The sequence below is a fragment of the Bacillus sp. USDA818B3_A genome, assembly GCF_009928415.1.
In the GTDB taxonomy this organism is placed as follows: Bacteria; Bacillota; Bacilli; order Bacillales; family Cytobacillaceae; genus Neobacillus.
The window spans coordinates 271,017-328,687 of record NZ_JAABNN010000001.1 but is presented as its reverse complement, the minus strand read 5'-3'; the positions used below and the strand labels follow the sequence as shown (position 1 = coordinate 328,687).

At 39.8% G+C, this 57,671-nt stretch carries 49 protein-coding genes and 2 riboswitches (1 of these 51 only partly in view); of the genes, 31 read left to right on the top strand and 18 right to left on the bottom strand.

Annotated features, from left to right (window positions below; all coding sequences use genetic code 11):
- The 6 genes from GXK58_RS01590 to GXK58_RS01570 all read left to right on the top strand — a co-directional run.
- Positions 1-53, top strand: partial view of a sensor histidine kinase gene (locus GXK58_RS01590; protein ID WP_337248154.1) — the 3' portion only. 1,501 nt of this gene lie to the left of the window's left edge; 53 of the gene's 1,554 nt are visible here — the last part of the coding sequence; the start codon falls outside the window, past its left edge; the stop codon is at positions 51-53.
- Positions 46-729 carry a response regulator gene (locus GXK58_RS01585; RefSeq protein WP_160719228.1) on the top strand — a complete coding sequence of 228 codons (684 nt, stop codon included), beginning with the start codon at positions 46-48 and terminating at the stop codon, positions 727-729. Before GXK58_RS01590 ends, GXK58_RS01585 begins: the two co-directional genes overlap by 8 nt.
- A gap of 669 nt (positions 730-1,398) precedes the next feature.
- Positions 1,399-2,619: a group II intron reverse transcriptase/maturase gene (gene ltrA / locus GXK58_RS01580; RefSeq protein ID WP_202171260.1), complete on the top strand. Its 1,221-nt coding sequence runs from the start codon at positions 1,399-1,401 to the stop codon at positions 2,617-2,619.
- Positions 2,610-2,840 carry a hypothetical protein gene (locus GXK58_RS26950; protein ID WP_202171259.1) on the top strand — a complete coding sequence of 77 codons (231 nt, stop codon included), beginning with the start codon at positions 2,610-2,612 and terminating at the stop codon, positions 2,838-2,840. The genes ltrA and GXK58_RS26950 overlap by 10 nt, the downstream gene beginning before the upstream one ends.
- 219 nt (positions 2,841-3,059) lie before the next feature.
- Positions 3,060-4,352, top strand: coding sequence for a CitMHS family transporter (locus GXK58_RS01575; RefSeq protein ID WP_160719227.1), 1,293 nt, complete (start codon positions 3,060-3,062; stop codon positions 4,350-4,352).
- Positions 4,353-4,424: 72 nt separating this feature from the next.
- Positions 4,425-5,348, top strand: coding sequence for an AEC family transporter (locus GXK58_RS01570; protein ID WP_160719225.1), 924 nt, complete (start codon positions 4,425-4,427; stop codon positions 5,346-5,348).
- A gap of 79 nt (positions 5,349-5,427) precedes the next feature.
- On the opposite strand, the gene GXK58_RS01565 is transcribed toward GXK58_RS01570, so the two are convergent.
- Together GXK58_RS01565 and GXK58_RS01560 are read right to left on the bottom strand one after the other, a co-directional pair.
- The gene (locus GXK58_RS01565; RefSeq protein WP_160719224.1) at positions 5,428-6,597 is read right to left on the bottom strand and encodes an MFS transporter; all 1,170 of its coding nucleotides are present in this window, start codon (positions 6,595-6,597) and stop codon (positions 5,428-5,430) included.
- 46 nt (positions 6,598-6,643) lie between these two features.
- A complete protein-coding gene (locus GXK58_RS01560; protein WP_160719223.1) occupies positions 6,644-7,114 on the bottom strand; it encodes a low molecular weight protein-tyrosine-phosphatase in 471 nt (156 codons plus the stop codon).
- Positions 7,115-7,267: 153 nt separating this feature from the next.
- Between GXK58_RS01560 and pabB the strand changes: the two genes are divergently transcribed.
- Positions 7,268-9,037 (top strand): aminodeoxychorismate synthase component I, encoded by a 1,770-nt coding sequence (gene pabB, locus GXK58_RS01555; RefSeq protein WP_160719221.1) that lies wholly within the window; start codon positions 7,268-7,270, stop codon positions 9,035-9,037.
- A gap of 290 nt (positions 9,038-9,327) precedes the next feature.
- Here the strand turns inward: pabB and atzF are convergent, their stop codons facing one another.
- The 6 genes from atzF to GXK58_RS01525 all read right to left on the bottom strand — a co-directional run bounded on the left by atzF (position 9,328) and on the right by GXK58_RS01525 (position 19,376).
- Positions 9,328-11,067: an allophanate hydrolase gene (gene atzF, locus GXK58_RS01550; RefSeq protein ID WP_160719220.1), complete on the bottom strand. Its 1,740-nt coding sequence runs from the start codon at positions 11,065-11,067 to the stop codon at positions 9,328-9,330.
- Positions 11,027-14,686, bottom strand: coding sequence for an urea carboxylase (uca, locus tag GXK58_RS01545; protein WP_160719218.1), 3,660 nt, complete (start codon positions 14,684-14,686; stop codon positions 11,027-11,029). The genes atzF and uca overlap by 41 nt, the downstream gene beginning before the upstream one ends.
- Positions 14,687-14,707: 21 nt before the next feature.
- Complete coding sequence (locus tag GXK58_RS01540; RefSeq protein ID WP_160719217.1) at positions 14,708-15,358, bottom strand: urea amidolyase associated protein UAAP2; 651 nt, start codon at positions 15,356-15,358, stop codon at positions 14,708-14,710.
- Positions 15,358-16,095: an urea amidolyase associated protein UAAP1 gene (locus tag GXK58_RS01535; protein ID WP_160719216.1), complete on the bottom strand. Its 738-nt coding sequence runs from the start codon at positions 16,093-16,095 to the stop codon at positions 15,358-15,360. The genes GXK58_RS01540 and GXK58_RS01535 overlap by 1 nt, the downstream gene beginning before the upstream one ends.
- A 54-nt stretch (positions 16,096-16,149) precedes the next feature.
- Positions 16,150-16,255, bottom strand: a riboswitch (guanidine-I (ykkC/yxkD leader).
- A gap of 83 nt (positions 16,256-16,338) precedes the next feature.
- Positions 16,339-17,700, bottom strand: a complete 1,362-nt coding sequence (locus tag GXK58_RS01530; protein WP_160719214.1) for an APC family permease — start codon at positions 17,698-17,700, stop codon at positions 16,339-16,341.
- 69 nt (positions 17,701-17,769) lie between these two features.
- Positions 17,770-17,871: riboswitch (guanidine-I (ykkC/yxkD leader) on the bottom strand.
- A gap of 209 nt (positions 17,872-18,080) precedes the next feature.
- Positions 18,081-19,376 (bottom strand): M14 family zinc carboxypeptidase, encoded by a 1,296-nt coding sequence (locus tag GXK58_RS01525; protein ID WP_160719213.1) that lies wholly within the window; start codon positions 19,374-19,376, stop codon positions 18,081-18,083.
- A gap of 175 nt (positions 19,377-19,551) precedes the next feature.
- Here GXK58_RS01525 and GXK58_RS01520 point away from each other — a divergent pair, with 175 nt between their 5' ends.
- The 7 genes from GXK58_RS01520 (at position 19,552) to GXK58_RS01490 (ending at position 26,999) form a co-directional block, all read left to right on the top strand.
- The gene (locus GXK58_RS01520; protein ID WP_160719212.1) at positions 19,552-19,815 is read left to right on the top strand and encodes a hypothetical protein; all 264 of its coding nucleotides are present in this window, start codon (positions 19,552-19,554) and stop codon (positions 19,813-19,815) included.
- A 267-nt stretch (positions 19,816-20,082) separates the two neighbouring features.
- On the top strand, positions 20,083-21,123 hold the full coding sequence (locus GXK58_RS01515) for a Bug family tripartite tricarboxylate transporter substrate binding protein (protein WP_160719210.1): 1,041 nt from the start codon (positions 20,083-20,085) through the stop codon (positions 21,121-21,123).
- A 54-nt stretch (positions 21,124-21,177) separates the two neighbouring features.
- Positions 21,178-21,630 (top strand): tripartite tricarboxylate transporter TctB family protein, encoded by a 453-nt coding sequence (locus GXK58_RS01510; RefSeq protein ID WP_160719208.1) that lies wholly within the window; start codon positions 21,178-21,180, stop codon positions 21,628-21,630.
- Between the two features lie 67 nt (positions 21,631-21,697).
- Positions 21,698-23,224 (top strand): tripartite tricarboxylate transporter permease, encoded by a 1,527-nt coding sequence (locus tag GXK58_RS01505; RefSeq protein ID WP_160719206.1) that lies wholly within the window; start codon positions 21,698-21,700, stop codon positions 23,222-23,224.
- Between the two features lie 71 nt (positions 23,225-23,295).
- On the top strand, positions 23,296-24,921 hold the full coding sequence (locus GXK58_RS01500; protein WP_160719204.1) for an ATP-binding protein: 1,626 nt from the start codon (positions 23,296-23,298) through the stop codon (positions 24,919-24,921).
- Positions 24,884-25,603, top strand: a complete 720-nt coding sequence (locus GXK58_RS01495; RefSeq protein WP_160719202.1) for a response regulator — start codon at positions 24,884-24,886, stop codon at positions 25,601-25,603. Before GXK58_RS01500 ends, GXK58_RS01495 begins: the two co-directional genes overlap by 38 nt.
- A gap of 61 nt (positions 25,604-25,664) precedes the next feature.
- Positions 25,665-26,999 (top strand): multi antimicrobial extrusion protein MatE, encoded by a 1,335-nt coding sequence (locus GXK58_RS01490; RefSeq protein ID WP_160719200.1) that lies wholly within the window; start codon positions 25,665-25,667, stop codon positions 26,997-26,999.
- Positions 27,000-27,118: 119 nt separating this feature from the next.
- Here the strand turns inward: GXK58_RS01490 and GXK58_RS01485 are convergent, their stop codons facing one another.
- Both GXK58_RS01485 and GXK58_RS01480 read right to left on the bottom strand, forming a co-directional pair.
- A complete protein-coding gene (locus tag GXK58_RS01485) occupies positions 27,119-27,286 on the bottom strand; it encodes a hypothetical protein (RefSeq protein WP_160719198.1) in 168 nt (55 codons plus the stop codon).
- A 39-nt stretch (positions 27,287-27,325) separates the two neighbouring features.
- Complete coding sequence (locus GXK58_RS01480) at positions 27,326-27,838, bottom strand: DUF3231 family protein (RefSeq protein WP_160719748.1); 513 nt, start codon at positions 27,836-27,838, stop codon at positions 27,326-27,328.
- A gap of 272 nt (positions 27,839-28,110) precedes the next feature.
- On the opposite strand from GXK58_RS01480, the gene GXK58_RS01475 reads away from it, so the two are divergent.
- Complete coding sequence (locus GXK58_RS01475) at positions 28,111-30,069, top strand: LTA synthase family protein (RefSeq protein ID WP_160719196.1); 1,959 nt, start codon at positions 28,111-28,113, stop codon at positions 30,067-30,069.
- Positions 30,070-30,120: 51 nt separating this feature from the next.
- Here the strand turns inward: GXK58_RS01475 and GXK58_RS01470 are convergent, their stop codons facing one another.
- The 3 genes from GXK58_RS01470 to GXK58_RS01460 form a co-directional block, all read right to left on the bottom strand.
- Positions 30,121-30,552: a spore coat protein gene (locus GXK58_RS01470; RefSeq protein ID WP_160719194.1), complete on the bottom strand. Its 432-nt coding sequence runs from the start codon at positions 30,550-30,552 to the stop codon at positions 30,121-30,123.
- A gap of 23 nt (positions 30,553-30,575) precedes the next feature.
- The gene (locus GXK58_RS01465; protein WP_202171258.1) at positions 30,576-31,088 is read right to left on the bottom strand and encodes a spore coat protein; all 513 of its coding nucleotides are present in this window, start codon (positions 31,086-31,088) and stop codon (positions 30,576-30,578) included.
- 198 nt (positions 31,089-31,286) lie between these two features.
- Entirely contained in the window at positions 31,287-31,499 is a 213-nt protein-coding gene (locus GXK58_RS01460; protein WP_160719192.1) for a spore coat protein, read from the bottom strand.
- A gap of 170 nt (positions 31,500-31,669) precedes the next feature.
- On the opposite strand from GXK58_RS01460, the gene GXK58_RS01455 reads away from it, so the two are divergent.
- The 3 genes from GXK58_RS01455 (at position 31,670) to GXK58_RS01445 (ending at position 36,774) form a co-directional block, all read left to right on the top strand.
- On the top strand, positions 31,670-33,697 hold the full coding sequence (locus tag GXK58_RS01455; RefSeq protein WP_160719190.1) for a YhgE/Pip domain-containing protein: 2,028 nt from the start codon (positions 31,670-31,672) through the stop codon (positions 33,695-33,697).
- 148 nt (positions 33,698-33,845) lie between these two features.
- Positions 33,846-35,723 carry a molecular chaperone HtpG gene (htpG, locus tag GXK58_RS01450; RefSeq protein WP_160719188.1) on the top strand — a complete coding sequence of 626 codons (1,878 nt, stop codon included), beginning with the start codon at positions 33,846-33,848 and terminating at the stop codon, positions 35,721-35,723.
- Between the two features lie 166 nt (positions 35,724-35,889).
- Positions 35,890-36,774 (top strand): YitT family protein, encoded by an 885-nt coding sequence (locus GXK58_RS01445; RefSeq protein ID WP_160719186.1) that lies wholly within the window; start codon positions 35,890-35,892, stop codon positions 36,772-36,774.
- Between the two features lie 61 nt (positions 36,775-36,835).
- Here GXK58_RS01445 and GXK58_RS01440 read toward each other — a convergent pair whose 3' ends face one another.
- Positions 36,836-38,077, bottom strand: coding sequence for an MFS transporter (locus GXK58_RS01440; protein WP_160719184.1), 1,242 nt, complete (start codon positions 38,075-38,077; stop codon positions 36,836-36,838).
- 177 nt (positions 38,078-38,254) lie between these two features.
- On the opposite strand from GXK58_RS01440, the gene GXK58_RS01435 reads away from it, so the two are divergent.
- The 3 genes from GXK58_RS01435 to GXK58_RS01425 all read left to right on the top strand — a co-directional run bounded on the left by GXK58_RS01435 (position 38,255) and on the right by GXK58_RS01425 (position 41,684).
- On the top strand, positions 38,255-38,683 hold the full coding sequence (locus GXK58_RS01435) for a MarR family winged helix-turn-helix transcriptional regulator (protein WP_160719182.1): 429 nt from the start codon (positions 38,255-38,257) through the stop codon (positions 38,681-38,683).
- A gap of 125 nt (positions 38,684-38,808) precedes the next feature.
- On the top strand, positions 38,809-40,227 hold the full coding sequence (gene aspA, locus GXK58_RS01430) for an aspartate ammonia-lyase (protein ID WP_160719180.1): 1,419 nt from the start codon (positions 38,809-38,811) through the stop codon (positions 40,225-40,227).
- 131 nt (positions 40,228-40,358) lie between these two features.
- Positions 40,359-41,684, top strand: coding sequence for a GntT/GntP/DsdX family permease (locus GXK58_RS01425; protein ID WP_160719178.1), 1,326 nt, complete (start codon positions 40,359-40,361; stop codon positions 41,682-41,684).
- Positions 41,685-41,806: 122 nt separating this feature from the next.
- On the opposite strand, the gene GXK58_RS01420 is transcribed toward GXK58_RS01425, so the two are convergent.
- On the bottom strand, positions 41,807-42,160 hold the full coding sequence (locus GXK58_RS01420; RefSeq protein WP_160719176.1) for a hypothetical protein: 354 nt from the start codon (positions 42,158-42,160) through the stop codon (positions 41,807-41,809).
- Between the two features lie 265 nt (positions 42,161-42,425).
- Here GXK58_RS01420 and GXK58_RS01415 point away from each other — a divergent pair, with 265 nt between their 5' ends.
- The gene (locus GXK58_RS01415) at positions 42,426-43,415 is read left to right on the top strand and encodes a VanW family protein (protein WP_160719174.1); all 990 of its coding nucleotides are present in this window, start codon (positions 42,426-42,428) and stop codon (positions 43,413-43,415) included.
- Positions 43,416-43,468: 53 nt separating this feature from the next.
- On the opposite strand, the gene GXK58_RS01410 is transcribed toward GXK58_RS01415, so the two are convergent.
- Entirely contained in the window at positions 43,469-43,675 is a 207-nt protein-coding gene (locus tag GXK58_RS01410; RefSeq protein WP_160719172.1) for a methionine aminopeptidase, read from the bottom strand.
- Positions 43,676-43,954: 279 nt separating this feature from the next.
- Between GXK58_RS01410 and GXK58_RS26945 the strand changes: the two genes are divergently transcribed.
- The 4 genes from GXK58_RS26945 to GXK58_RS01395 all read left to right on the top strand — a co-directional run bounded on the left by GXK58_RS26945 (position 43,955) and on the right by GXK58_RS01395 (position 47,294).
- Entirely contained in the window at positions 43,955-44,128 is a 174-nt protein-coding gene (locus GXK58_RS26945) for a hypothetical protein (RefSeq protein ID WP_202171257.1), read from the top strand.
- An 821-nt stretch (positions 44,129-44,949) separates the two neighbouring features.
- Positions 44,950-45,297 (top strand): PadR family transcriptional regulator, encoded by a 348-nt coding sequence (locus GXK58_RS01405; protein WP_160719170.1) that lies wholly within the window; start codon positions 44,950-44,952, stop codon positions 45,295-45,297.
- Entirely contained in the window at positions 45,278-45,916 is a 639-nt protein-coding gene (locus GXK58_RS01400; protein ID WP_160719168.1) for an HAAS signaling domain-containing protein, read from the top strand. The genes GXK58_RS01405 and GXK58_RS01400 overlap by 20 nt, the downstream gene beginning before the upstream one ends.
- 76 nt (positions 45,917-45,992) lie before the next feature.
- Positions 45,993-47,294, top strand: coding sequence for a DUF4153 domain-containing protein (locus GXK58_RS01395; protein WP_237389527.1), 1,302 nt, complete (start codon positions 45,993-45,995; stop codon positions 47,292-47,294).
- A gap of 197 nt (positions 47,295-47,491) precedes the next feature.
- Here the strand turns inward: GXK58_RS01395 and GXK58_RS01390 are convergent, their stop codons facing one another.
- Positions 47,492-48,286 carry a TIGR00266 family protein gene (locus tag GXK58_RS01390; RefSeq protein WP_160719166.1) on the bottom strand — a complete coding sequence of 265 codons (795 nt, stop codon included), beginning with the start codon at positions 48,284-48,286 and terminating at the stop codon, positions 47,492-47,494.
- A 326-nt stretch (positions 48,287-48,612) separates the two neighbouring features.
- Between GXK58_RS01390 and GXK58_RS01385 the strand changes: the two genes are divergently transcribed.
- From GXK58_RS01385 to GXK58_RS01365, 5 genes are all read left to right on the top strand, one after another.
- A complete protein-coding gene (locus GXK58_RS01385) occupies positions 48,613-50,358 on the top strand; it encodes a SulP family inorganic anion transporter (protein WP_160719164.1) in 1,746 nt (581 codons plus the stop codon).
- A gap of 19 nt (positions 50,359-50,377) precedes the next feature.
- Positions 50,378-50,734 (top strand): ArsR/SmtB family transcription factor, encoded by a 357-nt coding sequence (locus GXK58_RS01380; RefSeq protein WP_160719162.1) that lies wholly within the window; start codon positions 50,378-50,380, stop codon positions 50,732-50,734.
- A 412-nt stretch (positions 50,735-51,146) separates the two neighbouring features.
- Complete coding sequence (locus tag GXK58_RS01375; RefSeq protein ID WP_007083969.1) at positions 51,147-51,347, top strand: cold-shock protein; 201 nt, start codon at positions 51,147-51,149, stop codon at positions 51,345-51,347.
- Positions 51,348-51,481: 134 nt separating this feature from the next.
- Complete coding sequence (locus GXK58_RS01370; protein WP_160719159.1) at positions 51,482-52,627, top strand: exonuclease SbcCD subunit D; 1,146 nt, start codon at positions 51,482-51,484, stop codon at positions 52,625-52,627.
- Entirely contained in the window at positions 52,624-55,761 is a 3,138-nt protein-coding gene (locus GXK58_RS01365; protein ID WP_160719157.1) for an AAA family ATPase, read from the top strand. The genes GXK58_RS01370 and GXK58_RS01365 overlap by 4 nt, the downstream gene beginning before the upstream one ends.
- A 64-nt stretch (positions 55,762-55,825) precedes the next feature.
- On the opposite strand, the gene GXK58_RS01360 is transcribed toward GXK58_RS01365, so the two are convergent.
- Positions 55,826-57,481: an FAD-binding dehydrogenase gene (locus GXK58_RS01360; RefSeq protein WP_160719155.1), complete on the bottom strand. Its 1,656-nt coding sequence runs from the start codon at positions 57,479-57,481 to the stop codon at positions 55,826-55,828.
- Positions 57,482-57,671: the final 190 nt, after the last annotated feature.

Here is a 57,671-nt window from a genome sequence, read left to right as displayed (position 1 = left end):
TTTTTACAGTATATCTTCCTAAGCAATATGAGAGGAGACATGAACATGTATAAGATAAAAACAGCGATTGCAGAAGATGATTTTCGAGTGGCAGAAATACATGAAAAATTTTTAAAAAAGTTTAATGAAATTGAAGTGGTCGGGAAAGCATTGAATGGTCAGGAGACGACAAAAATGATGGCAGAGACACAAATTGATTTATTAATTCTAGATGTGTATATGCCTGATACGCTCGGGTCAGATTTACTGCCTGCGATCAGAGAACGTTTCCCAAAGGTCAGTATTATTATGATCACCGCGGCCACAGATAAACTTTTCATTGAAAAGGCATTAAGCTACGGTGTTGAAAATTATTTGATTAAGCCTGTAAACCGAGAAAAATTTGACGAAGTGATTTTAGAGTATATAAAAAAATATGCCCTCCTTTCTTCCGAACAAGAAGTAGATCAGCATTATATTGACCTTTTATTTGGAAATAAATTAAGTGAAAATGTTGGCAAAGGTAATGGGCTGCCGAAAGGAATTGATGAGATTACGCTTGGCAAGGTGAAAAACGTTCTTTTTAATCGAAATTATGGTCTCTCAGCTGAAGAAGTGGGGAAGGAAATGGGGGCTTCTCGAATAACAGCACGCCGTTATCTGGAGTATCTAGCCTCCATCAACGAAGCAAAGACGGAAGTTGTTTATGGAATTGTAGGAAGACCTGAAAGGAAGTATTATCCTATTTAGTGAAGATGCCGGAGTGGCATCTTCTTTTTTGTGCGACGGGCAGTCGTACCTTTGCTTTTATATAAGCATGAATTTACTGTTAAAGGTTGGGTCATGTTACTTCGGTAATAACAGACCCCGAATCCCAGAAGGTATATTCTCTCGGAGGTGCAAGTCCTCCCGTAGGAATACTGGTATAACCTACGAAGACTAATCTATGGCATTACCGTGAGGTAGTGTCTGAAGGAGATGCGGAAAATCGAGAGACCCGCAGTCGGATGAGCAGACCCAAATGCGAAAGCGTGAAGCACATGCGGCAGGATAAGTCGGCGACCGTGCGAGAAGAACGGGAAGCCCAACTTCAGAGTTTCTTAGCCAAAGAACCAGTCGACTAAGGAGGGCTTATCAAGTGATGGTGCTGGGTATGTTCAGAAGGAAAGTGCGATGACCCCGTGAGGTCTCCACTTTAACTTTAGGTGTTGATATATAAGGGAAATCCGAAGTTATCAACACAAGTGGAGAAGTCAGACGCCCTCATAGTACGGGAGTAAGATTGCGACCAAACGTAATCTGAACGGAAGGAGGAGCGACCTCGTGGCTCTACACTTATAAAAGTGTGTAATGATAACAGTTCACGTTACCTCGGTAAAAACGAACTGAAGGTGCATAATGAAAGGTGTGGAATAAGCATTGAATCAGGAACTAAAGTTCAAATGGCACAGTGTATATGGACAAATTCTTTTTGATAGAAAGCTAAAAACAGCTTGGGAAAAGGTTAAAAGCAATAATGGGGCTGGAGGTGTAGACGGAGAAACAGTCCAAAGTTACGCAATTAACGAAGAGAAAAATCTAAGTCAATTACTCCAAAGACTTAGAATTAAAGAGTACACTCCGTCACCAGTACGAAGAAAATATATCCCCAAAAAGAATGGAAAACTTCGCCCGCTGGGGATACCCAATATTGAAGACCGTATCGTTCAACAAGCTGTGGTTAATGTACTTGAACCTAAATGTGAAGAATTCATTTACCACAAATGGTCATGCGGATATCGCCCAAATCTTGGAGCTAAAAGAGTAATGCAAATCATTACTTGGAATATTGAAAGTGGCTACAACTATATTTACGATTGTGATATTAAGGGATTCTTTGACAACATTCCTCATAAAAAGTTGATGAAGATACTTAATAAATATATAGCTGATGGAACCGTACTCGACCTAATTTGGAAATGGCTTAAAGCGGGCTACATGGAAGAAGGAAAGTATCACAAGGTAGACTCTGGAACCCCGCAAGGGGGTGTGATTTCACCATTACTTGCGAATCTCTTTCTAAATGAACTCGATTGGGAGCTTGAAACTCATGGAATTCACTTCGTCAGATATGCCGATGATTTCCTTTTGTTTGCCAAAACAAAAGAAGAAATTGTGCGTGCAGAATCAATTACAAAGTTAAAGCTAGCTGAACTAGGGCTTGAAATCTCAATAGAGAAAACGAAAATCGTCGATTTTCAAAACGATGATTTTGATTTCCTTGGATTCACTTTTGAGCACTGGAGGAATAGGAAGAAAGATGGCAAACCATACTACATAGCTAAACCAAAGGATTCTACATGGAAAGACTTTCGCCAAAAGATAAAGGATAAAACAATGAAATCCCTAACTTTTAGCAAAGAAGTGTGGGTTGAACGTGTGAACCAAGTAATACGAGGAAAAGTAAATTACTTTTTAACTCTTTGGAAAGCAATAAACGAGAATAAAAAGTATGGAAGAGAATTTTCATGTTTCTTCAATGTTATCTATAATGATTTATTAGCCATAGATAGCTATATAAGACAAAGGCTAAGAGTAGCGATGATACATGACCATCCAAGCCAAAATAAGGGACATAAGATGAAAACAAAATGGGAATAGAGTTCTTTGCGAAGATTGGACTAATTCCAGCTTTTCAATATTATTATGAAAAGCAATATGGTCACACCATTGAGGACTACATACAGTACATGAAGGAAAGACAAGAAAAGCGATATAAAAGAAAACTACAAAGAGCTAAAGAACGTGGAGAGGTTTACTTCACAGCAAAAAGAGTCCAAATGATTAACTGTGCACAGGGTAAAACAGGGTATTCAATGTAACATGTTGGTAAGCCGTATGCCTTAATAGGGCACGTACGGTTTGATAAGGGGGAAGCCTCGTGAGAGGTTTCCCTACTTTATTATTTATAGTAGAATTCCTGCTGTGAACAAAATGTACAAAATAGGTTTTTAAGTACTTTAATAACTTTATTTTGTAATCGTTTTCAAAGAGTAATAGTTAGATTATTATAAATTTACAAACAAATGGGGTGAGAAAAGATGCTTGCAATTTTAGGATTTTTAATGATTATTATTTTTATGATTTTAATTATGACCAAACGGCTATCTGCCATGATTGCACTCATGGTGGTTCCAGTTGTCTTTGCCTTAATTGGGGGATTTGGCAAAGATTTGGGGCCAATGGCGCTAGAGGGGATAAAAAGTGTCGCACCAACGGGAATCATGATTCTTTTTGCCATTCTCTTTTTTGGGATTATGATTGATGCTGGGGTGTTTGATCCTATCATTTCAACGATTTTAAAACTAGTAAAAGGGGATCCGGTGAAAATCGCAATCGGGACTGCCGTACTTGCTTTATTAATCTCTCTTGATGGAGATGGAACCACAACTTACATGATAACGATATCCGCCATGCTTCCTTTGTACAAGCGGATTGGTATGAAACCATTAGTTCTAGCTGGAATTGCTGTTTCTGCTTCAGGTGTTATGAATCTCCTGCCATGGGGAGGCCCAACGGCTCGAGCCATGACAGCGCTAAACCTTGAAATGGGAGATATCTTTACTCCAGTCATTCCAAGTATGATTGGCGGGGTTTTGTTTGTATTGTTCATGGCTTTTGCCCTAGGCAGAAAAGAACGTAAACGGATCGGTGTGCTTCAAATCGACTATAGCACAATGTCGATGATGGCAGCTACAACGGAGGATGCCGCCCTTAAACGACCAAAATTAATCATTGTGAATTATCTATTAACTATCGTTCTTTTAATTGCACTTATTCAGGAGCTGCTTCCAAGTACTGTTTTATTCATGATTGGTTTTGCCATTGCGATCACAATTAATTATCCAAATATCCAAGAACAAAAAGAGCGGATTATGCATTATGCAGATAATGCCTTATCAGTTGTTTCTATGGTTTTTGCTGCAGGAATTTTTACAGGAATTCTTTCAGGGACCAAAATGGTGGATGCGATGGCCAATTCGATGATTACCCATATCCCAGAGGCATTGGGTTCTCATTTCGCCGTTATAACAGCGATTATTAGTGCTCCCTTTACATTTTTTATGTCCAATGATGCTTTTTACTATGGGGTACTTCCGCTGCTTGCGAAAGCCGCAAGCTCCTATGGAATTGATCCAGCAATGATTGGCCGTGCCTCACTTTTAGGGCTGCCAGTTCATTTATTGAGCCCGCTTGTACCTTCCACTTATTTATTAGTAGGAATGGTTGGAGAAGATTTCGGAGATTTACAGCGTTCATTTTTAAAATGGGCCTGCGGTTCTACAGCGGTGATGATTTTAGTTGCGCTTGTCTTGTCTATTATTCCAATCTAATTACCTAGCATAAAATTTCAGAAGCTCCTACAAGGGGCTTTTGGAGTTTGTCGAAAAAAATAGGAGAGTTATATGAAAGTCTTTTTTTTAATCTTATTAAATGTCATTTTACCTGTATTTGTTTTAATTGGTGCAGGTGCATTGCTCCATAGGAAGTTTAGATTTGATATGGGGACGTTATCAAAATTGAATACGTACTTTCTTATGCCTGCAGTGGGATTTACGAATATCTACCAGAATAATATTGGTGGGGAGACGCTGGTTCATATTCTCGGTTTTTTAGTACTCCAATGTACTTGTTTGATGGCGGTAAGTACCATCCTGGCTAAAGCAGCCAGGTTTGATAACAGTCTATCATCTACTTTCAAAAATAGTATTGTACTGAACAATTCCGGAAACTTTGGATTACCGGTGAGTCAGCTGGTTTTTCAACATAACCCATTAGGAGCATCGATTCAAATTGTGGTGATGATTTTCCAAAATCTGCTGACCTATACCTATGGATTGTTAAATTCGGTTTCCGTAGACCAAAAGGGTTTTCAGGCGTTAAAGGAATTTCTAAAAAACCCTGTTATTTATGCCTTTTTATTAGGATTGATTCTTCATTCTTTCCATGTTAAAATTCCATCTTTTATTTGGTCGCCGATTCATAATACGTCAAATGCGTTTTTAGCAATCGCATTAATTACTCTTGGTGCACAAAGTGCATATATAAAAATTAGTCGATTTTCCTTACCACTTTATTTAAGTTTGTTCGGCCGTCTTATTATTTCTCCATTGATCGCTTTAGCGATTATATTTACATTGAATTTAGATGGAACGACAGCACAGGCGTTGTTTATTGCCAGCTCTTTCCCTACCTCAAGAAACAGCGCACTTTTTGCTTTAGAGTATGGGAATCATCCGGAATATGCCGCACAAGTTGTCTTAATGTCAACCGTACTCAGTATGATAACAGTAACTACTGTTGTGTCATTATCAAGTGTTTTATTTTAAAATATTTAATTAAGTTTAAGGTGGACCCATTGAAATACACGCGATTTCAATGGGTCTTTTGTCTATCAAATGAGACTACCTATGCGGCCGCTTTTTGAACAGCTTTCGATTCTCTTAAGAAAATAACTACAAAAACGATAAACGTAATAAAGGCGACAATGGCATTATATAAGAATACTTCCCGCATGCCTACATATTCACTGGCAATTCCTCCGGCCATACTTCCTATTATTCTAGCTAAACCTAAGCTAATTAACCCATTCATTGTTTGTCCGGAGGCCTTTAGTTCTTTAGGCACTTCTTGATTGATATAAATAGCTAAAGTTACAGAAAGTACGATAAAAATTAAACCATGCAGCATTTGAATCGGAAGCACGAGATACGGATTATGGACAAAATAACAGAGAAGCCACCGAACTCCCGCGAAAAAGGCGGTAGCAACTAAGACGACGGGTATACTAAACCGTTCGATAATTTTATGCCCGAATAGTAAAAACGGCAGTTCACTCATCGCAGAGAAAAGCATCGACCAGCCTAACAAACTATTATCTGCACCTAATTGATTATAATAGATTGGGAAAAAAGCGTAATAATAACCAAGGGTAATCTGAACGATAAAATTTAATAATATAAATAAAACGAGTTTTCGATTTTTCAACAAAACCAAGAGCGAAACCTTATTTTTACTAGATTGATGGCCTTTTATTTTGGGCAATTGAGTACAAATTAACAGGGTTAGCAGCATGATTAGAGAGTATACGATATATATGCTATTAATATTCTTTTTTGCTACAAGGCCAAACACTACTGACATGACCGCAAATCCGATCGTACCCGCCAACCGAATCGGACCAAAATTCCATTTTGTCCGGGCAAGATGTTCTAAAGTAATCGCGTCGCTTAATGGATAGATCGATGTTTGGAAAAAAGTTATTAGACAGATAATTAGTAATAAATAAAGGTACTGGTTTGATACTGGCAGTAACAATATGGAAACCCCACATCCGAATGCCAGCAGCTGAAGGACACGGTTTTTGCTTTCTGCCCGGTCCCCAATGCTTCCCCATATAGGCTGTGCAAGGAGTGCTATTAATGGTCCAAAGCTTAATAGGGTAGCGATGGAAGTCTGACTCAAACCTATGCTTTTTAAGTAAACAGGCATAAAGGTACCATAAACCGCATTACCCATATAGGTGACAGCGTACAAACAAAGAAATAATAGATAGATACGAGCCGATTTTTCCTCCAAGAAGTTCACCTCGAAATTTAGCTGAAGAATTAGTTATTGTGGGAGCTTACTTTGTTAAATTTTGTTCGTTCTTTATTCTCGCTAGTAATGCCTGACAGCCTGCTGAAACCAGCTGGTAGGTTTCTTCAAAATCCCCCGTATAATAGGGGTCTGGCACATCCTTTCTATGTTCCGTTAAATCAAGCAGTCGAATGATTTTTGGATGCTTAGGTCTTCCCGTAATTTCATAAATATTCCTTAGGTTGCTTTCATCCATACCTACTATGTAGTCAAACTTCTCAAAGTCTTCTTTAGTTATTTGACGTCCAACGAGACCATTTGCTGAAATGTTATATTTTTTAAAAATTGCAAGTGTTCCTTTATGAGGCGGAGACCCGATCTGCCACGAGCTGGTGGCAGCAGAATCAACAGTTACTTTGTCAGACAGATTTTCTTTTTTTACTAGGTCACGAAACAAGGCTTCTGCCATTGGTGAACGGCAAATGTTGCCAAGACAAACGAATAAGACATTAATCATATGATTAGCTCCTTTATTTTTCTTACGATGCTCTTTAACCTATTATAATAGTAGATAAAATAAAAGGAAAAGAGTTGCTTTTCCCAAAAATTATTGTCACTATTTATTATGTGAAAATAATCCATATAAATTAAAGATAAAAGGGACGTCAGGATGCAGACAAAACATAAAAAAGAACCTTTGTTAATTTTTGAATTCGCTTCTTCACAGGGGGAGATTAAGCCGCTAATATTTAAAAATCCTCAGAAAGTGATTGCGGCTTTTACCATAGATGAAGTTTTGCCGTGTTTTCAGCTTGTACAGGAAGAAATAAACAATGGTTATTATGCGGCAGGATTTTTATCTTACGAAAGTGCACCGGCATTTGATGCCGCATTTATTACTCATACCGAAAGTAAGATGCCGTTACTCTGGTTTGGCATTTTTTCTGAACCAGAGCACCAAAGCACAAACCATACAGGGAATTTTACATTATCAGGATGGGAGCCTTCCGTCAGTTTAGAAGAATATACCCGTTCCATCCAAGCGGTCAAAGATGGGATTGAAAGGGGAGATACATACCAAACCAATTATACAATACGGCTTACTAGTCAGTTTGAAGGGGATGATCTGGCTTTTTTTCAGAAATTGAAAAATGCGCAGTCTTCCAATTATTGTGCGTATATTAATACCGGTGAACATAGTATTTTATCGGCATCACCTGAGTTGTTTTTCCATCTGCAAGGGGAAATGATAACCACACGCCCTATGAAAGGAACGATTAAACGAGGCAAATCCTTTGACGAAGATCAGGCGAATGCCCGCTGGCTGTATCTATCTGAAAAAAATCGCGCAGAAAATGTCATGATCGTTGATATGCTTCGTAATGACTTATCACTTGTGTCAGAATTCGGGACGGTTAAAGTTCCTAAATTATTTGAGATTGAGCCGTACCCAACGGTCTACCAAATGACATCGACGATTACAGGTATAGTGGCGGAAAACACCGAACTAGTAGATATTTTCAAAGCACTTTTTCCTTGTGCATCAATTACTGGTGCACCAAAGGTGAGTACGATGAAAATCATTAATGATTTAGAAAAGGGGCCGCGTGAGGTCTATTGCGGGGCAATCGGTTATATCACGCCAAATAAAGAGGCTGTATTCAATGTGCCAATAAGGACGGTCTTGATTGATCAGGAAACGGGTAAAGCAACCTATGGTGTCGGCGGAGGGATTACATGGGATTCTACCTCTAAGGGGGAATATGAAGAAGTTCTTGCTAAAGCGCATTTTTTAAAGGAAGACCGGCCGGAGTTTCAGTTGCTAGAGAGTCTTCTTTTAGAAAATGGGGATTATTTCTTGTTAGACGAACATCTTGAGCGGCTGAATAAGTCAGGCAAGTACTTTGGGTTTTCTCTTGAAATAATGGATATCCGTAAGAAATTAGAAAGGTTGGCCGGGGTGAACAGACATGCTAAGTTGAAGGCGAGACTTTTAGTCACCAAGGATGGTGAGGTAACTATAGATGCTCAGCCGATTACAGCACCTTCCGATTCTATTAAGGTCATGCTTGCCGGTAAACCAATCGATGCGGACAATCTATTCCTTTATCACAAAACGACCCATCGTTCTATGTATCTTGAATTTCAAAAGGACATGCCTTCGGATGTTTTTGATGTTTTACTTTGGAATAAAGATGAAGAGTTGACGGAATTTACGAATGGGAACGTTGTTTTGGATTTGGAGGGGGAATTATGGACCCCTCCCGTGGACAGCGGCCTGCTCGCTGGTACTTTTCGGGAGACGTTACTCAAGGAAGGTTTGATTCGTGAGAAAGTCTTAACGATTGCGGACTTGCGGCGAAGTTCAAAAGTTTGGTTTATAAATAGTGTACGGAAATGGCTGGAAGTGGAATTAGTGGAGCAGTCTGACCTTGGTTGAGATGTGCTTGCCAGGGGGCTTTAAGATTAGATTAAGCTGGAAGTTGGAAAGAACAAATTGGGTAGCCAATGGGTTATTGACGACCGAGGTTAAAAGAATAGAACCAGTTGGGTAGACAATAAGGGGTCTAGACGACCGAAGTTAAAAGAAAAGAATAAGTTGGGTAGACAATAAGGGGTCTAGAGACCGGGATAAGCAGAACAAAAAAGGTTGAGTAGACAATAATATTTAGCTATCAAAGATATCAAATAAATAGTCCATGTAGCATCTTGTCTACATGGACTTATTCATTATAGATAGCGCCACCCACCAGTATATGAAATATCTTCACTATTTTCCGCAGCAATTGCCTCACACACAAAGCCAAGTACTTCCTTACCGTCATCAAGTTCAACCTTGCCAAGCCCTAGAGGGGAAGGGATGAGTGTTGCAAAAGATCCCAGCTCTGACAAAGGCATTTCCCACAACTCCAGTTCAATTGAAGCGCCCGAACCATTTGTTCGGATTAAACCAGGTTTTGGAGGAGTAGAGGATAACTTAATCATTTTGTAATTAGCAGCTGTTTTCGCTTCCCGAACAAACTCAGCGCCATGATCTCTCATTTGTTTTTCCAAAGCAAAACCTCTCATGTGAAGGCCGCACACTGCAACTAGCGTAGTTGTTTTATTAACGGAGGAATTTCCCCCGTTTAAAAATAAATCTGACAGACCAGTTATCAAGTGTTCATTCACATTACTAGAAAACAACGTAATCCCAAAAGGAAGATTTTCAGCGGCATCATCACCAGGTACCGCAACCGCACACAGGTCCAAAAGATTGCAATGGTTCGTATAAAGCCCCATTAGACTGTTTGTATCAATAGGATTTTCCCGTACTTGTTCCCGGGTCCAGGTACCGCCAGATGTTGGCATGATTAAGACTGCATTCTTTAGTTGATAATGCGCTTTTTGTTTAAATGCTTGTAGTTTGTGAAGGGCATTAAAAACAGAGGCGGCATCGTAATCCGGGTTTGCCCCATTGCGAAGTACCTTTTCTGTCACAGGAAATACCGCCTTTTGGTTTGCGCTGACAAAGGAGCCTAAATCCGCCCAGCGCTCTGCCACCCATGGTCCATCGTATAGAATAGCAGCGGCCTCAGATAAATAATGTCCATCAATGTATTCAATTGGAATGGAAAGCTGTTTGATGCGTTCAACAGCTGCCTCCCATGCTTGTTGGTATTCGTCCGCAAATGGTCCGAAAAAGGCAGGTGTTTCTTTTAATAAAAGAATCTTTTCCGGAAGGGAGTTTGAGCGGCGTTTTACCTCACGAGACCAAGGGTCATTTTCCTCAAACCCCCGAACCACTTCATCCACCAATAATGTATCCGCGAGGCTGTTTGCAAAGACTGTCACGCAATCAAGACTTGCGCAAGCGGGAACAACACCCTTCACTGGCCAAGCACCCAGGCTTGGCTTATAGCCTACAAGTCTATTTAAAGCTGCTGGAACGCGTCCCGATCCGGCTGTATCTGTCCCCAATGAAAAAGCGGCAAGACCCCGGGCAACGGAAACTGCAGAACCAGAACTTGAGCCGCCGCTGATTAAATCAGGGGAGAGGGCGTTTTTCGTTTCTCCAAAAGGGCTGCGTGTACCGACAAGTCCAGTCGCAAATTGGTCGAGATTGGTTTTGCCGATTGGAATGGCTCCCGCTTCAATCAAACGTTTCACTGCTGCCGCATGTTCAGTGGGAGTGTAGGAATATTCGGCACACCCAGCAGTGGTAGGAACATCCGCCAAATCAATATTATCTTTTATCGCAAAAGGGATGCCCCAGAGCGGTGTTTGCTCTGGGTCCATGTTTTTCAATCCTTCAAGATAGGGTGCAATGATCTCCATAGAAGGAGGGGTGATCCAAATATTAAACTCTTTATCTGTTTTTGCACGTTTAATAATTTCCTTACAAAGAGCTTCCGGTGTAAGTTTTTTAGATTGATAGTTCCTCTTCAGCTCATGAATGGACAGCGTTTGTGGCATGTTGATCGTTTGCATGTGCTGCACCTCGCTTTTCTTTGGTAATAGAGACAATCAACTGACCGGCATGGACTTCATCTCCAGGTGAGACATGGACAGAATGAACAAATCCATCACATGGTGCCAGCTGTGGAAACTCCATTTTCATACTTTCTTCAATGATCAATGTATCGCCTTTTTTGACTTCATCTCCTGGAGATACCAGTACCTTCCAAATGCTGCCTGGCAGTGCGGTGCGAACACCTTCAGTACCTTCCGGCAGGACTTCTTCAACTGTTTCAGCTGTTTCATGTTCTGAAATAAACTCGGCAAGGCCGTTCTTGCGCCAATTTTCACGTTCCTCACGGAATGCGGCTTGCTGTGTTTCTCTGAATTGTTCTGTACTCTCCGTAATTGAATCGAGGAAGGTTAAATAATCACCAAGCTTAAATGTTGTTTCGGTAATATCGACTTCAAAACGGCCTCGTAAAAAGTCCTCACGCATATCGAGTAATTCTTCCGCACTGACCGGATAAAATTGAATTTGGTCAAAGAAGCGAAGCAGCCATGGTGTATCTGCCTGGAAGCTTTTTGTTTCACGCAGACGGTTCCAAACCTGGACTGTACGGCCAACAAATTGGTATCCGCCAGGGCCTTCCATGCCATAAACACACATATAGGCTCCGCCAATTCCGACGGCATTTTCTGGTGTCCATGTACGGGCAGGATTGTATTTGGTTGTGACTAAGCGATGACGTGGATCAACTGGTGTTGCTACTGGTGCACCGAGATAAACATCCCCAAGGCCTAGAACGAGGTAGTTAGCTTCAAATACAATCCGTTTCACTTCGTCGATGTCCTTTAGGCCATTCACGCGGCGGATAAACTCTAGATTACTAGGGCACCAAGGTGCATCAGGCCGTACATTTTGCTGGTAACGATCGATGGCCAGTCTTGTTGCTGGATCATCCCATGAAAGCGGCAGACGAACAATACGTGAAGGAACTTCCATTTCTTCTAATCGCGGAAGGTTTTCATTTATCGTTTCAATCACTTGACATACGGATAAAATGGACATTTTGGTTGAATCAAAATGAACTTGCAGGGAACGAATGCCTGGTGTTAAATCAAGAACTGGAATTTCTTTTTCTTCTTTGATTGTCTGCATTAGTGCGTGAACCTGGAAACGAAGGAGCAAATCTAGCTCCAAATCTCCAAATTCAATAAGTACGTTTGCATCACCCGCTGCACGAATCGTCATTGGGAAATTTCCTGTTACTGTACTTCTAAGGACTGGATAGTTTGGCGAAAACTGTTTAACATCTGTTGGCAAGGAGGGTAGGGCAGGGACTAACTTTTCATCATTTCCAACCATTTCAAGGAACGTCTCCTGCTGTTTCCGCAATTGATCGGCTTCTTCTAGTGTAAGCAGACGGAATTGAATTCGGTCACCGGCATGCAGCTGACCGATTTTCCAGAATTCAGCAGACGCCGTAGTAACAGGGCACACAAACCCGCCTAAGCTTGGGCCATCAGGTCCGAGTAATATCGGCATATCACCGGTTAAATCCAGTGTTCCAATCGCATACGCGTTATCATGGATATTGGATGGATGCAGACCTGCTTCACCGCCATCTTCACGTGCCCAAAGCGGGGCAGGGCCAATTAGGCGCACACCTGTACGTGAACTGTTAAAATGTACCTCCCAACTAGTACTTATTAATTGATCTAAATAATCGGGTAACAGAAATTCTTCGGTACAATGCGGACCAGGGATCACACCGATTGTCCAGTTCCGTTCAATGGCAGGCTGCATTGAAGCATGAAGCTCGCATTGATTTGCAGCTGAATTTTTATTTACACGTAATACATCACCAGTACGCAATGCCCGACCGCCATGACCGCCAAAGCCGCCAAGTGTGAAGGTTGAAGCACTTCCAAGATGAAGCGGCATATCAAGTCCGCCTGCTACTAGTAAATAGGTTCTCATTCCTGAGGCTGCTTCACCAAAGGAGAGGACTTGGCCGCGCTGGACATTGATAACCTTATATAATGGAATATCGATATCATCAAGCTTGGCATTCATATCCGCGCCGGTTAAAACAATGTCCATCTCATTGCGGAACCGATAAGAGCCTCCTCGGAGAGTTAATTCAAGGCCCGGTGCCTGCTCTTCATTTCCAAGCAATTTATTTCCTATTCTAAATGAGAAAGGATCCATTGGTCCGCAAGGCGGTACACCTACATCCCAGTGTCCTGCCCGTCCAGGCCAATCTTGGACAGTTGATTGAATACCGCCATCAAGAACTTCAATGGCAGATTCATCCGGGAAAAATTCCTTTAGCATCTGGGTATGGACATTGCCTGTTCGGCAATTTTCCTCTTCTAAAAGAGATTGTATATATTGAAGATTAGTAGTTACCCCATAAAGACGTGTTTGTTCTAGGGCTAAACTTAATTGATTAAGTGCTTCTTCCCGAGTCTCTGCATGGACAATGATTTTCGCAAGCATTGGGTCATAAAGAGGGGTGACCACCAAACCATCCCTAACCCATGTTTCAATACGGGCATTTTCGGAAAAGAGAACCTTATCAAGCTGCCCGCCGCTTGGCCGGAAATCATTTAAGCAATCTTCCGCATAGATCCGAGCTTGGATACTATGACCTTTAGGTGCTGTATAAAGTGAATCCAATGAAGTTAATTCACCTGCTGCTTCACGGACCATCCACTCGACTAAATCAATATTTAATACTTCTTCAGTTACACCATGCTCCACTTGAAGACGTGTATTCACTTCGAGAAAGTAGAAGCGTTCTTCATCTGGATCATATAAAAATTCAACCGTACCCGCACTGCGGTATCCAACTTCCTGGGCTAAGCGTTTCGCCGAAGCGAGCATTTCTTCTCTTACGTAAGCGGGGAAGCAAGGAGCCGGACTCTCTTCAACGACTTTTTGATTGCGGCGTTGGATGGAGCAATCACGTTCACCTAGTGCTGCTACTTCGCCATATTCATTTCCAAAAATCTGAACCTCAACGTGACGAGCTTTTTGGATGTATTTCTCTAAAAAGACTCCACCGTTATTAAAATTGGCTTCTGCAAGTCTCGAAACGGATTCAAACGCATCTCGAAGGGATTGTTCATCCATACAAACGCGCATTCCAATCCCGCCGCCTCCTGCGGTACTTTTTAACATCACCGGATATCCAATCTGCTCTCCCTCTAATAAGGCAATACTTAATTCAGTAATAAGGGATGTCCCCGGGAGAAGGGGAACATTGGCTTTCACCGCAATTTCACGTGCGGAATGTTTTAAACCAAAAATTTCCATCTGTTCTGGTGTAGGACCAATAAAAGTAATCCCTTTTTCGCGGCAGGCACGGGCGAAATCAGCATTTTCACTTAAAAAACCATATCCTGGATGAATGGCATCTACATTATTGTCTAAAGCGGTCTTTAAGATTAGTTCCATATTTAAGTAACTGTCTTTAGCAGCGCCTTCTCCAATTAACATTGCTTGGTCAGCGAGGTCAACATGTAATGAGTCTTGATCGGCTTTCGTATAGACGGCGACAGACTGAATGCCCATTTTTCTTAGTGTTCTTTCAATTCGAACGGCGATCGCACCGCGGTTAGCTATTAATATTTTTTTAAACATGGATGAGCACTCCTTTTGTTGTTATTTATCCCAAATCAATACTTGGATCGGTGTAGGGTTATATGCGTTACAAGGGTTATTTAGCTGCGGGCAATTGCTAATTAGGACCAGCGTTCTTGAGATTGCCTGCATTTCTACATAATACCCTGGTGCGGATACACCATCTTCAAACGTTAATCCTCCGTCTGGTGTAACTGGGACATTCATGAAGAAATTGACATTTGGAGCTAAATCCCTCTTTGTAAAGCTGCTGTCGTGTTTTGCTAACTGGAGCATAAAGGTATCGCGGCAATTATGCATTGGCAGGGTATCATGTGAATATCGAACGGTGTTGCTCTGTGCAGAACAGGCACCACCTAATGTATCGTGACGTCCGCATGTATCGGCGACAATTTTTACAAGTTCTTTTCCGGATTCGGATAATAGAACGGAGCCTGTTGATAAATAAACATTGCCTTGACGCTGAATCGTGTTAATGGCACTGTAATGATCGGATGGCTGGTCAGCATCGTAAAACAGAGTATCTGCGGCCTGATTTCCTTCTAAGTCTACAATTCTAAGGACTTGACCTGGTTCAAGTGTGTATATCCAACCATCTCCAGCTGGAATGGTTTTGTTATAACTGCTCTTTTCCATTTTTCTTTCACTGATTGCATGATTTAAAACAGCCATTAGCGAATTCCTCCTTTAGTAAGTAGAGCGTATTCCCAGGTATTTTCAAATGCCCTCCTGTTTTCTGGACGATGGTTGAAACAGATATCATCCTCGTGCATGGGATCAGCTTCAGTTATAGTGATCTGAACAGGTACCGACGGGTACGAACGATCGGGGTTCAGCGGATTGGGTGTATTGGATAGGACCAAAATAGCATCCATTTCTATTCTCAAGCTTACCGTGTCACCTTTTTTACAGTGGTCTGAGACATAATGCAGATCTCCTTCATGATCACAATAGACTTTAGAGAATAAATTAACGACAGGGGATAGGTCTCTTGAGGTTAAGCCATTACGAAATAGCTCGACTGCAAAATTTTCTTCGCCGCTTCGGTAATAATCATTACGTTGTTTTTGATAAGTAGTGATCCCATATTTTTGATTGGTCAATACCCTAGTCGTATAGCCCGTGATGGTATCGTGCCAGCCAAGTGAGTCTTCAATAATACTTGCGAGAACCCGACCGTTATCGCTCATGAGGACATTACCCATGGTTAGATGGGCAGTGTGTTGAGCTTTAAGGGTATCCGGCATATTGTAGCGTTCAGCAGGATCATTGGCGTTGTATAAAAGCAGGGAAATATTCGCACCGTCCTCTAGTGCAGTAAAGGTTATTTGCTTTCCACGATTGATTTGGCCTGACCATTTTCCGCCTGCTGGAATCATTTTTGAAATAACGGGTGATAAAGTGTTCATCTATTTTTCCTCCTTCGAATAAATAAAAAAGGATAAAAGCCAGGGGGAGAGTAATTCTCCCAGGCTTTTATCCTTCCGTGTATACAGTGTTAACTGTACGCTTTCTCTCGGACCAGACTTTAAAGATTGCACTTTAAACGGAACCCTAGACAGCTTTTTTGTTTCCAACCAATGTGGAAACCTTTATTTAAGATGGTTTTAGTATACCTTGTGAATGTGGAGCTAAACTACATTCATGTTAGATTATCTTACATAGTTTTTATCCTGCTTTATCTCTGGGATGGCAAACCTCTTGTTTCGTGCTCCTTCCCACTTTGTTTTAACGATTAAGTATGCAAAACCGACGGCAACCCAGATCATTCCGATCGTGAGCGTGGTTTTATCAAGCAAGGTTAGGAGCCAGCCGATAAAAGCAGCACCGATAAGAGGGAATATTAGATAGATAAACGTTTCTTTCGGTGAACGTCTTTTCTGCTTAATATAGTAATGGAAAATGACAGAAAGATTAACAAAGGTAAAAGCCGTTAGTGCGCCAAAACTTACAAATAAGACAGCTGAATCAAGGTTAATAAACACGGCTGAAAGGGAAATGACCGAAACGAACATAATGTTGGCAACGGGTGTTTTATATTTTGGATGAATCGTTGTGAATAATTTTTTTGGCAATACCGATTCACGTCCTAGTGCGTAAAGGAAGCGGCTTACACTTGTCACAGATGAGACGCCTTGTGTAAAGGTTGCAACGATTAATACCATGATAAAAGTGGAGCTTAATAGGTTGCCGCCAACCAGCTGTACAAGACTATAGGCCGCATTATCCGGATTTGAAAAAGTAAAATGCGGATAAGCAATTTGTGATAAATACGAAATGGCAACATACATGACTACTGCAATGCTCACAATGAGGTAAATTGCTTTAGGTATTGTTTTCTTCGCTTTAATGGTTTCTTCGGCCATTGTGGTAACAGCGTCAAAACCTAGGAAACAGAAGCAGATAAGTGCAGCACCCGATAAAACACCGCCGACAGAGAGTTGGTCATTAAAGAATGGTGCCGAAGTGAAAAGGGAGTTTGAATCCGTTTGGCCTGTAAGGATGTCCTTTGCCACTAAGATACAAAAGAGAATGATGAAGGCAATCTGGAATAAAACAGACAATCCACTTACACGTGCGGCCGATTTAATTCCGATAATATTAACGACCGCTAGGATGATATTCATTAAGATGATCCAAACAAAAACTGGAATCGATGGGAATTCAGTGTTCATGAATATCCCAAATGTGAGGATTGCGATAATAGGTGAGAATATATAGTCCAATAAAAGAGCCCAGCCAACAAGGTAGCCAGCAATCGGATGAACTGCTTTTTTGGTATAAATATAAGCTGAACCAGAAATAGGGAATGCCTTAACCATTTGACTATAGCTATAAGCAGTAAAGAAGATAGCAATAAATGCAGTGACGTATGCAGCTGCGAGCATACCCCCAGCAGCTTGGGAGGCAACTCCATAAACAGTAAAATAAATCATGGGTGTCATCCAAGCAAGCCCCATAAATACAACTTGGTGAAGTTTTAATGTTTTGGCAAGTGTAGGTGTAGCATTCATTTCTCATCCATCCTTTTCCTTGTTTTGTCGTGGAAAAGAAAAAAGCCCGGGAGAATTTTAAAAGTAAAATTCTCCCGGGCTTTTTTCCCTCCGTGTATACAGTGAACTGTACGCTCTCTCTCGGACCAGACTTTAAAGAAGTGTTTAAACGGAACCCTAGAAAGCAATTTTCGTTCCCCGATTTTAATAATGAGAAACCTTTATTTGGTTGATAGTTGAAGTATAAAGGAGAAAAATATGGATTTCATTGAATGTGTTAGGTTTCCTAACATAAAAAATAAAATTCGTTATTTATGTTAATTAACATAGCCGGAGGCTATAGATAACCTTAAAAAAAGGACAAGGGATGAGCATTTAGCTCATCCCTTGCATCATTGTTATTATTTATTACCACCTGGATTTACTGGTAAAGTGTATTCTGGAATAGCATCATATACGGCCGGATCTGCGTCCTCTATTGAACCGTCTGCTAGACTATTAAGAACAGCCATTACCGGTACTTTTGCTGTTTCTTTTAACATTCCATTTTGCTTTTGGCCAAGCGTCTGGGTCTGTCCTTTGATTTCTATCAGCATTGTGGCCGTACCATTTAACTGGATGGCGCCTAACCCTGAACCAGGATAATTTACCTGCGGGTATTTTTGAATAGCACCGTAAGAGGAGTTTCCTCTTTGCAGGGATTCATAGGCAACTGCATTGATTTTTTTACTTAATGTTTCGACATCTGTATCCACTTGATAGCTCTTCCCACTAAAAGGATCTACGTATGGTTTAGTAGTAAACAGAGCTAAAAGCTGAATAGAGACAGAACGTTTGTCCTCTTCGGATAACTGGTTAAATCCGCGATGATGCAGGTCGATGGCTACATCTGGATCAAATTCTTTTACTAATTGGGTTAAGGCATTTGTTTCAGGTGAAAAAACGAATGATGCTTGTGAACCATTGTTTGAATCGCTGCTATTTAATAGATTCACCACTTTTTGTGGGTCCTTCTTAATTTCATCGTTTATATTAAAGTCATAATTCGGGTTGAAATCTCGGTTAAGGTCAAATCCAGGAATGCCATATACCACTGTTCCAGCATTATTTTGTGCGCGCTCACTGCCCAATGTATTGTAATACCATGGAGCTCTCGTTCCTTCTGGCAATCCTAATTCCACGGGATTCCAGGTTTGGTGCGAGTATCTGACAGGGAATGGGCTGCCTTCATATTGGTTGGCTGTTCCATCCGGATTTACACGAGGGACAAACCAAACATTTACCTTGTCCAGAATATTATCAGCTTCCTTGCCTCCAGCTAATAGTTTTTGGATTATTTCGATGGCCGCTTCTGTACCAAGCGGTTCGTTACCATGTATCTGCGTATAGACAAGCACACGTTTTTTACTTGGATCATTATCACCAAGTTTAGCTGCATAAAGGGGATTGCCATCATTGGATGTTCCAAATTGTTCAAGTTTCATTTTCCCTTTTGACGATTGTTCTAACTGTTTTAACTTGGCTTCTAATTGTTCATTTGACATAAAGCTTTCAAAGGAAAGGTACTGTTGGTCCTGAACCCAAGGCCCATTAGGTGTAGTGGTTGGTTCTGCAAAAACTGCCGAAGAACCGAATCCAAGCGAAGTCGCGAGAATGCCGGTTGATAGTATGTATCCGATTACTTTTTTCTTTTTCATCACATTGTCCCCCTAGGTGTTATTTCAAAAAAATCCTAACATATTTCGTTTATCTAATAAACTATTAATTTTAAATATTTAGAAAGTTAGTCTTATATTACTAATCATATAGTATGGTAATCAATCTACCTGTATCTAATTGACTAGTAAAAATAATGTAGAATTTTCAAATAAAATGGCGTTCGAAAATAGGTTAGTGTATTCAGACATTTGGGAACAACATAAGTACGAAGCGTTATATTATCCCAACCGGATTGATCATATGATGAAAAATATTCTTAAGGGGGAGTATGAATTGAAAATTAATACACCTGAATGGCTTTCACTTAGTAAGGATATTAAAATGAAGCTTATCCGTTTAGCGATCTTAGAAAATCCAATTAAATATCCTAGTAAGACAGTGATGTTAGCATATACTAAGTTTAATCAAAACTTATAATAGCAGAAAAACCACTAGCAATAGGCTAGTGGTTTTTTGTATTTTATTAAACTTTTTCTAATACATGCTGGATACCCCACTGTCTGTCTTCGTTATAAATTCCTTATCTTTTACTCTTATTCTTCTTTTAATCCTTTTTGAAAACGTATCTCGTGAACAAAATGAACAAAATGGTGATTAAGTTTTTAAAGGTACTTAAGTTTACAATATTTAAAACATTCGTTAATTTTGTAAAATTAAGAAAACGTTTACAAGGGGGAAGGTAAAATGTTTTCTTTTAAAAAAATTTCAAGTCTGATGTGTGCAGGTGCTTTAGTCTTAAGCTTGGGCGCTTGCAGCAGCAGTAATAAAGAAACAGCAGGATCGAATTCTGGCAAAAAAGAGGAAAGCACTGGCTATCCCACAAAAGCGATTACAGTGGTAGCTCCGTCCGGTGCTGGGGGAGGATGGGACTTAACTGCCCGATCATTCACAAAGATTTTAAGTGAAACCAAACTCGTAAAACAGCCATTGACGGTTGAGAATAAACCAGGCGGCGGGGGAGCCGTCTTTATGGCGGAATATGCAACTCAGCAAGTGGAAAATAATGAAATGCTCTTTGTGAATTCACCGCCAATAATTATCAACAATCTCAAAAAAGAAGGAAACAGTCCATATGGCTACAAAAATACAACACCACTCGCACAGCTGACTAAAGATTATGGGGCCATTGTGGTGAAAACCGATTCTAAATTTAAAGATTTAAAATCTGTGTTAGATGAAGTAAAGAAGAATCCTAGTAAATTAACATTTGCAGGAGGATCAGCACCTGGTTCCATGGACCACTTGATCTCTATCCTGCCTGCTTATAAATACGGAGTCGACCCAGCCAAAATTAAATATGTTTCCTATGATGGCGGCGGGGAAGCGATCACCGCACTTCTTGGAGGTAACGCTGATGTGATTGGTACTGACGCTTCCAGCGTGAAGGAATTCTTAAAGGCTGGAAAAGTTCGAGTGCTGGCAACCACTGCTTCCGAACGATTAGGCGGCGATTTTAAGGATGTTCCCACAGCAAAAGAACAAGGCGTTGATGCAGAGTTTACCATTTGGCGCGGAGTATTTGGTCCAGAAAAAATGTCAAATGAAGCTAAAATCTATTGGGAAAAAACCATTGATGAACTAGTCCAGTCTCCTGAATGGAAAAAAGAAGTAGAGACACAGGGCTGGGAATTAGAATACAAGAACAGCTCCGACTTCAAAAAATTCTTAGGAGAACAAGATCAACAAATCCAGCAATTATTAACTGCTTTAGGAATGCAGAAGTAAGCAGGAAGGGAGGAGTTAATTTTCTCCTCCCTATTTAATTAGGAGGTAATTCAAGTGGATATCAAATTTGATCGGTTCGCATCAATCTTGTTTTTAACTGTTGGGCTTCTTTTCATTATTGGAAGCCAGCATATCTCCAGTTCTTCTTATGGGAGTGTGGTAGGTCCTGATATTTTTCCTTGTATTCTCGGGATTCTGCTTGTTTTATTAAGCATTCGATTGTTCTATGAAACATTTATAAGCCAGAGCCATAAATGCAAGAAAGAGGAATTGCAGTACAAGCCATTCATAATTATCTTTATCGCTACTTTAGCTTATATCTTAGCTTTAGAATCTGTCGGATATGTAATTACAACCTTTCTTTTTTTAGTAGTTTGTTTTCAAACCATGGAGCGAAAAAAGCTGATTTCATCGATTATTATATCAGCCGCTTTTTCAGGAATTGTTTATTTTGTCTTTGTAGAGGTCTTAAAGGGCACACTACCAGGCTGGCCTATTTGGTTCTAAATTTTCAAACGTTTTGTTAGGTTAAAGGCAATAAAGTTAAAAAAAATGATAGAAAGGGGTCCAAATAATGAGTACACTCGATTATTTATTGCAAGGATTTGCAACCGCACTTGTTTGGTATAATATTCTCTTCGCTTTTGTGGGTGTGTTAATTGGAACCGCTGTAGGTGTACTTCCAGGTATTGGCCCTATGAGCGGGGTTGCGCTGCTCATTCCCGTTACAGCATCCATCACTGGGAACCTGCCGCCGGAACAGGCAGCCACTAGTGCGATCATCCTTTTAGCTGGGGTCTACTACGGGGCTATGTATGGCGGGTCAACCACTTCGATTCTATTAAATACACCTGGCGAATCCTCCTCGGTGGTCACGACACTAGATGGCTATCAAATGGCCAAAAAAGGAAGGGCAGGCAGTGCATTATCGATTGCTGCAATCGGTTCTTTTGTGGCAGGGATTGTTACTTTAGTTGCTTTGATTGGGCTGGCCAAACCGTTGTCAAACGTTGCGCTAAAATTTGGTCCTGCCGAATACTTTTCATTAATGCTGTTGGGATTAGGTGCTGTCAGCGGACTTGCAGGAAAATCTGTAACAAAGGCATTAATAATGACCGTATGCGGCTTATTGGTAGGAACCATAGGAATTGATTCAGTTTCTGGTATTGCGCGGTTTACCTTTGATACGCCATGGCTCTACCAAGGAATTGAATTTTTAACAATAGCAGTCGGTTTGTTTGCACTTGGTGAGGTATTCAAGACGATTTTGGAAAAAGAAGAAGAAGAAGGCGAGATTGCTAGAATAAATAACTTGCTGCCATCCAAAGAAGAGTTTAAGGAGTCAGCAGGACCGATTGCCCGCGGTTCCATTTTGGGATTCTTCGTTGGTATTTTACCAGGTGCAGGGGCAACACTGGCTTCTTTCTTTTCGTATTTATTAGAGAAAAGAATCTCTAAACATCCTTCCAAATTTGGAACGGGAACCATTGCCGGGGTAGCCGCACCGGAATCGGCAAATAATGCTGCCTCTGGTGGTGCGATGATTCCACTTTTAACATTGGGGATCCCTGGTTCTGGAACAACAGCCATTTTGATGGGAGCATTGATGATGTATAACGTCCAGCCGGGCCCTCTATTATTTGAAGACCACCCGCAAGTAGCCTGGGGACTGATTGCAAGTATGTTTATCGGAAACATCATGCTGTTAATACTGAACCTGCCGCTTGTAAAAGTATTTGCAAAAATCATCCAAACTCCGAAAAAATATTTGATCCCGCTGATTATTGCTGTTTCGATATTTGGTGTTTATGCAGTACAGGTGTCAACCAATGATCTTTTGCTTTTATTGGCATGTGGGGTTTTGGGATATTTCCTCAGTAAGAACGATTATCCGATCGCTCCGTTAGTTCTTGGTCTTGTATTAGGACCGATGGTAGAAAATAATTTGCGAAGGGCCTTAACCATTTCAAATGGTGATTACGGCGTCTTCTTTACCCGTCCAATATCATTACTCTTTCTCTTAATTACAGCCCTATGGCTGGTCATTCCGTTTATGATGAAAAGAAGAGGGAAGGATGTAATTATTAATGTGGAAGGTTGAATTTTTAAAATAGTTCCAAAACTCCTTTTAATAAGGAGTTTTTTTAATATAATGGAAATAGAGGTGTTTGCGTGCGTTTACATACAAAGCTGATGCTTGGAATCTCTATATTAATTATTGTTATGGGGTCCATCATTGAATTTACATTTAAACATATTATGGAAACCAATCTTAAGCACGAGATTGGCACAAAAGCATTGTCCGTTGCTCAAACCATTGCGAATATGCCGGATATTCAAGCTGCTTTTCTTACGGATCATCCCTCTACGATCATCCAGCCAATAGTTGAAAAAATAAGAAAGCAGGTTGGTGCCGAATTTATTGTAGTGGGTAATCGGGACGAAATCCGTTACTCTCATCCCAATCCAAACAGGATAGGCCAAAAAATGGTTGGAGGTGATAATGGCCGTGTCTTTATAGGCGAATCAGTCATTACAGAATCGACGGGAACACTAGGTCCTTCACTAAGAGGGAAAGCACCCATCATTAGTGGATCAAAAGTGATTGGGGTTGTTTCCGTCGGTTACCTTCAAACAGAAATTCACAAAGAAGTTTCCCAATTACAGCAAAAAATCTTTGCAGCAACCTTAATCATCTTGGCAGGCAGCCTAATTGCCGCTTTATTGATCTCATTTAATATCAAAAGGGTTCTTTTGGGATTGGAACCAAGTGAAATTGCCTGGATGTACCAGGAAAAGCATGCGATACTCGAGTCCATTCATGAGGGAATTATTGCTATTGATACTGATGGGAGAATTACGGTAGTAAATGAAACAGCACATGCTATTTTAGGTGTACCGAATGATATTCTATTAAGAGGGAAAAGGATAGAAAACGTTCTTGAAAATACAAAACTTTATGATGTAGTTAGGTCCGGCCGGGCAGAATACGATCAGGAAATTCTGATTAACGGGGATGTTTATTTGGCCAACCGGATACCTATCATTGATAAAAGGCAGGAGGTAATTGGGGCGGTAGCAAGCTTTCGGAATAAGTCAGAGCTTACTAATCTATTAAAGGAACTATCTCATATTAAAGCGTATGCCGAAGGGCTGCGTGCACAAACCCATGAGTATTCGAATAGGCTCTATACACTGCTTGGACTCATTCAACTTGGTTCATATAAAGAAGCGATAGATTTTATTGCAAAGGAAGTAGATGTAGCCCAAGGTTTCATCCAATTTTTAATGAAAGAAATACCTGATCCAATAATTGCAGGCTTCATTTTAGGGAAAGTAAGCCTTGCGAGCGAATTGAAAATTGATCTTACTATAGATCGTGGCAGTAGCTTTAAGGATGTTCCAGTTGAAATTAGCAGAGACATGTTAGTGACGATTATAGGTAATTTGGTCAATAATGCCTTTGAGGCTGTTAGGGAAAGCGGAAACGAAGAAAAAACGGTATCGCTTTTCTTAACCGATCTAGGTAAAGATTTGATAATTGAAGTGGAGGATAATGGGATCGGGATGGATGCCAAGATTCAAAATCAAATACTCAAACCTGGATTTTCAACCAAAAAGACAAACAGTAATTCAGGTATTGGTCTTAGTTTGGCAGAAAAAGCAATCAATGACCTAGACGGTTATCTGACATTTTCATCAACTAAAGGAGAAGGTACGATTTTCACGGTAGCAATACCAAAGAGCAGGAGGATGTTAAATGAAGGGGAACCAAGATATCGAAGTATTAATAGTTGAAGATGATTTAAGAATTGCAGAGATACAGAAACGATTTCTTGACCTCATTGATGGCTTTCAGCCCGTTGGCATTGCCGCAAGCTATGTAGAGGCAAAAACATTAATTGAAGTTTTACAGCCAGATTTAATTCTCCTGGATGTTTATTTTCCCGACATGAACGGATTAGAGTTATTAAAAGAGACGAAGTTTCAAACCAAACATGTCGATTGTATAATGATTACCGCTGCCAAAGAGATTGATATGGTCCAATCGGCGATCCGATTAGGTGTATTTGATTACATTATAAAACCTGTTTTTTTTGAACGTTTTAAACAGACATTACAAAGATATCAGGAGTACTATACTAAACTGCTTAAACTAAGTAAGGAAAATTCCCCTGTTTCACAGCAGGAGGTAGACAAACTGTTATGGAAAGAGATTGATAGCATCACAGATGAAAGGGCTTACCTTCCTAAGGGGATAGACCCCTTAACTCTTGAAAAAGTAATTGAAGTCCTCGGGAAAGTGAAAACCGGCCTTACAGCAGAAAGTGTAGCTAAAGAGGTGGGGGTGAGTCGAACGACCGCTAGAAGGTACCTTGAACATCTAGTGTCAATTGGAAAAATTGAGGCTGATTTGTCCTATGGAACAGTAGGAAGGCCCGAACGCATTTATCTCCTCTTAGCAAAAATGATTGAATAAGCATATCTAGGCGTAAAGCGTGGTAGACATAAATATCTAAAAAAATAAGGAAAGCTAGAGATTGGAGGGAACAAAATCGGAAAATTCAGCAAAGGATTATGGCTTTACGAAAATTTTGATCTTCTTTATACCATTAGCCATATCCGCCAGCCTAACATCTGTGTCCCATGTCATTATTAATGGGACATTGAGCAGGGCGGATCATGCGGAAGTCATCATTGCCAATTATGCGGTTTGCTTATCCCTTTTCAGTATTTTGGAAAGACCCGCGATTGTTTTCAGACAAACGACTTCTGCATTAGCGAAGGGGCGTCAATCCTTTTTAAATATTGCTGCCTTCTTTGTGAAAATCTCTTTATTTGTATCCCTTTTATGTGCCTTGATTGGTTTTACAAAGCTTGGGGATTGGGTGTTTATTTATGGGTTTAATGCCGATGCGAAATCACTTTCTTCCTTGAAGATAACCTTTCTTGTCCTTGCAGCGGTTATCCTCTTCTCTGGGCTTCGGGGCCTGTATCAAGGAATAATTATTAACCAATTTGAAACAAAATGGGTGAGCCTAGGCGTGGTCATGAGACTTGTTGGTATGTTTGGTCTAGCCATTTGCCTTCTTCATTTTGACCTTGCCAATACAAGTGTCGCGGGGGCTGTCATTTTTTTAACTGGAATGGCGATTGAATGTTTGGTCAGTGTTTGGCGCGGACAAACCATTGTTAACAGAAACAGCAATGCTGACAAACCATTAGGGCAAAAGGAAATAAGCTCATTCTATTTTCCTTTGGTTTTTTACATGTCTTTTCAGACCGTCTTAATTCCAATTATCTATTCGTTTCTTGGCATGATTGACGATGTACACCTTGGAATTGCTTCATTTGCCTTAGCCTTTAGTATCACAAATCTTGTACTTAGTTTTTTTATGTACACCCATCAAGTTGTCTTGCAGTTTTACAAACATAACAAACCAGCTGTGATTAAGTGCGTCATAGTTTTTAGCATTGTGCCATCTTTATTCCTTGGTGCCCTTTGTTTCACCTCCGCAGGGCCTTGGTTTATGAGTAAAGTGATGGGGGCAGAAACAAGACTCGCTTATGAAAGCCTCGAAGTACTTAAAATCTGCTTAATTAAAACCGCTGTCTTTCCATGGGTAGATTATTTTGGCGGTATTCTCATGCTCCAAAAAAGCACGAAAACACTCTTAAAACCTCAAATTTACAACATGATTGGTGTAGTACTTTTCATCATACCACTGGTTTATCTATATCCTGAATTAAATGGGAAAGCAGGGGCAATTGCAGCGTCTGCTGGTGAATTGATCGGATTGCTTGCCATATTCCTAGTGGTTTCGCACAGACAAAATATTAATTTAAAAGAAAAAAATGTTAACGTTAACAAATAATTTAACGGAGAAAACCGGCTGTCATCGGCTGGTTTTTTTGGCTTATTATTAGGCTTTTTAATTTTTGCAAAACAAATGGGCAATAAAAAATAAACGCCACTAAGGGCGTTTAATTTACATTACATATTTGTATTGTTTGTCTCATTTTCTAATTCTTCTCTAGCGATTTGTTCCATACTATTGCCGCCATAGTCCGGGACATTGCCTGCGTGCTCGCGATGATATTCAGAGCCAGATCCTTCGGGGCTGTTGGTTGTATTTTGATTCTTATTATTTGGGTTAGCCACATTATTCACCTCCTGATAAGGAAAAACATCCCAGAAATACTAGCAGTCGTGATGTTTATTAAGATGAAGTGGAGGTGGGATCAGCCAGCCCTTTTCCTTATTTAACCGTAAAATTTTTGCACCAAGTGCTGCTTTTTGTGTATGGAATTGACCATACATCATTGCCACATCTTCCCTGATGGACATTCCGATTACTGTACTGCAAGCAACTAATCCTGCGGCAGTATCTACTGCAAGCGTAGCAGCAATGGCAGGGTCAGGAATCCTGGCGCCAATAGGAATATCTTCTAAGCAAGCTTCTGGAGGATCTGGCATGGCAGGAGGAAGGCCGACGCCATTTTCCTTTAAGATTTCCTCAATTTGCTTCTTTTGCTGTTCGCCTAGTTCAATTGCTTCGGTAAGTATCTTTTTTAAATCATCATCACCAGCGTGGTTTAGCATCGTTTTATAGCCGGCGATCATATTGTTTCCACCTAATTGAGAAGACCAAATATCAAATACTTCGCCATAATGTAATGGCTCTTCTTTTGGATTACCGCTTAAAATGCCCATTGTTACCCTCCTTAAGGTACCAGAAAAGTTGTTCACAATAGTGCCTCCTTCCATGAAGTGCACAGAGATAGTTTTCCTACACCCTTAAAGTTTCATTCTCTTTTTATTAAGCAAAACGCAATAAAAATGGCCAAAATACCACATTTTCAAAATTTGTTCATTGATTGTTCATATTTACCTGTTATGATAGATGTTAGTGAATTTGGTTTTAATCTTCTATTTAATAGTCCAAACTTTTTTGGCATAATATTGCTCTATGAGGTGATGAAAAAATGAATAACCTATTGAACAAGGGTCAAAGTATTTTCAATAAATATATTGGCTTTTTCTTTTTGTCTGTACTCTTACTATGGTTGAAAACTTATTTTGTCCAATTAACTCAATTTGAATTAGGAATAGAAAATTCTTTACAAAAATTTCTCTTATTCTTTAACCCATTGGGTTCTTCCGTCCTCCTTTTAGGAATTTCCATGTTTTTTAAAGGAAGAAAAAAATATATTTCCCTGATGGTCCTTTATTTTCTATTATCCTTTCTATTATATGCAAACGTCCTTTTTTACCGTTTCTTTAACGACTTTATCACGCTTCCTACGTTAACGCAGACGCAAAATTTCGGGGACGTTAGTGGTAGTGTGTTCTCTTTATTAAGACCGTTTGATTTTCTGTTTTTCATTGATTTTATCTTATTAATTGCCTTACTTGCATTTCGTCTTGTTAAAATTGAAATGAAAGATCTAAAGCGCGGAAAAATTTCTGTATTATACTCTTTAGCTTTAGTAGTTTCTTGTGTGAATTTATCGCTGGCAGAATTAGATCGTCCACAATTATTAACTAGAGGATTCGATCGAAATTATATTGTTAAATATCTAGGGATGTACAATTATACTATTTACGATGCAGTCAAAAGTACACATGCTTCAGCGCAGAGGGTTATGGCTGATAGTGATGATACTACTGAGGTAATTAACTATACAAAGTCCAATTATGCAGAACCTAATCAAGCTTACTTTGGTAAAGGAAAAGGAATGAATGTAATTTATTTACATTTAGAATCGATGCAAAACTTCCTGATTAATTATAAGTTGAATGGGGAAGAGGTTACACCGTTTTTAAATTCATTGGTTAAAGACCAAAATACCATGTATTTTGATAACTTTTTCCATCAAACAGGACAAGGTAAAACATCTGATGCAGAATTTATGCTTGAAAATTCACTGTTTGGTTTGCCTGAAGGGTCCGTCTTTACTACAAAAGGCTTAAACACCTTCCAAGCTGCACCGGCTATTTTAGGTCAGAACGGCTACACTTCAGCCGTATTCCATGGTAATTCAGGAAGCTTCTGGAATCGTAATGAAATTTACAAATCATTTGGCTACGACAAATTTTTTGATGCCAACTCATATCAAATTAATGAAGGCGAAGAAGCTGAATATGGATTAATGGATAAACCATTTTATCAGCAATCCACATCATTACTTGAAACATTGCCGCAGCCATTTTATACAAAGTTTATTACCGTTGCGAATCACTATCCGTATTCGATGAATCAAAAAGATGTGACGATTGCACCTGCCACAACAGGTGATAAGTCTGTTGATGGATATTTCCAGACTGCACGTTATGCGGATGAAGCGTTAAAACAATTTTTTGATTACCTAAAGAAATCGGGTCTATATGACAATTCCATCATCATTATGTATGGTGATCATTACGGAATCTCAGAAAATCATAATAAAGCAATGGAGCAAATTCTTGGGAAGGAAATAACACCTGTAGAGAGTGCCGGGTTACAGAGAGTACCATTATTTGTTCGTGTACCGGGCATGCAGGGCGGAGTGAACCATGAGTACGGCGGTCAAGTAGACCTTCTTCCAACTTTGCTGCACTTGTTAGGAATTGATACAAAAGATTATGTACAGTTTGGTACAGATTTGCTTTCTAAACAGCATGATAGTCTAGTAGCATTCCGAAACGGAGACTATGTAAGCCCAACAATTACTTCGGTTGATGGTAAATATTATGATTCAACGACAGGGTTGAAATTAGAAACGGACAAATTGACTGAGGCCAAGAAATATAAACAATTAGTACAAGAAAAACTTACTTTTTCAGATAAAGTGGTAAATGGTGATTTATTACGTTTCTATACGCCAAAAAACTTTACTCCAGTTGACCGGACAAAATATGATTATAATAATTCTTCAAACAAAGAAGAAACAACAGATCAATAAATAGAGGCTGCCTGATGGCAGCCTCTTTTTTTGCACAGAAATTAATTGATATTAAAAGATATCAATTTTTGCAACAACTGCTACCAAAACTTGAAGTAAAGCCTGGATATTAACAGTAACTTGAGTATCTGTAGTTACTACTTCAACATCTTTACATCCAGAAATAACTGTTTTTTGAGTATTGCGTTGTTTTGATTTGAAGAATTGTTTGAGATCCTGTGCTACTGCATTACCTTTTTCAGTATCCCCGATAGTAATGCTGATAACAATGGCAATTGCCACTTGAATAGCTGCTTGTAATGATACTGCGGCTTGTGTGTCAGTTGTGTGAACGTTGACACATTCAGAATTTTCTACGATAATCCATTCAAAGGATTCCTGTTTTGTTGAAGCGAACTGATCAGCATCCTGTGTTACGTTCGCGTCGTTTTCTTTACACTTATCGTCGCAATGATCTAATGCTCTCCATTTATTTTCACTCATGCTTTTCACCTCTTATTTTTTTATTAAGCAACGTCTAACTTAACAACTAATGATACAAGAACTTGTAAAAGGGCTTGGATATTGACAGAAAGGTCAGTATCAGTAGTTGTAATACATACATCTTTAGAGTTTTTGATGATCACTTTTTGTTTGTTGGTTTGGACTGAATCGAAATGCTGCATGAGATCTTGTAAAATGCTTTCACCTTTTGGAGAATCAAAAAGTGTAATTCTTACAACAATCGCAATTGCAAGCTGAAGCCCAACTTGTAGAGACACGGCAGCCTGAGTATCAGTAGTTTGTACCTTAATGTTACAAGAATCTTTAATGAAGATTAGTTCATCGGATTCTTGTTCAGTAGAAACGAATTGATCTGCGTCCTGCATTACTTCTGCCTCACGATTTTTTTTCTCGTGATCATCGTGCTTTGAGCTGGATTTGTACTCCTTTTTCTCGTACTCGCGCTTTTCCTTATGCTCGCTGCTGCTTCTGCTGCTGCTGCTGCTGCTGTGTTTATCTCTGCTGGATGATGCCATTTAAAACACTCCTTTTTGTTAGTTTCGATTTAATATATGAGGTTGTCTTCCTTTATGATTGGACGAGTCCCTAATTTTTGCCCATTTAATGAAAGTCAAACGAGATAGGATGTCCAAATTTAAAACCATCTGGCCAATTGGAATGGAAGTAACAGTTAGTAACAAAAAAATACGCCTAATCGGCGTATAGTCTATCGATTATTCGACCTTATTCTCCTTAGTGGAGTTTTTAACGAATGAATCCACTTGCTGGGATAAATCCTTCACTAATTCTTTTAACATTTGTTTTTGTTCATCTGATAAGTTTTTTTTCGCATTGTCTAAACTAATTCCGTTTTTTTTGAAAACATCACTTACCAGTAAATCAATTACCGCTTTTGGGATAATTGGATTGTCCGATGAATTACTCACAGAAATGCCCCTTTCAGCAATATTTTTATTAGCATCATATGCAACTCCGCGACTGTTGTCCTGTGTGAAAAGCCTAAATAGGATGATAAAAATACTCATTTGTTTTCTGCATTAGTTCGGTACTTAGTGAAAAGCTAATGGATGAAACTTTTTGCAAAGGGTGGAGAGACATGGGGGCCATTTGGAGAATTTTTATAACGGATTGGAAAAATATTCTTAAGGTGCCTCTCGTCATCTTATTAATTGGTGCACTCACCGTACTGCCTTCTGCCTATGCATGGATTAATATAAAATCCATGTGGGACCCGTACGGGAAAACTTCTGGTATTAAAGTGGCAGTTGCCAATGAAGATGAAGGGGGAGAAGTTCAGGGTAAAAAGATGAATGTGGGAAAAGAAATTGTTGAAAATCTAAAAGAGAACAAAAAACTAGGCTGGGTATTTGTAAACCGCAGTAAGGCTCAGGACGGAGTTAAACAAGGCAATTATTATGCATATCTTATTATCCCAAAGGATTTTTCAAAGAAGTTGGCAAGCATACTGGAAATAACCCCTAAAAAGCCGGAAATTCTTTTTGGGGTAAATGAAAAGATTAATGCGGTGGCCCCAAAAATAGCTGCCTCTGGAGCATCGAGTGTGACCAATCAGATCAGTCAGGCCTTTGTTAAAACAGTAGGAGATGCGATTTTTTCAGGTTTCTATAAAGCTGGAATTGAGCTTGAGAAAGCCTTGCCCTCTATTCATAATATGGAAAATCAAATCTTTGAACTAGAGAAAGCATTGCCGCAAATTGAGGCAATGGGGAAGAAAGCAATTGAACTTGAAGCCAAACTGCCAGAAATTAGAGAAAAGGGACAAAAAATTATTGAGCTTGAACAGCGAATCCCTGATTTAAACCAGGCGGGCCAGAGTATCTTAAAAGTTGAGGCGAATTTGCCAATCGTTGAAAAAGCCGGTGATAAGATATTAGCACTTCAAACGAGACTGGGCGAGATTGACCGGATTAATGAGATTGTAATACAAGCAGGAAGTCATTTAACTGAAATTGAGACTAATATTAATCAGGCCATTGAAGATTCAAAACTGACAGATGCACAGCAGGGGACGAGTGATAATCAGGCGGAATTATCACATCTTCGAGACGAACTTGCAAGTATTCATGATTCGATTAAACATTCTCGAACAGAATTGGAGCAGAGGGTCTCTGAAGGGGAACGAATGATTAACAGCTCTGTCTTATTTTTTAAAAATGATCTCCCTGTTATTGAGAAGAAAATTCATCAAGCTGCTGATTTCGTTCGCAACGATTTGCCAACTGTAGAAAATGATATAAAGAAAGCCGCCAATCTGGTACGAACGAAGCTTCCTGATTTGGAAAAGGCAGTGCATAAAGCTGCCGACCTTGCAAGAAATGATTTGCCTGGATTTGAAGAGCAGATCAGAACGACAGCCGATAAGCTTCGAAGACTTAAAGGAAGTGTCGATGTTAATGAATTAATTCAGTTCTTAAAGCATGACCCCCAAGCAGAGAGTAATTTCTTAGCTTCTCCTGTACTATTAAAAACGGAAAGGATCTTTCCAATCCCAAATTACGGTTCAGCGATGACGCCTTTTTACACCATGCTGGCTCTTTGGGTAGGAGCCACATTCTTAATAGCGTCACTTCGCGTGGACATAGAGGACAGCCATCCGTACAAAAGTTATCAAATTTACTTTGGAAGAATGCTTACTTTTCTTATTATTGGGTTAGTTCAGGCGTTGATTGTCTCGTTAGGTGATTTATTTATTATTCATACGTATGCCGTTGACAAACTCTACTTTGTCTTGCTAAGTATCCTTATAGGCATAGTATTTGTCATTATCACCTTTACCTTATGTTCTGTTTTTGGAACCCTCGGCAAGGGGCTGGCGATTATTCTATTGGTACTGCAAATATCAAGCTCTGGAGCGACCTTTCCGGTTAGTACGACCTCGACTTTTTTTCAAATGATTAATCCATTTATGCCTTTTACTTATGCAGTAAGTCTTCTCCGTGAGCCAGTAGGTGGAATGGTAGCGGATGTTGTGATAAGGGACATATCATTCTTGCTGGGCTTTGTTGCTTTTAGTTTTCTTCTTGGATTATTTTTAAAGAAACCCCTTAGTAAAAGAATTCAAAAGACATCAGAACTTGCAAGAGCATCAAAAATCATTCAATGATAGGTTCGCAAAGTCAAACTAGCATCCGGTGGGATGCTTTTTGTCTTGACAAAAAATCTGCTAATATGTTATTAAAATAATTGTTAGCACTCAAGTGATTAGAGTGCTAAAATAAAGGTATATTTTTTTTGAAAAAGGAGAGGTCTTGATGGAAACAAAACAGTTTAAGGCAGAATCGAAACGATTATTGGACATGATGATTCACTCTATCTACACCCATAAAGAGATTTTCTTACGAGAGTTACTGTCAAATGCCAGTGATGCAATAGATAAAATATACTATAAAGCATTAACTGATGATACGTTGACCTTTGATAAAGATAGTTATTACATAAAAGTTAGCGTGGATAAGGGAAATAGATTGTTAAAACTTACTGATACCGGGATCGGCATGACGAAGGAAGAGCTTGAAAATAACCTTGGAACGATTGCAAAAAGCGGTTCATTAGCATTTAAAAAGGAAAATGAACTGAAAGACGGCCACGATATTATTGGCCAATTCGGGGTTGGCTTTTATTCTGCATTCATGGTTGCCGATGAAGTAACAGTAATTAGTAAAGCCCTTGGCAGTGAAGAGGCCTACAAGTGGGAATCTAAAGGGGCAGAAGGCTATATCATCACTCCTTGTGAAAAGGACTCTATTGGTACAGAAATCACCTTGAAAATTAAAGAAAACAACGAAGATGAAAACTATGATGAGTATTTAGAAGAATATCGTCTTAAAACGATTATCAAGAAATACTCAGATTTTATCCGCTACCCTATTAAAATGGACGTAACCGAAAGGAAACTAAAAGAGGGCAGCGAAAGTGAATATGAAGAGGTGGTCGAAGAACAGACCATCAATAGCATGGTTCCTATTTGGAGGAAGAATAAAAAGGATCTCACAACAGAAGACTATGAAAATTTCTACTCCGAAAAACGCTATGGCTTTGATAAGCCTCTTAAACATATTCATATCAGCGTGGACGGTGCTGTTAGATATCAGGCTATTCTTTATATCCCGGAAAACATTCCATTTGATTATTACAGCCAGGAATTTGAAAAAGGGTTAGAGCTATATTCCAATGGTGTCCTAATCATGAACAAATGTGCTGACTTACTTCCAGATTATTTTAGTTTTGTAAAAGGGATGGTAGACTCTGAGGATCTCTCATTGAATATTTCCAGAGAGATGCTGCAGCATGACCGTCAATTAAAGCTGATTGCCAAAAACATAAATAAGAAAATCAAAAGCGAATTATTGTCCATTTTAATAAATGAACGAGAAAAGTATGAACAGTTCTTTAAGTCATTTGGCAGACAACTAAAATATGGTGTTTACAGTGACTATGGTACACATAAAGACGAATTACAAGACTTATTAATGTTCTATTCATCTAAGGAGAAAAAGCTTGTCACCCTTGATGAATATGTATCCAGAATGCCAGAGGACCAAAAGTATATTTATTATGCAACCGGAGAATCGAATGAACGTATCGATAAACTGCCTCAAACAGAATTAGTTGCTGATAAAGGGTATGAAATTTTATATTTCACCGATGAAATTGATGAGTTTGCCATTAGAATGTTAATGTCTTATAAAGAAAAAGAGTTCAAATCGGTTTCAAGCGGTGATTTAGGATTTCCTGCAGATGAGGAACAAGGGACTGCCGAAGAGGAAAAGGAAAACGAAGAACTATTCGATTTTATGAAAAATATCTTGAAAGATAAAGTTAAGGATGTAAAAGTATCGAAAAGATTGAAAACCCATCCTGTTTGTTTATCGACTGATGGAGCGGTATCGATTGAGATGGAAAAAATCCTTAATGCCATGCCTAACAGCCAAAATGTAAAAGCGGACAAGATTCTAGAAATCAATGTTCAGCACGATGTGTTTGCTTCGTTAAAAGAAGCTTTTGAAAAAGATCAGGAAAAATTAACGTTATTTACAAACTTGTTATATAATCAAGCTTTGCTAATTGAAGGGCTACCAATTGAGGACCCAGTAGAATTTACAAATAATATTTGTAAGGTTATGGTATAAAAGACGGGGATTGCAGCATATTGCAATCCCTTTTTTTCTTATGAAAATTGAACTCTAGTTCAATTTTCATAAGAAATATGATATAATAATATAAAGAGCATTATAATATGTATTCCTAATAGATTGAATGAACACATGGAAAATACGATTAAGAAGGAGTGGTTTAATGACAGAATTGATGAAAGAAAATCTTCGGCACAGAAAACTTCCTCTCAGCAGGGTGATTGCCCGCATCATTTGGATCACCATTGGTGCCATTCTGATGGCAACTGGACTGGAAATATTTTTAGTTCCTAACCATGTCATCGATGGAGGAGTTACAGGTATTTCCATCATGCTTGCCCATATTAGCGGATGGAAATTAGGACTTTTCTTGTTTGTATTGAACCTGCCTTTTGTTTACATGGGATATAAGCAGATGGGGAAGACCTTTGCTTTTTCGACTGTTTATGGAATTATCGTTTTATCTATTTTTACTTCCTTTTTTCACCCCATTCCCCCTTTTACAGAAGATATCCTCCTTGCAACCCTTTTTGGCGGAATGATTTTAGGAATCGGAGTCGGTCTTGTAATCCGTAATGGCGGTGCATTAGATGGAACAGAAATCCTTGCACTTGTCATTAATAAAAAGGTTCCTTTTTCAGTTGGACAAATCATAATGTTCATTAATCTCTTTATCTTAGGCGCAGCAGGGTTTGTCTTCACCTGGGATCGTGCGATGTATTCCTTATTGGCTTATGTGATTGCTTCAAAAGCCATTGATACGGTTGTACAGGGACTTGAAGAAACTAAATCTGTGTGGATCATAAGTGATAATGCAGAAGAAATCGGAGATGCCGTGAATGACCGTCTAGGACGCGGAGTAACCTACTTAAATGGTGAGGGTGCTTATACTGGGGATAATAAGAAAGTCATTTTTAGTATCATCTCCCGCTTGGAAGAATCAAAATTAACCACCATTGTAGAGGAGATTGATCCTACAGCCTTCCTAGCAATTGCTGACATAGCCGAAGTTAGAGGCGGCCGTTTTAAGAAAAGGGATATACACTGAATACTAACCAAATATATAAAGAAAAGGATCTGCAACTATGGCAGATCCCCAAATCGAATTTTTAATGACCTGATTCAACACTATCAACATGATTAATATGCTTACTGTTTATTAAAATAAACAGAACCGAGACAATAACAAAAACTCCACCAACGATAAATGGAACAGAGGGGTTATAAATCTCAGAAAGCTTTCCAGCTGTATAGGGTGCGATTGCCCCGCCAATAAAGCGGAGGAAACTATAGGCAGCAGACGCGGTTGAGCGCTGAACAGGTGCGGCATTCATGACCGCGGTTGTAATAAGTGTATTATTATTGCCCAATAATGCACCGGCAGCGATCACACAAATAATAATCACCGTCTGTGTTGTTGTCCAGGTTCCCATGATAAAAAGAAGAATCCCAAACATGACTAACATGGCACACATGGATTTTATGGTTCCAAATCTTTGCTGCAGTTTTGGCGCCATAAAGACGGAGGTGATCGCAAGGAGAATTCCCCAGCCAAGGAATACAAACCCGAGTCCATGTTCATCCAGTCCCATGACAAATGGGGCATAGGCGAGTAAAGTAAAAAAGCCAAAATTATAAAGAGCAGCAGTAATTCCTAAAACAAGGAGTGAACGATGTTTTAGGGCACGAAAGGGATCGGATAAAGAAGTTTTCACCTGTCCCGATGGAGCGTGTTTCTCATTTGGCATTAATAAAATTAATCCTATAAAAGCTACAACCATTAATACAGCAACGCCTAAAAATGGACCTCTCCATGACATAGCCCCTAACCAGCCGCCGAGAAGCGGACCTACAGATATCCCGAGGCCAATCGCAGCTTCATATAAAATGATTGCTTTGGCTGTTCCGCTCGTGGAAAGTGAGACAATTGCGGCTAACGCAGTAGCAACAAATAAAGCATTACCCAATCCCCAGCCGCCGCGAAGACTAACAAGCGGCCAGATACCGTTTGAAATTCCTCCTAGTGCGGAAAAAACAGCAATAATGACAATTCCTGAAAGCAGGGTCCACTTAATTCCCAGCCTTGATGAAATCATACCTGTAATAAGCATTGCGATAGCCATTACCGCATTGTAACTCGTGAACAGTAAGGTAACTTGACTATGGGAGGCATGCAGCTGTTCTGCAATGGCCGGTAAGATGGGGTCAACCAGGCCAAGACCCATAAAAGCAATGATGGAGGCGAAAAAAACGGCCCATACGGCTTTTGGTTGTGATAAAACAGATGTCTGCAGCTCTGTTTTTGAAGCGTTAGTTGAAGTGGTCGCAACAGTTGGCGGTGTTGATGACATTCACATCTCTCCTTATTTGTTTATAAATAGTTGTATAATGAAACTATATAATTGTATTATACAACTATTTTCCACTACGTCAATGATGTTTTCTGGAGATTCTTTTTAAGGTTTAAAAATTTGTAATTGATTATGATATGATTATGTTGAGTAATTTTTATACTGTGAGGTCTTAAAATGAATGAAAATGCCCTAGAAATGATTGAACTTGAATTAGCCATCCTGCTGCGGAGAACGACGTCTGTAACGACCAACAAAAAGATTGGAAGTCTTGACCGCTCAGCCTATTTACTGCTTCGCCGCATCGCAAATAAAGGGGCTGTCGGTGTAAAGATTTTAGCTGGTGAATTCCAATTGGATATTTCCACTGTAAGCAGACAGGCAGCAGCATTGGAGCAGAAGGGCTATTTATATAAAATTCCTGATCCGGCAGACGGAAGGGCATACAGCTTTGAAATAACAGAGTTAGGTAAAAAAGAACTAAAAGATCATATGAGGGCCCGCATGGAACGGATTACCGAGCTGTTACAAGATTGGCCTCAAGAGGAGCGGCAGGTTTTTGGTGAGCTGCTTAGGAAATTTAATCATTGCTTTATAGAAAAATAAAACAATCTAAAAGAGGAAACGAGTGAGTAGAAAGTAAGAACTCATCAGTTTCCTCTTCATTTGAAAATTAAGTTATTATTTTGTGTATTTATTGATGTCCTAATTGTAAAGGAGAGTAAAAAGACATGGTCACAAACAGAACCGAACAAGATTTCTTAGGAAAAAAGGAAATCCCCAAGGATGCCTATTATGGCATTCAAACACTCAGGGCGGTGGAGAACTTTCCTATTACTGGCTACTCCATTCATGAAGAGTTAATTAAAGCATTAGCAATGATAAAAAAAGCAGCTGCACTAGCTAATATGAATACGAAGATGCTTTATTCCGGACTTGGTGATGTTATTTGTAAAGCCGCCGATGAAGTCATTGCCGGGAAATGGAATGACCAATTTATAGTCGACCCGATTCAAGGCGGGGCAGGAACATCAATGAATATGAATGCTAATGAGGTGATTGCCAATCGTGCACTTGAATTGCTGGGCCATGAAAAGGGAGCCTATTTTCACTTAAGCCCTAATACACATGTGAATATGTCACAATCAACAAACGATGTCTTCCCAACCGCCATTCACATTGCAGCGCTTAAATTACTTGAGAAATTACTTGTATCGATGAATGAAATGCTTGCAGTTTTCAAGGAGAAGGCTAAGCAGTTTGAAAATGTCATAAAAATGGGGCGAACCCATTTACAGGATGCCGTACCGATTCGGCTTGGGCAAGAGTTTGAAGCCTATTCTCGTGTAGTTGAGAGGGATATAAAACGAATTTCACATTCGAAAAATCATTTATATGAAGTGAATATGGGGGCCACAGCGGTTGGTACAGGGTTAAATGCTGATCCTAAATATATCACAGATGTGGTGAAGCAGCTTGCTGCCATAAGCGGCCTGCCATTAGTAAATGCCGAACATCTCGTTGATGCGACCCAAAACACGGATGCTTATACGGAAGTTTCAGCCGCATTAAAAGTATGCATGATGAACATGTCAAAAATTGCAAATGATCTTCGCTTAATGGCTTCTGGGCCGAGAGCTGGTCTGGGTGAGATCAGTCTGCCCCCGCGTCAGCCGGGTTCCTCGATTATGCCGGGAAAAGTAAACCCCGTTATGCCTGAATTAATTAATCAGATTGCTTTTCAAGTGATAGGAAACGATCACACGATTTGTCTGGCGTCTGAAGCTGGCCAATTGGAGCTGAATGTGATGGAGCCTGTTTTGGTGTTTAACCTGCTTCAGTCGATCAGCATTATGAACAATGGTTTCCGTTCTTTTACAGACTATTGTTTAAAGGGAATTGAAGCGAATGAGGCTCGTCTAAAAGAGTATGTCGAAAAGAGTGTTGGTTTAATCACGGCAGTTAATCCGCACCTAGGTTATGAGGTTGCCGCAAGGATTGCAAGAGAAGCTATCGTCAGCGGAAAGTCGGTTCGTGAATTATGTTTAAAGTATGATGTCCTTACCGAAGAAGAATTGGACCTTATTCTCAATCCATTTGAAATGACAAAGCCGGGTATTGCCGGTGCTTCCCTTTTAGAAAGGGATTAATACTAATACAATGAGCCTTAATCCCCTGAACCGAGAGGATGAGGCTTTTTGTGTTTTACCGAATGTGTAACACAGCAAATGATAACAATAAAGAAGAGATAATTACTTAAAGTAAAGGTAGGTATACGTTAATGGATGCTTTTTTGCTGCTTATGACTCTCTTATCAATTGTCATTGTCGTTCTAGGTGTATCGTTTTTTAAATGGCATGCATTTATCAGTTTGCTAGTAGCCACTCTTTTTTTAGCGTTAGTATCTGGATTGTCACTAGATAAAATTGTTGCGGCTTATGAAACAGGCGTAGGTGGTGTCTTAGGACACTTAATCGGGATATTAGCCCTGGGAACCATTTTAGGAAAAATGATGGCCGACTCTGGGGCAGGTATGCAAATTGCTGAATACTTTATTCGTGTTTTTGGTATAAAGAAACTGCCATGGGCCATGATGCTATCAGGCTTCATTATTGGTATTCCTGTATTTTTTGAAGTGGGAATTTTGATTTTGTTACCATTAGTCATCTCGATCCATAAATCATCCAAACAAAATATTTTATTAATCGCCTTGCCATGTATTGCAGGTTTATCGATTGTCCACGGACTCGTACCACCGCACCCTGGGGCGTTGGCTGCCATCAGTATTTATAAGGCAAATCTAGGGAAGGTTCTACTGTATTCATTAGTTATTGCGATTCCTGCAGTTATTATCGCTGGTCCATTGTTTGCCATGTGGATTCATAAACGTGTTGTACCAGAAAAGGAACCTGAATTAATACGAATTACCACCAAAGCGAAGGATTTACCTGGTACGGGAATCTCTTTCTTCATTATTCTTTTACCAGTGTTACTAATGATTTTATCTGCTGTCGCTCCATATTTAAGATTAGCAGGAGGAATCACGAAATTTCTCATTTTCATTGGAAGTCCAATCATCGCCTTGCTCATTTCCGTTTTTGTAGCCTATTATTTCCTAGGCATGCAGAAGGGGATGGATAAAGAGGCGATAAAAAAACTGACCGAAGAATGTTTAATGCCAATTGGTTCTATTGCCTTGATTATTGGGGCCGGAGGAGGATTTAAACAAATATTAATTGAAAGTGGAGTTGGGGACACAATTGCACGGATGGCTGAAAATTTGTCGCTATCACCCCTAGTCTTAGCCTTTTTAATTGCCGGATTAATTCGAATCGCCACGGGTTCTGCAACCGTCGCCTTAACTACCGCTGCAGGGATTGTATCACCAGTTGTTGCCGGGATGCCGGGGGTGAATCTGGAGTTGTTGGTAATAGCAACAGGAGCTGGTTCATTAATGTTTTCACACGTCAACGATGCGGGTTTCTGGATGGTGAAAGAATATTTAGGCTTAAGTGTCCCGGAAACCTTTAAAACCTGGACAGTATTAGAGACCCTTTTATCGTTTGTGGCGTTCGCAGGAGCGTTAATAATGGATGCATTGTTTTAACATAGTGATAACAGGGGTCAACACGGACCCAAGTGTTTGGCACCTTTTTGATCTAATAATTATTGAAACTTACTTGAAAACACAAAAAAGGGCATTCAGCCCTTTTTTGCGTTTTCATATCGTTAATCTGTCTGTTTTTCCTTCTTTTTATCTTTATCCGGTTTTCGATCGCTCAAGGAGCGGTATATTTGAGTATACATACTGCCCTGCTCGGAATTTTCAAGGAAGAAAGGCCCGATCAGCTCTAGGTATTCCTCATCTTCAAACATTTTTTTATTTTGTAATTCCATTTCAGCCAATCCTTCATAAACCGCTAGTAGTCCATATGTATGGTCTTCACCAGATATCGGTGTCAAAATTTCCACCTTGTGATCATAGTTATCCATTCTAAATTTCTTTATTTCCCTTAAATTATCAATGCCTTCCTTAAATTTCTCTTGTTTAATGACAAACGTCTGATGTACATAAACAGACATTTTAACACCTCCAATATTGAACAAACCTAAGTATTACTATTTACCTATTTTTCTCTTTTATTCATAGTTATCAGGATGATTTTTAAAAAAAGTAGCCCTATTTTATCCATTTGGTGATAAAATGAACCCATGTTTTGTTAGATTTAGGAAGGAAATTGGACATGTATAAGGAATAATTAGGAAAATAATGAAACCAAGTTCAGTTAATAACGTCAATTAATATATTAATAGGAAATTGAAAATATTAGGAAGTGTTGGGGGAAAAATGGGCAGGCTTACTAAAAAATTAGTAACACTTTTAACAGTCGGTTTAATGGGAGTAACGGGTTGTGCAGGGCAGGGAACACAAGAAAAAGAAGCAAAGGCGTCCGGACAACAGACAAGTAGTAATGAAAAACAACAGAAAGCAGAGAAACAGAAAGTAGAGAAACCAATCTATGTAAATATTATTGATCCTGATTCGAAACGTATCATTAAAACCATTAAACCAAAGGATCTGGGCTATGGAACGGATGATGAAAAATATAAAGCAGTAATAGCTGATTTAACAAGAGAATTGGCTAGGGGAACAAAAGATACTCCAGGGTATGATAAAAGAATGGTCCTCGATAAGCTGGATGCAAATGGACAGGTGATTAAAGGTAAACCTCAAACCGTCCTTGAGGAGGAGGAACTTGCATACAATATTTTCCAATCCTCATTAAAAGGCGGTACCGTTGAAATCCCGTTGTATGTTACAGCAAGCGGCTATAAGGCTGAAGAGGCAGCGGATTTAGGGGAAGTAGTCGTTGCTTCTTATACTACCTACTTTAATAGCGGTGTTGCAGGCAGATCTAAGAATATCGAGTTGTCTGCAAAGGCAATTAATAATGTGATTCTAGGTACTGGAGATTCCTTTTCCTTTAACAGTACGGTCGGACCAAGTGATGCCGAGCATGGTTACCAACCTGCACCAGAAGCACTTGATGGTAAGTTAGTGGAGGGAATCGGCGGAGGGATCTGTCAAACCTCTTCCACTCTATATAATGCCATCGATAAACTAGCTGTCAGTTATATTGAAAAGAACCATCACTCCCTTAATGTAGGTTACGTGCCAAAGGGAAGGGATGCGACTGTTTCTTATGGCGGCTTAGATTTTCGATTTAAAAATACCGCTGGAGTGCCGCTCTTGATAAAAACATTCGTGAATAGAGGGTCCATTACGGTTGAGATTAGAACGGCCAAGATCTATCAAAATCAGGTTAAAAGAAGTTAAAGCAAAACTCCCTGTATGAATTTTCATCACAGGGAGTTTTTGCATCTATAGGGTTATCTCATTTCTTCCCAATCTGCATAATGGCCGCTGCCTTGGCATCCTGGACATTCAAATGAATTAAAGTAGGCAAACTCATTATAGGGATATACCGTATATCCTCTGCCTTCACAATCAGGACATTTGCCTTGTTCCTTCATATTGGAAACGTGGTTTTGGTATCTAGACTCTTTCCATTGATTAAATGTGTTGAGCAGTCCCATTTACTTCACCTCATCGTTTTTACTTAGTATGGGGTAAAAATGGTATATTTATGCTTGCATGTTTTCATATCAAAAGGGGGAGTACTTTTTTAGTTGTAGATAATAATTTAGTATATAGTTTATTATATGAAAAAGCCTCAAATTAGTGAGTATTAAGCGCAGGCTTGTACGATATTATTATATAAAAATAAAAATACAGCAGCTTGACGTTGACGAATAACCTTTTAAGAGGGATAAAGTTATTTAAACAAATAGATACTAAAAAATGAGGTGATCGCAATGAAAGATTGGAATGAACAGGCTGCCCCAAATAATAATCTGGCCCCGAAAACGCTAAAAACTGGAGAATTTGTCGGAAATGAGCCAGACCATGAATTCTCAGAAGAATTATCGGACGGCGGCGAGAGAGACCAATTCATCCAAAGACAGAAAAACACATTAAAAATGAAATAAAAAAGTGACGATTTTATTAACGGGTTCCGTTTTCTATCGCAAAACGTCAATTATTTGCACAGGAAAATGCAACCCAAAATGTAATCCTTTTTGCACTTTAAATGCAGGGCAATTTGTAAGGCTAAAGATATTAAAAAACATTTATAAATAGCAAGGATCCTTTCCTTGCTATTTTGCTTTTACTTGCTAAATTGCGATTTAAGAAGTTTGAAACCTTTTCTGCCTTCTTCGTATCGGTTTATAAGAATTAATAGGCGGAGAATTTCCGCCTATTGTATATTGGGGAAGCATAAGAAGCGAAAATAAGCGGAGAATTTCCGGTTAACTGCTCTAAATAAGACAAAATCCAAAGTTTTGGATAATATAAGCGGAAAAACTTCCCTTATATTAAGGGAAATATGGGTATTTCCCAATTTAGGCGGAATTTTTCCGTTTATTTTTCATACCCTGTCAAATCAACACCAAGATACAGCAGAGCTTAACCTTAATTTTCTGTATATCATTTTGCAAGTAAAAATGTAGTTTATTTTGCTGGGGTACACTGGCTATTGTACCCCTACATTTTAATATACAAAAATCGTACTACAAATTCCCCCAAAATAATTATCGAAATCCCTTTATATCAACAAAAATAACCTCCAAATTACCATACAATTTGGAGGTCTTTTTGTATTAAATTTTTAATGTTTGCGATAGTTAACGGAACCCGTGACGATTTTATATCGTCATTTTTTATTGGGGAAAATTAGAAAACCTCTTTACAATGGAGAAATTTAACTGTAGAAATTCTATGTACCTAAAAATTCTAGGTAGGTGAGAAAATGTTTAATCGTGAACTCGTAAAAGGGAGCACATCCCTAATACTATTACAATTATTAAACGAACGCGATATGTACGGCTATGAATTGGTAAAAGAATTAGAGCATCGCAGTGACAATGGTTTAAGTGTGAAAGAAGGAACTTTATATCCAGCTCTCCATAAACTTGAAAAACAGGAGTACATTGAATGTTACTGGGTTGAGCAGGAGAAGGGACCAGCACGCAAGTATTACCGGATCACAAAGGCTGGCAAGGAAATGCTGGATGAAAAAACGCGTGAATGGCAGGATTTTGTTCAAGTAATGAACAAGGTAATAGGGAGATCAAAGCATGGAACGGCAGAAGAGTGAGTTTCTTAAAACGTTAAACAAAGGGCTTGGGAACCACCCGGATAAAGCGAGTATACTCCTTGAATATGAGTCCCACATAGATGAAATCCTGTTGGAATCATCTGATTGTTCAACGGAAGAGCAAGTAATGCAGCGCCTAATATCCAGGCTGGGAAGTCCTGCAGAGATTGCCTACATGTGGAAAGAAGAATTATCTGTGACACCTAGTAACATGAAGTGGTTATTTATTTTACTCAACATTGTCTTTTTTGGCGGAGGAAGCCTATTAACACTCGCACATAATCTATTTGAATGGGAATGGTTATCAGCCCTTTGGGGGCATTTAACCTCCATTCCATCATTGATTGTCTTCTTATACATGTTTTTCTGGGCATTACTCGGGTATGAAATTGGTAAGGGTTTTGGACACGGAGGAAGAAGGCTGTTAAGAAAGACTTTTTTGCTCTCCTTACTTCCAAATATCTTACTAATGGTTTTGACTGTTTTTGAAATCATTCCTCATTCTTGGTTTGCTCCGCTTCTGACAAGAACGTTTATAATTGCTTGTATCATCTTTACAATCATCCTATACCCTATAAGCTGGGTGGGTTACCGCTGGGGGAGGAAAGCTTCGATATAAGCATTTTTTTTGCTTATATACCTAGTAAAACTATATATATAGAATTTCTATGCAAAAAGAGAGGCAGGGATATGAAATGGAAATAGGTGTTAGTAAAAAAGATGGGCTGTTTTTAATCGTTTGTTTATTGCTTGGAGTTTTGGCGGAAGAGTCATTTTTTAAAGGCATTATAGGAATTTCCTATCTACTATTTGTCATGGCTTTTTATGCAGTATTTTTTTGGCGCTATCGTGGTTTTTCATTTTCCCATCAACGCTTTGGTTACCTAGTAGTAATCTGTATTTGGTTATTATCCGTGGGTTATGTATTGAATGACAATATTCTCTTTTACGTCTTAAACATTATGGGGATACCAGGATTGGTTATCTTTCACCTTGTATTAGTTACAAGCCCAAAGCATTTCCGTTGGAATCAGCCTGCATTCATTCCCTATATATTTACGAGACTAATCGACTCTGTGAAATTTAATGCTGCATTTACTAGCACAGTTGGTAAATTAGCTAGAAAAGGCGAGTACGAGCATAAGGTTTTGGTTTGGAAAAAGATATTAATTGGTGTGGTAATCTCATTACCGGTATTAGCCCTGGTTTTGCATTTATTAATGACTGCAGACAGCCAGTTTGCAGCGATGTTAGGGGATGTTCCTAACCTACTTCAAAGGGTTAATGGGGAAACGGTATTCAGACTGATTGTGGTTTTCCTATTCATGGGAGCTTTCTTTGGTCTTTTGCAGACCCTTTTGTTTAAACAAATCAAAGTAATCAAGTATGAAAATTGGCGGTTTTCGTTAACGCTTGATACCGTTATATCCATCACTATGCTGGTTTTGATCAATGCAGTCTATATTCTTTTTACAATTGTCCAATTTAAATATTTTTTTAGCGGCAGCCTGCAAGGGAACTATACCTTTGCGGAATATGCAAGAAAAGGATTTTTTGAATTACTCTTTGTGACATTAATTAATTTAACCATCACCATAGTTATGGTAACGTTTGGAGATAGGGCGCAAAATGGAATCAAGATACTTAAAGCCTTGCTTACAATCCTGGTCCTATCGAGCGGCGTTATGCTCAGTTCAGCTTTCTTGCGATTAAATATGTATGAGGAAGCCTATGGATTTTCTTTTACAAGGGTGCTCGTCCATTCGTTTATGATCTTCCTCGTCGTCATTTTTACTTATACCTTGATTAAAATCTGGGTCGAGAAACTATCGCTGTTTCATTTTTACTTTGTAACCTCATTAATTTACTATACGTCGATAAACGTAATTGATCTTGATCGGATCGTTGTGAAAGAGAATATTACGCGATACGAGGAAACGGCAAAATTGACGCATATTACCTTAGCCGATTATCGGCTACAGGTGTGCTCGCATTAATTGATCTTTATGAACAGGGAGAAAAAATTCCTCATTTAGAGGAGATCTTACGCACCGAACAAAACAATGCCCGGATCCAAAGTCAAACCTGGCAATCTTATAATTTAAAAAGAGAGCAGGCAGTTCAACGATTAAATCATTTAAATTTGAATTAATACCTAAAAGGCAGGGCGCCCATGCGCCCTGCCTTTTAGTAATCAATCGCCATTAAACATGTCAAAAATTCCACGTGCGATACTGCCTTCATCTTTCCCTCCGCCGCCGCGTTGAGGGGCAGCAGCAAATACTCTGCTTGCTAATCTGCTGAATGGCAGAGATTGAATCCAGACAGAACCAGGTCCTCGAAGTGTGGCGAAGAATAAGCCTTCACCGCCGAAAAGAGCTGTTTTTACTCCTTTAACGAACTCAATATCATATTGTACCTGGCTAGTCATGCCAACTAAGCATCCTGTGTCGACTCGAAGTGTTTGGCCTGGAAGGAGCTCTTTTCGTACAATCGTACCTCCGGCATGCACAAAACACATCCCGTCGCCTTCTAGCTTTTGCATAATAAAGCCTTCACCACCGAAGAAGCCGGCGCCGATTTTACGCTGGAACTCAATTCCTACTTGTACTCCTTTTGCAGCAGCCAGGAAGGCATCTTTTTGACAGATAATTTTTCCGCCAAGTTCGCTTAAATCCATGGGAATGATTTTACCTGGATAAGGGGAGGCAAACGAAACATGCTTCTTTCCTGCGCCAGTATTAGTAAAGGTAGTCATAAACAGGCTCTCACCAGTGATAATCCGTTTTCCTGCACTAAATAATTTGCCCATGATGCCTCCGCCAGCACCACTGGAACCATCACCAAAAATCGTCTCCATATGTATATCATCATCCATCATCATAAAGCTTCCGGCCTCAGCTACAACGGTCTCGTGCGGATCAAGCTCGACCTCAACAAACTGCATATCATCTCCATAAATCTTATAATCGATTTCATGGTTATTCATCCGGGATCCCTCCACAAATATCAAAATATAAGCCCATCTTCATTATAAGAAATTTAGGAAAAAAGTGCTAATTTAAAAATAAAAAAGACGCCTGAACATTCAGGCGTCTTTGCGTATTGAGGCGAAAAACCACACTCCACATAGTGTGCTCCATAAAGGAATGTTTCTCGACTTACACAACTCAGCTCATCGCTTTTTTATTATAACACTATAATACCGACAATAACAAGTGAAAATTTTTTAAATAAACCCCTTGAATATTTTTTAGTATTATTCTATATTCAAATAATCAGATATACAAAAATAATAAGATAAGAAGGGTTATTATGTTTATTGACAAGAGATTCCTGCAATACTCCTTAGGAAGTTTACAAAAAGACCTGCTATCAGGTTTAATTGTGGGTGTAATTGCGATTCCTCTAGGGATGGCCTTTGCTATCGCTTCAGGGGTGAAGCCGGAGTATGGAATCTATACGACCATTGTAGCCGGAATCCTCATTTCATTACTTGGCGGTTCGAAATATCAAATTGGAGGACCAACCGGAGCGTTTATTCCTATTCTATTCGGTATTGTCATGACATACGGTTATGAAAATCTTCTAATTGCGGGTTTTCTGGCGGGTATTATGTTAACGCTAATGGGAGTTTTACGTTTAGGGTCATTAATCAAATGGATCCCAAAACCGGTAACAGTTGGATTTACAGCCGGAATTGCTGTAACCATTTTTACCGGGCAGATTGCTAGTTTTCTAGGGTTAACAGGATTGAAGAAGCATGAAGAATTTATTTTAAACTTTAGAGAAATTATCATTCATGTTCATTCAATTAATCTATATAGTGTGCTCACCGCGGGGATATGCTTAATCATGGTATTGCTGACTCCAAAGTTTGCGCCTAAAATACCTGGTCCGTTAATTGGATTATTAATTTCGACACTTGTGGCAGCTTATTTTTTTCCGGGTCAAGTTGCAACGATTGGAAGCGCCTATGGAGAAATACCAAACAAATTACCGCATATTCATGTCCCAGAGATAAATGCAGAAATCATCCTGAAGCTATTAAAGCCTGCATTTGTGATTGCGATGCTTGGAGGGATTGAATCCCTTCTTTCAGCTGTTGTTGCAGACGGAATGACAAACAGCCGTCATAACAGTAATAAAGAGTTGATTGGTCAGGGAATTGCCAATATGATTACCCCGTTATTTGGCGGAATCCCAGCAACCGGGGCATTAGCTCGAACGGCAACAAATATAAAGAATGGAGCCGTATCGCCTTTCTCCGGTATCATACATGGGATTGTTGTGTTAGTTGTCTTGTTGTTTTTTGCACCAAAAGCCTCCTATATTCCACTCGCCAGTATGGCGCCAATTTTAATGGTGGTGGCTTGGAATATGAGTGAAAGGAAAGTATTTGCCCATATCGCAAAAACAAGATCAACAGATTCCATCGTCCTATTGGTAACATTCTTACTAACTGTTTTTGTGAACTTAACGACAGCAGTTGAGATTGGTTTATTGATGTCTGCTATCCTTTTTGTTAAACGAATGAGCGATGTCACTTCAACACGAAAGGCATTGCCGAACCATAAGTCTAGTCAAGGAAAAGTGGAGACAGCCATGGTAACGGATAGCCATGATTGTCCGCAAATCAGTATCTTTAATGTCGAGGGTCCATTATTCTTTGGGGCTGCTCAAACTTTCGAGAAAACGATTATGGAAACAATCAATTATCATCCTAAAATTCTTTTACTGCGGATGAGTAAGATGCCTTTAATGGATACAACCGGTGAAGCCATACTGACAAGTATTGTGAAACACTTTTCAAAAAGTGGTATAGTGTTAGTATCGGGATTGAATACACAACCTGAAAGTGTTCTTAGAAAGACGGGTCTTTTTGATTTAATTGGACAGGAACATTTTTTTGAACATACAGGAGATGCCATTCAATATGGATTATCACAAATAAATGAAAACAAATGTCTTGGCTGCAAGCATTTTGCCTTTAGAGAATGTAAGCAATTGTCTGCCAAAGAAGTTGTAGAAAACAGGGCGAAGTTAACAGCCACCTTTTAAAAAATGAGGAAGTGGTTTTTTGAATTTGGAAATGCAGCAATTTAAAGCGGAATTTTTTAAAGCACTGGCTCACCCCTTAAGAATCCGGATTTTGGAACTTTTGGCTGAAGGGGATAAGAATGTCAATGAGATTCAAACTCTTGTTGGCAGTGAAGGGTCAGCTGTTTCCCAGCAGTTGACGATATTACGTGCGAAGAATATTGTCACAGGAACTAAGGAAGGAAATAAGGTAATTTATACATTAAAAGACCCAATGATCATTGAACTATTGGCCGTTGCCCGGCAAATTTTTAATAATCATTTAGTCGATACCATCACGATATTGGATAAGTTTAAAGAAGAGGAAGAAGAGGTCCTCCCGCAGCCGAAGAATTAATGTCTTCGGCTTTTTTTTTCGTTTATCATAATTTGATTCAAAAATGTGAAATTTAAGAAAATAGGAGTTTGAATTGAGTATGTACCGTTTTTAAAATAAGCCCAATTATTTTTCTACAAAACACGACATTCGTACCTAGGACCAGCAGTGATTAATGAAGAAAAGAAAAGGTAGATATATAGAATTGTAGAATGGTGTTGAGATGTGTCGGAAAGCCCTTTCTTGACAGATTTTCATAGAAATGATAAATTTTAAACAGCCGTTGCACACGAGATTAGATTTATGATAGAAGCCTGTTCAAAGTTTTAACTGATGTTTGGATGAGGAAAAGAAAGTAAAGCTATCACGTTGTACTTTGGTGAATTTTACACATGGCTTTCGCGATTGTAAGCCAATAGGAGGATTTTTTTACATGAAAAACGGTAAAGTAAAATGGTTTAACTCAGAAAAAGGTTTCGGATTCATCGAAGCTGAAGACGGAAACGACGTATTCGTTCACTATTCTGCAATCCAAACAGAAGGTTTCAAAACTTTAGAAGAAGGTCAAGAAGTTTCTTTCGAAGTAGTTGAAGGAGCTCGTGGACCACAAGCTGCTAACGTAACTAAGAAGTAATCAACCCTACCAACTACAACAGCCTAAGACATTGTCTTTAGGCTGTTTTTTAATGTCAAAAAATGATTTCCAGTCTCATACCAATTGGTATTTTGCTATAATAGTGGTATTCGAATATGCATGAGGTGACCAATATGAAATTTATTCACACCGCTGATTGGCATTTAGGCAAATTAGTGCACGGTATTTATATGACAGAAAACCAACGGGCGGCACTTGAACAATTTGTAGCCATTGTCGAGGAAGAGAAGCCGGATGCTGTGGTCATTGCGGGTGACCTGTATGATCGTTCCGTCCCTCCAACGGATGCGGTTGAGTTATTAGATGAGATCCTTTTTAAAATTAATGTGGAACTTAAAACGCCAATAGTAGCGATCGCAGGGAACCATGATAGTGCGGAGCGTCTATCGTTTGGAAGCTCATGGTATAAACATAGCCAATTCTATTTAACTGGAAAGCTCACAAATAACTTTAAGCCAGTCCAGGTAAATGGAGTGAACTTTTATCTAGTTCCTTATGCAGAACCTGGGGTGGTTCGCCAGCTGCTTCTTGATGATTCGATCCACTCTCATCAAGAAGCAATGAAGGCACTTATTGGTAAGATAGAAGAGACCTTGAATCCAAATGAACCGAACGTTTTTGTTGGACATGCCTTTGTTTTGGGCGGACAAACCTCCGATTCTGAACGTGTATTATCTGTAGGCGGCTCTGGCTGTGTCGGTGCGGAATTATTTGCTCCTTTTTCCTATACGGCACTAGGGCATTTGCATAGTCCAGATGCGATTCATCATGAGAAAGTGAAGTATTCCGGCTCCCTATTAAAATATTCTTTTTCGGAAGCCAAACAGAAAAAATCGATTTCCATTATTGAAATGGATGAAAAAGGGAATTTCACCCAACGCTATCGTTCGCTCACACCAAAACATGATATGAGGGAAATGGAAGGACATCTAGAAGAATTACTAGACCCCGGTTTTTATGGAAATGAACAAGTGGATGATTATTTAAAAATTACACTGCTTGACCAAGGAGCACTTCTAGATCCGATTAATAAATTGCGTCAGGTTTACCCAAATGTTCTTCATTTGGAAAAGAAGATTGAGCTTACAGACTCTAAGAACAAACAATCCTACATCGCTCTAAAAAGTGAAAAAAAGTCTGAAATAGATTTGTTCGAACAATTCTACACAGATATGACAACTTCTGAATTTACATCAGAAAAAAGAGATATTATGACTGAGATTATTGAAAAAGTGCTGCGGGAGGAGGGAGAAAAATGAAACCTTTAAAATTAACGATGCAGGCATTCGGCCCATATGCAGGAAGGGAAGAAATTGATTTCAATCAATTAGGCAACCGGACCATGTTTGTCATTTCCGGAAAAACTGGTGCCGGAAAGACGACCATATTTGACGCGATCACTTATGCGATTTACGGGAAAGCAAGCGGAGAAGATCGAAATGGACCTGAACTGCGCAGCCAATTTGCAAAAGAAGATTTATTAACAGAGGTTTCACTAGATTTTTCCCTGCGCAACAAGGTCTATTCCATTACACGATCGCCACAGCAGCAGAAGAAGAAAGACAGGGGCGATGGTTTTACATCCATAGGAGCGAAAGCTGAATTATATTTTTGGGATACGGATGGCGGGAAGAAATTGCTCGCATCGAAAACCAGTGATGTCGAAGAAAAAATTAAAGAGATCATGTTGATCGATGCCAATCAGTTCCGGCAAATTCTAATGATTCCTCAAGGCGAGTTCAGAAAGCTGTTGACATCTGACAGTAAGGATAAGGAAGTCATCTTGCAGCGGCTGTTCCATACTCAAGCCTATAAATTAATTGAAGAAAAATTGAAACTGGAAGCTGCTGAGCTTAAAAAGTCAATGGAAGACCAGGAAAATGCACGAAATGAAGCCTTAAGGCGAATTCAAGCTGTGACTAGTGAGGAACTCATGAATACGCTTGAAACTGATCCAGAGAATCACGCGGTCATTATGCCGCTCTTACAGAAAGAAATCCTATGTATGCAGGAGAAACTTGACCAATTAACAAAGCAATTGGCAGATAAGGTTATTGAGCAAGATAAATTAAAAGAGCAGCTCTATGAAGCAGAAGCAATTTTAAAGCAGCTGCAAACAAGAGAAGAGTTAAAAGAGCAAAAAGCACGTTTGCTTGCCCAAGAGGACGTTTACGTTGAGAAAGAGATCCAGGTAGAACGGGCACAAAAAGCCGCATTATTAGCAAAACAAGAGGATCTCTGCCATCGATTAAAAAAGGAGGCCGACCAGTTTCAGGTAAATGTGAATACCATTACCATTGAAATCGAGAAATTGAACGGACTTTTAGTACAGTGGGAGGAGGAGCTCCAAAGAGAAATCGGACGGGAAAGTGATCGCCAGGCCGCTCTTGATGAAGTGAATCGATTAGTAAATATGAAAGAAGATGTTTACTCATTTGCTGCTTTGCTAAAAGAAACAAAACAAAAGGACGTGGAACTAAAAGCGGCTGTGGAAAAGAAAGACAATGATGAAAAGCGGCAGCAGCAATTGGAAGAACGCATTCATTCGTTGATGGTCCAAAAAGAAGAAATAGAGAAAGGAAAGTTAACCTTTCTGGAAAATGAGAGTAAGCTTGAAAAACTGAAGGTTGATTGGGCGCGACTTGAAAAACTAGAATCCTTGCTCTTACGTCATCAAAAGGCAGAGAAAAACTTAGCTTCGATTACTGGTGGTTTAGAGAATACGCTGGCAAAATACAATGACGCAAAGGCACTCGTAGAAGAGTTGGAGAGAAAATGGATTCATGGTCAGGCAGCCATTTTAGCAGCTAATCTGCGTTCAGATGAAGCATGTCCTGTGTGTGGGTCATTGCATCACCCGAATCCAGCCGCTCAAAAGGAAAATAGTATCCCATCAGAAGAAGATTTAAATACTGCGAAGGATCAAGTTTTATATTGGGAAAAAGAAAAATCTAAAGTAGAAGCAAATTTTTATCAGTATCAATCTGAGGAAAAAACTCAGAAAGAAGCCGTCCAAGATTTACTGAATGAAATACGTATGCATCGGACAGATTTTTCGCCTAATGATCTGGCATCTATAAAAATGGAGGCGTCTTCGACCATTCAGTTGCTCGTTCAACATCAAGAACAATTGAAAGAGCAACTAAAAGTATTAGATCGCTTAAAGTCAGAAATCGAGACAAGAGATAAGGAAAGAAATGCTCTGCATACTGCGATTCAGCAGCTTTCTCAGATGGTGACGGAATTAACGGTTCAATTTACAGAAAAGAAAACCGTTCTTACGAGAATGATGACGGTAATTCCTGAAAATCTGCGCTCAGAAGCGGAATATGAAAGAACACTTGACGCTAAACGAAAACATCACCAAATGTTAGTGAGTCAGCTCGAAGAAGCACAAAAGCGCCTTCAAGCTGTAAATGAGAAGCTTTCAAAGGAAACGGCTAGATTAAATGATGCGGAGCTCCATCATGCGGCAAAACAGAGGGAGCTTGAAACAGAACGAGGGATCTTTTTAACTGGATTATCTGAACAGGGCTTTGAAAAATACGGTATATATGCTGCGTCTAAAAAGTCAGAAGGGGAAATTAGGCTTCTCCAGGAAGAGATTCGAAATTATCGCGAGGAGCTCCGTTCGGTATCGGATCGCTTAAAAGAATTAACCGAACTTCTTGCCGAAGTGAAAACGCCGGATGTAGAAGGGATTAAGCTGGATTTAGCAAAGTTTACTCAGGAGATTGATAGACTTACGCAAGAGAAAACGGATTTATTTGTTAAGAAGCGGGATAATGAGGAAGTTTATAGCAGGGTGGAACGTCTAAATAACGAGGTAAAGGCATTAGAGGAACGTTTCCGTATTATTGGTGATCTTTCAGATATCGCCAAGGGACAGAACCATTTGCGTATTACGTTTGAACGCTACGTGCTGGCCGCTTTCTTAGATGATATTTTACAAGAAGCAAATCTGCGTTTGCGGAAGATGACTTCAGGACGCTATCAACTGCAGCGGAAAACAGATCGGTCAAAAGGAAATGCGCAAAGCGGTTTAGAACTGTTGGTGTTTGACCAATATACCGGCCAGGAACGCCACGTTAAAACATTATCAGGCGGGGAAAGCTTTAAAGCCTCGTTATCATTGGCTTTGGGTCTCGCTGATGTCGTACAAAATTATGCTGGCGGTGTTTCACTGGAGACGATGTTCATTGATGAAGGCTTTGGTACGCTTGATCCTGAATCACTTGACCAAGCGATTGAAGCATTAATGGATATTCAAAGCAGCGGACGGCTAGTTGGAATTATCTCTCACGTGCCAGAGTTAAAGGAACGAATTGATGTAAGACTTGAAGTGATAGCCGGCCAAACTGGCAGCCGGACGGAGTTCATGTTTACAAATTAACTGAAATAGGTTGCGTTAAGGGGCGGTGCTCATACTTAGGTAGTAGTGAGAACCGCTCCTTTTTTTATCTTAATTCCTTGACAAGTGCCCGGCCAGCCTGCCTGCCAGTAAACAGGCAGCCTCCAACAAATGTACCTTCTAATGAACGGTACCCATGAATTCCTCCGCCTCCAAAGCCTGAAACTTCACCAGCAGCAAAAAGTCCAGGAACGGGGTTACCGGATGCATCAAGGACTCTGCCGGATAAATCTGTTTGCAGCCCGCCCAGCGTTTTTCGACTGACAATATTTAAGCGGACAGCAATGAGCGGTCCCATTTTTGGGTCAAGGATTTTATGGACGGGGGCCACTCGGATTAGTTTATCCCCTAAATAATTGCGAGCTCCCCGCATGGCTGTAATTTGTAGATCCTTTGTAAATTTATGCTCGATTTCCCGGTCGCGGGCGAGAATTTGCCGCCTTATAGCCTCCACATTCAGGAGGTTATCACCAGTTAATCTATTCATTCCTTCAACGAGCTCTTCGAGAGTTTTTGCAATGACAAAATCCTCTCCTTTATCCATGAATGCTTTTACTGGTGCAGTTGGTCCTGGGAGAACACGTGCAAGTACCTTTTTAATGCTTTTTTCAGTCAGATCCGGATTCTGCTCTGAACCAGAAAGAGCAAATTCTTTTTCGATAATCTTTTGAGTCAATATAAACCATGAATAATCGTGGCCTGATTTCATTATCGCTTCTAGTGTACCTAGCGTGTCGAAACCTGGGAAATTTGGTGCAGGGAAGCGGTTTCCTTTTGCATCGAGCCAAAGGGAGGAGGGACCAGGGAGAATTCGAATTCCATGGTTTGGCCAAACTGGATTCCAGTTTTTAATCCCTTCTGTATAATGCCACATACGGTCGCGGTTTACGATACGGCCTCCGGCTTTTTCAGTAATTGTAAGCATTCTGCCGTCGACATGATCTGGTACACCAGAAATCATATGTTTTGGGGCCTGCCCCAGCCGCGGGGGCCAGTTTTTCCTAATTAAGTCATGGTTGCCGCCAATCCCGCCGCTTGTAACGATTACAGCTTGGGCTCTGAACTCAAAATCCCCGATCACTTCACGGGAACTCGCTTCCCCTCGGGCGGCAGAACTAGCAATTAGTATATCCCCGCGAACACCAACAATTGCCCCATTTTCCTTAAGTAATTCATTCACACGATGACGGGGGCGATAATCTGCCAGTCCGTTTGCCATGGCGTCACGTATCCGTTGTTCAAAGGGCTTTACGATTCCCGGGCCTGTTCCCCAGACGATATGGAATCGCGGTACAGAGTTTCCATGACCTTCAGCTGTATAGCCGCCTCGCTCTGCCCAGCCAACCACCGGGAAAAAGCGGACACCCAGATCATACAGCCATTGTCGTTTCTCACCGGCGGCGAAGTCCACATAGGCCTCGGCCCACTTTATGCCCCAGTAATCCTCATCCGCCTCGCGGTCAAAGCCGGCCGAACCTAACCAATCCTGCCAGGCAAGCTCACGTGAATCTTTAATACCCATTCGCCTTTGTTCAGGTGAGTCTACTAAAAATAAGCCGCCAAAAGACCACCAAGCTTGGCCCCCTAAGGATGCCTCTGGTTCCTGGTCTAAAAGGAGTACTTTGTTACCGGCTTTGGTCAGTTCTGAAACAGCTGTTAAGCCGGCAAGACCGGCCCCAACCACAATTACGTCGTAACTCAAGTTCCATCCCCCTTTTGTTACCATTTTTCTGAATAATCTGTGTTTTAATTATAGCATGGAAATTTATTTTGAGCTATAAAGGGTAATCTTTCATAGAACTTTGGGAATGAGAAGGATTTTCATCGGTCGAAGCAAAGAAAGAGCAAGGCATTCGGGGGATGAGCAGGGGTTTCATCGGTCGAAGCCAAGA

What these genes read in the sequence shown, in the direction of transcription:
- GXK58_RS01475 (WP_160719196.1), top strand. Translation starts at nt 28,111, where the DNA reads ATGAATAACCTATTGAACAAGGGTCAAAGTATTTTCAATAAATATATT.
- GXK58_RS01410 (WP_160719172.1), bottom strand. Translation starts at nt 43,675, where the DNA reads ATGGGACTGCTCAACACATTTAATCAATGGAAAGAGTCTAGATACCAA.
- GXK58_RS01530 (WP_160719214.1), bottom strand. Translation starts at nt 17,700, where the DNA reads ATGAATGCTACACCTACACTTGCCAAAACATTAAAACTTCACCAAGTT.
- GXK58_RS01535 (WP_160719216.1), bottom strand. Translation starts at nt 16,095, where the DNA reads ATGAACACTTTATCACCCGTTATTTCAAAAATGATTCCAGCAGGCGGA.
- GXK58_RS01465 (WP_202171258.1), bottom strand. Translation starts at nt 31,088, where the DNA reads ATGGCATCATCCAGCAGAGATAAACACAGCAGCAGCAGCAGCAGCAGA.
- GXK58_RS01505 (WP_160719206.1), top strand. Translation starts at nt 21,698, where the DNA reads ATGAGTACACTCGATTATTTATTGCAAGGATTTGCAACCGCACTTGTT.
- GXK58_RS01400 (WP_160719168.1), top strand. Translation starts at nt 45,278, where the DNA reads ATGGAACGGCAGAAGAGTGAGTTTCTTAAAACGTTAAACAAAGGGCTT.
- GXK58_RS01560 (WP_160719223.1), bottom strand. Translation starts at nt 7,114, where the DNA reads ATGATTAATGTCTTATTCGTTTGTCTTGGCAACATTTGCCGTTCACCA.
- GXK58_RS01455 (WP_160719190.1), top strand. Translation starts at nt 31,670, where the DNA reads ATGGGGGCCATTTGGAGAATTTTTATAACGGATTGGAAAAATATTCTT.
- GXK58_RS01495 (WP_160719202.1), top strand. Translation starts at nt 24,884, where the DNA reads ATGAAGGGGAACCAAGATATCGAAGTATTAATAGTTGAAGATGATTTA.
- GXK58_RS01440 (WP_160719184.1), bottom strand. Translation starts at nt 38,077, where the DNA reads ATGTCATCAACACCGCCAACTGTTGCGACCACTTCAACTAACGCTTCA.
- GXK58_RS01470 (WP_160719194.1), bottom strand. Translation starts at nt 30,552, where the DNA reads ATGAGTGAAAATAAATGGAGAGCATTAGATCATTGCGACGATAAGTGT.
- GXK58_RS01525 (WP_160719213.1), bottom strand. Translation starts at nt 19,376, where the DNA reads ATGAAAAAGAAAAAAGTAATCGGATACATACTATCAACCGGCATTCTC.
- GXK58_RS01425 (WP_160719178.1), top strand. Translation starts at nt 40,359, where the DNA reads ATGGATGCTTTTTTGCTGCTTATGACTCTCTTATCAATTGTCATTGTC.
- GXK58_RS01515 (WP_160719210.1), top strand. Translation starts at nt 20,083, where the DNA reads ATGTTTTCTTTTAAAAAAATTTCAAGTCTGATGTGTGCAGGTGCTTTA.
- uca (WP_160719218.1), bottom strand. Translation starts at nt 14,686, where the DNA reads ATGTTTAAAAAAATATTAATAGCTAACCGCGGTGCGATCGCCGTTCGA.
- GXK58_RS26950 (WP_202171259.1), top strand. Translation starts at nt 2,610, where the DNA reads ATGGGAATAGAGTTCTTTGCGAAGATTGGACTAATTCCAGCTTTTCAA.
- GXK58_RS01405 (WP_160719170.1), top strand. Translation starts at nt 44,950, where the DNA reads ATGTTTAATCGTGAACTCGTAAAAGGGAGCACATCCCTAATACTATTA.
- GXK58_RS01435 (WP_160719182.1), top strand. Translation starts at nt 38,255, where the DNA reads ATGAATGAAAATGCCCTAGAAATGATTGAACTTGAATTAGCCATCCTG.
- GXK58_RS01395 (WP_237389527.1), top strand. Translation starts at nt 45,993, where the DNA reads ATGGAAATAGGTGTTAGTAAAAAAGATGGGCTGTTTTTAATCGTTTGT.
- GXK58_RS01575 (WP_160719227.1), top strand. Translation starts at nt 3,060, where the DNA reads ATGCTTGCAATTTTAGGATTTTTAATGATTATTATTTTTATGATTTTA.
- atzF (WP_160719220.1), bottom strand. Translation starts at nt 11,067, where the DNA reads ATGCAAACGATCAACATGCCACAAACGCTGTCCATTCATGAGCTGAAG.
- GXK58_RS01570 (WP_160719225.1), top strand. Translation starts at nt 4,425, where the DNA reads ATGAAAGTCTTTTTTTTAATCTTATTAAATGTCATTTTACCTGTATTT.
- GXK58_RS01420 (WP_160719176.1), bottom strand. Translation starts at nt 42,160, where the DNA reads ATGTCTGTTTATGTACATCAGACGTTTGTCATTAAACAAGAGAAATTT.
- GXK58_RS01520 (WP_160719212.1), top strand. Translation starts at nt 19,552, where the DNA reads ATGGCGTTCGAAAATAGGTTAGTGTATTCAGACATTTGGGAACAACAT.
- GXK58_RS01370 (WP_160719159.1), top strand. Translation starts at nt 51,482, where the DNA reads ATGAAATTTATTCACACCGCTGATTGGCATTTAGGCAAATTAGTGCAC.
- GXK58_RS01375 (WP_007083969.1), top strand. Translation starts at nt 51,147, where the DNA reads ATGAAAAACGGTAAAGTAAAATGGTTTAACTCAGAAAAAGGTTTCGGA.
- GXK58_RS01480 (WP_160719748.1), bottom strand. Translation starts at nt 27,838, where the DNA reads ATGGGCATTTTAAGCGGTAATCCAAAAGAAGAGCCATTACATTATGGC.
- pabB (WP_160719221.1), top strand. Translation starts at nt 7,268, where the DNA reads ATGCAGACAAAACATAAAAAAGAACCTTTGTTAATTTTTGAATTCGCT.
- GXK58_RS01585 (WP_160719228.1), top strand. Translation starts at nt 46, where the DNA reads ATGTATAAGATAAAAACAGCGATTGCAGAAGATGATTTTCGAGTGGCA.
- GXK58_RS01415 (WP_160719174.1), top strand. Translation starts at nt 42,426, where the DNA reads ATGGGCAGGCTTACTAAAAAATTAGTAACACTTTTAACAGTCGGTTTA.
- GXK58_RS26945 (WP_202171257.1), top strand. Translation starts at nt 43,955, where the DNA reads ATGAAAGATTGGAATGAACAGGCTGCCCCAAATAATAATCTGGCCCCG.
- GXK58_RS01365 (WP_160719157.1), top strand. Translation starts at nt 52,624, where the DNA reads ATGAAACCTTTAAAATTAACGATGCAGGCATTCGGCCCATATGCAGGA.
- htpG (WP_160719188.1), top strand. Translation starts at nt 33,846, where the DNA reads ATGGAAACAAAACAGTTTAAGGCAGAATCGAAACGATTATTGGACATG.
- aspA (WP_160719180.1), top strand. Translation starts at nt 38,809, where the DNA reads ATGGTCACAAACAGAACCGAACAAGATTTCTTAGGAAAAAAGGAAATC.
- GXK58_RS01385 (WP_160719164.1), top strand. Translation starts at nt 48,613, where the DNA reads ATGTTTATTGACAAGAGATTCCTGCAATACTCCTTAGGAAGTTTACAA.
- GXK58_RS01390 (WP_160719166.1), bottom strand. Translation starts at nt 48,286, where the DNA reads ATGAATAACCATGAAATCGATTATAAGATTTATGGAGATGATATGCAG.
- GXK58_RS01540 (WP_160719217.1), bottom strand. Translation starts at nt 15,358, where the DNA reads ATGGCTGTTTTAAATCATGCAATCAGTGAAAGAAAAATGGAAAAGAGC.
- GXK58_RS01445 (WP_160719186.1), top strand. Translation starts at nt 35,890, where the DNA reads ATGACAGAATTGATGAAAGAAAATCTTCGGCACAGAAAACTTCCTCTC.